Origin of the sequence: Coprococcus sp. RTP31081st1_H1_RTP31081_211007 (genome assembly GCF_040227275.1) — a bacterium.
GTDB classification, from domain to species: domain Bacteria; phylum Bacillota; class Clostridia; order Lachnospirales; family Lachnospiraceae; genus Coprococcus; species Coprococcus aceti.
Map to the genome: position 1 here is coordinate 1 of NZ_JBEHVP010000003.1, position 57,671 is coordinate 57,671.

Here is a 57,671-nt window from a genome sequence, read left to right on the forward strand (position 1 = left end):
TGCATGTATATTTGTATACGTCAGCCTTATTGTCACGGATCTTCCTGCAAGGCTCTGCAACGCCCGGTGTGTAAGCCGTGCTCAGATCGTCTCTGTTCTTCACTGCCACCTTGGACACTACCTCTACCTTACCCTTGTGCTCCTCATGCATCTTAAGACTTAAACTATTGTAATCCATGTCTGTTCCTTTCTGCGCACCCGCGCATCCTGTATTTTATCTACTGTATATATAACAGCGCCTCTCCTATATAGCGCTGCTCCAGAATCCCTGTTTTCCCCGGCAACACCGCTTATTCCATAATAACCTTGACTCACATTTTAGTCAACGATATGTGCCAGCATATGTACTCTGTTGAATGGGAACGAGAAGTAATATCCATCTGCAAAATCCGAAGTGTACTCAAGTATATCTCTGGCGATCTGTATGCCGCACTCCTCGCCTTCCTGCCTTGTGGCATTTCCACTGTATCTCTCTATAATCTCGTCCGGGATCTCTATGCCCGCCATCTCATTTTTCATGAACAAGGCATTTCTCCTGCTGACAAGTGGCATGATTCCCACAAGTATTGTCGCGCCGGTCTCAGCCTTCATGTCTCTGAGGATCTGCGCCTGCTCTCTGGAGAACACCGGCTGTGTCAGAAAGAATTCAGCCCCGGCTTCCATCTTTCTCTTTATTCTGTCTATCTCAAACTTTGTGTTAAGTCTGTTCTGGTTGATCGCTCCGCCGTAGGTGATCTTATCCCCGCTGAACACCTCTTCGTTCATAGACTGCAGCAGCTTCATCATTCCGACTGAATCAAAGTTGAACACGCTCCTGGTCGTCTGTCTGAACATGACCGGAACCGGATCACCTGTTATGACAAGGAAATCCTTTATGCCATTAAGCTGTGCACCGAGCACGCTTCCCCTTATGGCTATGGCATTCTTATCACGGCAGCACAGATGCGGCATGACCCTGAGTCCTGTCTCCTTATGCACTTTCTCCGCCATGAGTATGGAATCCGCTCTGGTTCTTCCCGATGGCGAATCAGGGAATGTCACCACATCCACATGTGACTGCTTAAGTATATGGGCTGCATCAAGCAGCTTCTGATCATTGACATCCACCGGAGGTGCCAGCTCCACAGCAATCAGCTTATGCTTGTGTCCGTCGGCATTTTTTGTGGCTGCCCCGCCACGCTCCAGACGTCCTTTGAGGAAATTGTCCTTTACAGCACTGTCAGCCTGTACCTTTTCCACATGAACCTTGGCAGCCTTTGCAATATCTCCGGTTTTCACCCGTTCCATGATCTGATGTATGTATTCAGGATTTGTTCCGCAGCATCCTCCTATGATATCTGCACCAAGCGCCGCTATGTCCTGGATCTTATCTATGAATCCCTCTTTGTTGTCATTGAACACCAGTCTGCTCTGTGTAAACTTCGGGTATCCCGCATTCGGCATGACTGATACAGGCTTTCCGCAGTCTATATCCAGCTTTTTCAGAAGCTGAAGCATATGGTACGGACCAACTCCGCAGTTGAATCCAACACAGTCCACGTCCTGATTTCCTGCCACCTGGGAGAGCAATGCCCTTGCCGAAAATCCACAGTTGCTGTACCCAAACTGGTTCACGCAGAACGACACCATGACCGGCGTGTCCTTTCTTGCCTTCAGGTGCTTCACCACAGGCTCGAGCACATTGAACTCAGGAAATGTCTCAAACCAGATGATATCCACTCCCATGTCCTGCATCGCCTCACCCAGCAGCTTGTACTGTGACGCCCTTTCATTCAGTGTAAGACCGGCATCCGCAGGTATTGGGCCTATATCTCCGGCAATGTATACCTTTTTGTGATCCGTTCCAGCTTCGCCGTCCGCAGCCTGCTTCGCAAGCTTTACCGCCGCACGCACATTTGAAATGACATAATCCGTGTCAGCATCAAGGCTCGCTGTATTTGCCGCAAATGTATTTGTCCTTATAAGCCCGGCTCCCACCTTCACATACTCTTTATGGATTTCAAGTACCCGCTCCGGGTGGCGCATGTTTGCAAGCTCAGGAGCGACAGTTCCCTGCTCTCCGTACATTCCCACATAACAGGTTCCAAATGCCCCGTCTGCAACAAGTAATTTATCCTTTAAACTCTCAAGTATATTCATCTAACATCTCCATCCTAATATTATTTTTCACCTGCGTCTATATCCGTACGATTATACAGTACTTTTTGAGCAGATGTATCTATTTCTACGCTGAGTGCGCATTTATCTTTAGCACTTTACCATATTAAACTGTCCTATATAGAATAATATAGGAATTGCGATTAGTCAAATTTACGCTAAAAAATTGCCAGGTTCAAAAAATCTATTTGAACCTGACAATTTTATAATATCTGATCACTGGAGCAGCGTGTACTGCTCCAGATTCCACACGTCTGTCACAAGGCCATCATAAAATTCAGGCTCATGACATACCAGAAGTATAGACCCCTTATACTCGGAAAGAGCACGCTTCAATTCATCCTTGGCATCAACGTCAAGATGGTTTGTCGGCTCGTCAAGCAGAAGCACATTTGTATCAGTGTTGATTAACTTGCAAAGTCTCACCTTCGCCTGCTCGCCGCCCGAGAGGACCTTCACCTTGCTCTCGATATGCTTGGTGGTAAGTCCGCATTTGGCAAGAGCCGCACGTACCTCATACTGGGTATATCCCGGGAATTCCTCCCAGATTTCCTGCAGGCATGTATTCTCGCTCGGCTTAACCTCCTGCTCAAAGTATCCAATGTGCAGATAGTCGCCAAGCTGCGCCTTGCCGGATATAGCTGGGATAAGTCCAAGCACACTCTTCAGGAATGTCGTCTTTCCTATACCATTCGTTCCTGTGATGGCTATCTTGTCACCGCGCTCCATGCGGAGATTCATCGGTTTGGAAAGCGGCTTGTCCTTGCTGTAACCTATCACCAGATCATCAGTCTCGAATATGACCTTACCAGAGGTTCTCGCTTCCTTGAAGTTGAACTCAGGCTTCGGTTTCTCACGCTCAAGCTGAATGACATCCATCTTGTCAAGTTTCTTCTGTCTGGACATAGCCATATTTCTTGTGGCAACCCGGGCTTTATTTCTCGCCACAAAATCCTTCAGCTCAGATATCTCCTGCTGCTGCTTTCTGTACGCAGCCTCAAGCTGGGATTTCTTCACCGCATACACCTCCTGGAACTTGTCATAATCGCCGACATATCTGCCCAGCTGACAATTCTCCATATGGTATATGATATTTACAACTGAATTCAGGAACGGAATGTCATGGGATATAAGAATAAACGCATTCTCGTATTCCTGAAGGTATCTCTTGAGCCACTCTATATGGTGTGCATCAAGATAATTCGTAGGCTCGTCGAGCAGAAGTATCTCCGGCTTTTCAAGCAGAAGCTTCGCCAGCAGAACCTTGGTTCTCTGTCCGCCCGACAGCTCAGTTACATCCTTGTCCAGTCCAAGCTGCAACAGGTCAAATGCCCTGGCAACCTCCTCAACCTTCGAATCTATTATATAGAAGTCATGGCTGTCCAGAAGATCCTGAAGAAGTCCCATCTCCTCAAGAAGAGTGTTCATCTCATCCTCGTCAGTGACCTCCGCCAGCTTGTCACATATCTCATTTATCCTCTTCTCCATATCGAAAAGTCTGGAGAACGCATCCCTCAGCACTCCGCCTATGGTCATGCCCGGCTCAAGGACCGTGTGCTGATCCAGATATCCGACCTTCACATTCTTCGCCCAGGTCACTGTACCCTCATCCGGCATGAGACTACCCGTCACTATATTCATGAAGGTTGATTTACCTTCACCATTTGCGCCGACAAGCCCTATATGCTCACCTGCCAGAAGTCTGAATGACACATTTTCAAATATTGCCCTGTCACCAAATCCATGGCTAAGGTTGCTTACATCTAATATCATAATCTCTCCTTTTTACTAATCCACCGGCTTTAAATACATTACAGACAGAGCTGGAAGATCAAAGCCGAAGTCACCGCATACGCCCTTGATACTCTTCACGGTGTCTTTAGTGTTTCCACCGTATTTATTCCAGTCCGTGTTCATGAGAACTTTCATGGAATTGCCCTCGCCGTATCTGAAATGATAATCCCTGTATGTATTTCCTGATAGGTTCATGACTACTACTATCTTATTTTCCTCAATAACTCTCTGGAATATATATACAACATCCTGCTCTTTGCCACAGAGTATCCAGTCAAACCCGTGAGGATCATCATCCCACCCTGACAGCGCAGTCTCTTTCAGATAGAGCTTATTCAAATCTTTTATAAATCTGTTAAATGAATCGTGGTTCGGGTATTTCAGTATATCCCAGTCCTGCTCACGCTTCTCGTCCCACTCTCTTAGCTGGGCTATCTCGTTACCCATGAAGTTAAGCTTCTTGCCCGGATGCGCATACATGTAGGCGTAGAGCGCCTTTGCATTTGGGAATTTCTCTTCATATGATCCCGCCATCTTCTGGGCTATGGTTGCCTTGCCATGTACAACCTCGTCATGCGAGAGTGGCAGCATGTATCTCTCATTATAAAAATACATCATGGAGAATGTCAGCTTGTGATACTGGTCGCCTCTGCAAAACGGCAGAGTTCTGAAGAAATTCAATGTGTCATTCATCCAACCCATATCCCATTTGTAGTCAAATCCCAGTCCGCCGTATCCGACTTCCTTGGTGGTTCCCTTGTAGTCCGTGGAATCCTCGGCGCAGAGAATACATGACGGGTGTCTGTCCTTAAGTCCCTGGTTAAGCCCCTTTATAAACTCAACCGCCCTGTCATTTACACCTCTAGACTCGTCGCCCATCCAGTAGATTATCCTGCTGATGGCATCCATTCTTAGGCCATCAAAATGATACTCTGTGAGCCAGTAATTCGCCGCACTCTTGAGAAATGTCTGAACTTCTCCCTTGGAATGGATGAAATTCTTACTACCCCACTCGCTGTAGCCCACATCATCGGTCGGATGCTCATACAGATTGGTTCCGTCATACTTTGCAAGTCCATATCCATCCAGTGCAAAATGCACAGGCACATAGTCCATGATGGCACCTATGCCGTTCTTGTGAAGCGTGTCGATGAGGAACTTCAGGTCATCCGCCGTTCCGTATCTAGCCGTCGGACTGAAGAATCCGGTATTCTGGTAGCCCCATGACTCATCACATGGATGCTCCGAAAGCGGCATAAACTCCACATAATTGTAGCCCTGCTCTTTCAGATATTCCACAAGCATCGGTGCTATCTCTCTGTATGTATACCAGCCCTCAGCAACTCGGTCAGTCTCAATGACTTCTTCCGGTGTCAGCTGTTTTCCATTCTCATCATACACCGGCTTGCAGTGCCATGAGCCCATGTGCATCTCATACACATTGAGCGGACCACCCTTGCACTCATTCCGTGTCCTCATCCATCTTGCATCGCCAAATGTATACTCATCCATATCTCTTATTATAGATGCAAATGCCGGTCTCAGCTCCATGCCGAATCCATACGGATCACAGTGATCCACACAATATCCATCTCTCTGGTATATCTTATATTTATACATCTGTCCGGCCTTTGCCCCCGGCACAAAACACTTGAAAAAGCTGCCATCGTAACACCTCTCCATGGCAGTCTCTCCCCATGAATTGAACTCACCTGTAACCGTCACCGACTCCGCATTCGGTGCATACGTCACAAAGTCCACTCCTGTCACTGCTTTCCTCCTGCTCTTGCCCACGTTCTCCTTCACAACGTGTGCGCCGAGCTCATTGTAGGCATCAAAGCACCTTCCCGAATAAAACTCATACAAATCCATAACTTTTCCTCCATACAAAGTTAGTATTCAAGTTCCATCATCCAAGCCCTCTCAGTCATTTCTTGACTGTAGTAAATTACCTTCAGTATACCGTTGCACATCCGCTATATGAATATTCGTTTTTTGATAAAAGTAAAATAATTTACTCCAGACAATTATTGACAATTAGATTTAATATTTATATACGTTTTTTTGACTATATCTTTCTTTTGTTGTATTCTATATTATAATGCATAGAGCATCATCAGGGCGCTTACAGCCATTTATAATCATTACCCGCGTACAGCTTTTGTATGATCAGAAAGGAGCTTTTATGGACAGAAGGATTCAGCGTACACGCAACAGCTTATTCAGCGCATTTATCGAACTGCGTGCCACCAAACCTGTGGAGAAGATCACAGTGAAGGAACTCACAGAAAAGGCCAATATCAGCAAGCAGACTTTCTATCTGCATTTTCAGGATATATATGATCTGTCGGAATACCTCGAAAATGATGCTCTTCTGTCCCTCATCGGTGACATTCCAAATCCAGAATATATGCTTACCAATCCTGCAGAAGCAAGCAGGCAGTTATGCAACGCATTTATCAACCAGGGACATTTGTTCTCCATACTCTTTCCTGATGACAATAGAAGCTATGGAGTCCTGACCAACAAGCTCGACGCCCTCATCAAGGAGAAGATATATGACGCCCGTCCCGAGTTCAGAGATGACCTTGCCAAGAATGTTGAGGTGTCAATGTTCGTACAAGGCTGTGCTTATACTTTCCTGAAATACAAAGATCAGGATGCCGCTATGGTCATAGATACCCTTGCTGGGATCATAGACAGGGCAACCAGAGCGTAAATAAATGGCATGTGAGCTTTTCAGACGACAAGCTCGCATGCCACATATTCATAATTCACTTTCTCTCTCCGGTTTATCTTAAGCTGATATCCTTTATCTATGCCACCAGAATGACCTGTATCAGCATTTTCATCGGAATGTACCTCCAGCACAGCATATACAGTTTCGCCTCTGCCAGCAAGCGTCTCATATGGATACTCTGCAAGCAGCCTTCCTTTTCGCACCTTCTCACCATCACCACATGTAAGTCTTATATCTACATAGCTCTGTGTCCTCTGCCATCCGGTGTCGATCTCTGATATCAGATATATCCTGACCACGTATCCTTCCTCAGATGTACACTCTATCTGACCTTCTCCGGCTTTACTATATCCAGCCTTGCAGTCAAACGGCGCTCTGATCTCTCCCCGTGTGGCTCGAATCGCACACAAGCCGACACTCCCGTCTCCCAGGTTCTGTAGGCAATGTATATCAGATACGCGCACAACATCACCTTCAACAGGCACATACACCTTCTTAAGCACTCTTTCATAATCGATCTCAGCCTCCTGTTCAATATTATCTTTCCTGTGTCCATCTATATATCTTCCAAGCTCTCGGCATATCCTTTCCACCTGATCCTCATAGAATACCTGCACCTGCCTGCCCTTTGCCAGTATTCCCAGAGCTCCTGTGGCTTTCAGTTTTCTCCTGTCCACCAGCGCCCCGTTGTTCACCGTAACTCTAAGTCTTGTATCACTGCTCCTCAGACTGTAAATATTTGCTGTTCCTCCCAAAGCTCCAGCAATGGCAATGGCTACAGCATCACCATCGATGTAGTTATCCTCCGATGAATACTCCCTGTCCTCCCGCTCATCCTGACTATCTTCCAGACTGCCTGAGGCATTTCCCCTGACGTATTTTCTTATCCATACGGTCAGACATACCGCAGCCGCCAAACAGACAATCACCAGCACCATTGCCACCATAAACTCATTTTCAATATTATTGATCTCAGCCAAAGCAAAAAGGACATCCATATCCGCATTCAAATTTCTCATAAGAATTCCTCCTGCAAATATAATGTCCTTCTCTTAATTTTAATATTCATTTATAACTTCCGCAAACCTGTTCACATCCGCTTCCGGCAGCCTGTATATCTTCTCTATCTTGTTCTTCGTCATCTCCAGAATCTGCCTGTCAAACTGTGCACCTTTTATGTACTCAATCGTCTTGTCCGGGAACACGAAATAGCTCTCCGCCAGGCCAAAGGCTACACCGTCCTTTGCATAGTAGCCGCCATCCTGCATATGTTCAAATGCATAAAGGCATTTGTCGATATACTTGTCATTCACAAAGTAGCACTTCAGCATGATAGCCACGAACCTGAGTCTGAAGTCATCGGACATATCCTGCCAGGTTCCTACTGCGATGCCTCCCTGTCCCTCTGGAATCTCTGCCTCCTCCTTCTTTCTCCACGCAGGATTCAGCTCGGAATCTCCCATATACTTCATGATGAATTCCCACACTATCTCCGGGTACATGGATGCCGCCACAAATGTACTGCAGAACGAGTCACACACCCACCAGTTGTCTATCTTGGGAACAAATTCATCGGCATATGCAAGTATCTCCTCCAGCTTGCCCTGTGCGAATCCAAGGACAAGCCCCTGAATGACCACATCCTCCAGCGTATCATCCGGCGCATGCTTCAGATACTCCTTCCAGTTTATGTCGGCTATCTGTCTGGCTATCTCCTTCAGGTCATCCAGCCTCACACCTATTATATTGCCACAGCCCGGAAGGTTCATGGCCAGATATTTGCCAAATTCCGGATCCATGTGCTCATACAGTTCAGACCTAACCAGTCTGTTCACATCCTCAAAAGAACTGCTCTCCATCTTCCTGATCTATCCTTTCTTCTTACAGCTAAATTTCTGCTCAATGGCTAATCTTATTCTTTTTATACTGTATTTACAGGCTTTCCATTGAGAAACGCCTCTATATTGCCACCCGCTATATTGAGAAGTCTCTCCCTGACCTCCTTCGGTGCCCAGGCGATATGTGGTGTTATGATCACATTCTTTGCCGTGAGAAGCGGATTGTCCGCCGCCATAGGCTCCTGTGCTATGACATCCACCGCGGCTCCAGCTATACGTTCCTCGTTCAGGGCATCTGCCAGATCCTTCTCCACTATGCAGCCGCCTCTGGCAGTGTTTATGATGAATGTAGTCTTCTTCATCCGGCCTATCGCACTCCTGTCTATCATTCCCTCCGTCTCAGGGAACAGAGGACAGTGTATGCTTATCACATCCGACTGTGCGAACAGTTCATCCCTCTCAGCCCAGCTTATCCAATCGCCATCCGGCAGGGCTTTCCTCGTCCGGCTGTTCACCAGCACCCTCATGCCAAATGCATGTGCGATCTCAGCCACCTTCATACCTATACTGCCATAGCCTATGATACCCATAGTCTTGCCCGCAAGCTCCATGGTCGGCATCACACTGTAGGAGAAATCCTTACTTCTCACCCAGCCACCGTCCTTCACTGACGCATCATGCGCCCCGACCCTGTTTGCCAGTTCCAGAAGCAGTGCAAATGTAAACTGCGCCACAGCATCCGTACTGTATGCCGGAACATTTGTAACCACTATGCCGTGCTCATGTGCCGCCTCCACATCGACCACATTGTAGCCGGTGGCAAGCACACCTATATATCTGAGGTTCGGACAGGCCTCGATCACAGCCCTGTCTATCACCGTCTTGTTCGTTGTTATGATCTCCGCATCGCCTATCCTTGAGACCACCTCTGACCTGTCGGTTCTGTCATACACCGTCAGCTCGCCATACTTGCCAATACTGTCCCAGCTAATATCGCCGGAATTCGCCGCACATCCATCCAGAACAACTATCTTCATGTCCATCACCCTGCCTTATCGTATATTGTTGTTCTATATTTTACATCAACTGTCTGATTTTTTTAAAAAAATTATAATATTTTATTCAACTATACCATATTTTACACCATATACTTCACGGTAATTTTAACATTTAACACAAAAATGCACAAATATTTCTGTACGGATTGAATAATTTTATTGAAAAATACTGTCAAACACATTAAAATATAAGTAACGTGCATTGGTAACATATCAAAACGAATGGGAGGTTTGAAATGGACAAAGACACATTAACAAAAAAAGTATTGGAGGTTTTTTCTGATATTCTTCCAGACATAGATGCGGGCAAGCTGGACATGACTGCAGAACTCACCACCGAATATGGCGTGAATTCCGTTTCCATCATTCAGTTCATCGTCGGACTTGAGCAGGCTTTTAACATTGAATTTGATGATTCTGAGCTTGCACTTGGTCTCTACTATGACATGAACGATGTAGTCAAGGCTGTAGCAGCCAAGGTCAGCTAACATCACGTAATCTTAATATGAAATGGAGGTAATAAGCACATGAGCAAAAAGATTTTGCCAATAAGCTATCCAATGATAACATCCTGGCAGTGGCATGCCACACTTTTCTCGATCATAGGGGACGACGAGAAAGCCAAGAATTGGATATTCAGCAATTATATACAGTTAAGATGTTACAACATCGAAGAGATCTTCACAGGAGATGAGATGCTTCTTGCAGATATGATGCCGGGAAGCAGTTCACTTAAGGAATGTCCTTATCTTCTCTTCTCTCTCATGACAAAGGAGCAGGTGGAGAGCTACTGCGGAGATATTCTCACTTTCATCAAGAAGACCATCAATCTGGGCGGATATGTATACGGAGTATTTGACGAGGCTAAGATCCTCTGCGATTCCGGTGCCGACTACAAATTCCCACACGAGCTCTTCATCTACGGATATGACGACGAGGAGCAGCAGTTCTATGTTGGAGATTTCACATTTGGCGAGCATTATTCCTACTCAAAAGTATCATACTCAGATGTGAGAAACGGCTACGACACAATCACAGCCCAGGAGGATCATATTTTCAAGGACGACTACAAGGGACGCCGTGGAATATACGTGATCCAGAAGAATCTGGCTGATACATACTACGAACTCGACACACAGTATATCAAGGATACCATCATCGAGTACCTTGAGTCAAAGGATACCAAGAATCACTTCCGTATGATGAGGAATCGTTTTAAGGACACAGTATTTGGGGTTGATGTCTACGATGCGGTTCTGAAGCAGATCGGCAAGCAGCTTTCAGCAGAGGATCCAGACTTTGATATACGTGCTCTTCACATCCTGTATGACCACAAGGTTCTCATGATGGAGAGACTCAAGTACATGATGGATCACGGATATATCGAATTCAACGGTGATATCCTGAATGATTATATGGAGGTTGAGAACACCATGCTCACCGCCAGAAACCTTCTCATCAAGACTTCCATCACAGGCAAGGTTGACTGTATGGACAGATTTGAGAAGTACCTTATGGGTGCAAAAGAAAAAGAGATCGCAGTTCTGGGCAAAGTTGTTGAGCTTCTGTAATCTCATATCATTCTTTTCATGTTTTCCCTTTGCGGGGCAGTCCTATGGCTGCTCCGCATTTTTTTGCGATTTTACATTATTTTATAAATAATTTCTTCCAAATTATCATTTACTTCTATATACTGTTTAATAAATGGTTTTTCGGCAGTTCAGGAATACCTGGCATTGTCACATTGGAGGTTTTTATGAATATATGTGTATACGGCGCGTCAAGCAACGACATTGACAGATCTTATATAGAAGAAACAGAATATTTAGGAAGGGAAATCGCCAAAAGAGGCCACACTCTTGTGTACGGCGCTGGAGCAAATGGGCTCATGGGCGCAGTGGCAAGGGGTGTATACGAGGAAAATGGCACCATAATAGGCGTCACTCCTTCATTCTTTAATGTTGACGGAATACTGTTTGAGAATGTCTCCGAGCTGATAACCACTGAGACCATGAGAGAGCGCAAACAGATCATGGAAGATAAGGCAGACGCTTTCATCGTAACGCCCGGCGGAATTGGCACTCTCGAGGAATTCTTTGAGATCCTCACGCTCAAGCAGCTCGGACGCCACGGCAAAGCAATCGTAATTTTCAATCAGAACGGATTCTACGATCATCTTCTGTCCATGCTCAAAGAGACGTCGGACAAAGGCTTTATGACGCCTGCGACCAACGAGATATATACCGTCATGGATAATTCAGATGAGATCCTTGACTATCTTGAAAGCTACAAGACAGACATAGGTCGTGTATTCAAGTTCTGATAAGCTTCTTCACAGCTTCAATAGCCACACGTATGGCTTTATCGGTGTCGTGTACCTCAGGATTCGGGAGACCGGCTGCAGCCCTCTCCTGATTCGCCACCACAAGGAAGCACGCACCGACCCTGACCCGCAGGAACGCTCCAACTATGAACAATGCAGCAGATTCCATCTCAGAGGCCTTGCAGCCCATCTTCTTCCACGCTTCCCATTTGTTCATAAGCTCATATCCAACCGGCATGATTCCCGGCGAATGCTGTCCATAAAATGAGTCCTTGCTCTGAACCACACCTGTGTGTGCCGTCACTCCAAGTGCTCCTGCTGACTCTCTGAGCGCATTCACCACATCTATATCCGCAACCGCAGGGTACTCTATAGGCGCATACTCTCTTGACGTGCCCTCCATCCTGACAGCTCCCGTGGCGATCACCACGTCTCCGCCGACGATCTCAGTCTGCATACCGCCACAGGTTCCAACCCTGATAAAAGTGTGGGCACCGGCGTGCACCAGCTCCTGCATGGCTATGGCCGCCGACGGGCCGCCTATACCTGTGGACGTGACACTGACCTTCTCTCCATCCAGATAGCCTGTATACGTGACAAATTCCCTGCTGTCCGCCACCAGCTCCGCATCTTCGAGATACGCTGCTATCGCCTTACATCTCTTAGGATCCCCCGGCATGATAACATACTGGCCTATCATATCCTCATTTACCTTTATATGGTATTCCAACCCCTGATCCGCTTCGTATATCATAATCATCCCTCCTGACACTTGTCTCACAGCATAGGAAAAGCAGGCTTGCAGAAAATCTGCAGCCTGCTTTTCTAAGCTTTCTTATGTATCCTATAGAATTAGCACTTAAACTCATCAAGCTTTGCCTGAAGCTCTGGTGCAACTTCTCCATGAAATTTCACTGTAAGTGGCTTCTCAAGATTTAAACTGAACACACCTAAGATTGACTTTCCATCTACGACGTACTGAGCTGATGAAACGTCAACATCATTTGGAAACTGATTCAGGTATGCAACAAACTTCTTGATGTCATCCATAGTGTTAACTTTAGCTTTCATCTCTGTAATCTGCATTGGCTGCGCCCCCTAATATCTCTTAATATTTATAAGGACATTCTAACACTCCATCAACGAATGTGTCAATGCATACAGACCACGAATTAGCTATGAAAATTATTGTAATAAATACTCCTTATGCAGCCAGCATAAATGGCTGTAATGTATTTATAAACGACTCTGTCGCTCCGTTATAGAACTTTACTGTGAGTTCCTGATCAAGTCCAAGACTAAAAACTCCCAGTATTGATTTGCCATCTACAAGATAATTCCTGTTGGATGAATATACATCAACGTCTCCATCATATTTTCTCATTGTCTCTACAAACTGTCTTACCTGCTCTACTGAATTGAGCTTAACCCTGATATTTGTTGATTCCATGATAATTACCTCCATTCCTGTCCGTAATCAATGTTCAATTTATACTACTTTTTGGAATAATTTGCAAATTACAAAATTGTAATTTTGTAAACCAATTTGTGCAAATGGCTTGTTTTTATTAACCTAAAGCGCCTTTTCAGGTTATTTTTTAGTCATGTTGTATAAATTCAGGAATGTTTTTTTACAAATATACTGTCGGGTGGAGATCATTGTCTTATATATTTTCGTCTATTTTTAATTATTCTCAAATGGTATTTCTATTATGATATGCTTCTTGACTCGTCAATTCTCCCCAATTACAATAATACTTACATGCAAAGCCGTTTTCACGGCTCATTTTGACGAAAGGGCGGGCACAAAGCCCCATAAGAACATATATGAACCTACTTACAATAAAAGGATTTTCAAAAGCATACACTGACAAGATTCTGTTCGATGACGCAGACTTTTCAGTAAATTCAGGAGAAAAGATCGGTGTCATAGGCGTAAACGGCACGGGTAAATCAACTCTCCTCAAGATCATAGCCGGCATAGACGAATGTGATTCAGGACAGTTGTCAAAGGGAAACAACGTGGTCATAAAATATCTTCCACAGACCCCCGACTTCGCAGAGAAGGTCAGCATATACGACTATGTCATCACTGCAAATGTCGACGAGGAGAACAAATGGAGCATAGAGGGTGATGCCAAGGCATTTCTTCACCGTCTCGGATTTGACGACACCAGCCTCATGGTGAGCACACTTTCAGGAGGTCAGCGAAAAAAGGTCGCTCTGGCTGCGGCACTGCTGTCAAGATGTGACATTCTTGTTTTGGACGAGCCCACCAACCACCTCGACAACGATATGACAGAATATCTGGAGGATTACCTTAACAACTACAAGGGAGCTCTGGTCATGGTCACCCACGACAGATACTTTCTTGACAAGGTGTGCAACCGCATAGTAGAGATCGACAAAGGCAAAACCTACAGCTACAATACCAACTACGAAGGCTATCTCATGCTGAAGGCAGAGCGTGAGAACATCGCACTTGCCACTCAGAACAAACATCAGAATATCCTGCGCAAGGAGATCGCATGGATGCAGAGAGGTGCTAGAGCCAGAAGCACAAAGCAGAAAGCCCATATCCAGAGATATGAGAAGCTTGCAAGTGAGGAGCTTATAAAGGAAACTCAGTCGGTTACCATGAGCTCAATCGCGAGCCGGCTGGGAAACAAAACAATAGAGCTCTCCCATATAGCCAAGACCTGGCCGGGCAGACCAAGTCCGGTCATAACGGACTTCTCATACAACTTCCTGAGGACTGACAGGATAGGTGTTGTTGGCCCAAACGGCTGTGGCAAGACAACGCTCATGAAGCTCATAACCGGTGTCACCAAGCCGGACAGCGGAACCATAGAGATCGGAGACACCGTAAGGATAGGATATTTCTCTCAGGAAAATGAAGCCTTGGATCCCAACATGAAGGTACTCGACTACGTCAAAGAAACCGCAGAGTATATCCAGACCACCGAAGGTCTCATGTCAGCATCCACCATGTGTGAGAGATTTTTATTTGACGGCACTCTGCAGCACCAGCGCATAGAGAAGCTCTCAGGAGGCGAGAAGCGAAGACTGTATTTGTTGAAGGTTCTCGTATCATCGCCAAATGTACTGATCCTTGACGAGCCGACCAACGATCTGGACATTTCCACACTGTGTATACTTGAGGACTATCTTGATTCCTTCCAGGGCATATTGATAGTCGTATCACACGACAGATATTTTCTGGACAGAGTCATAAGAAAGCTTCTGGTGTTTGACGGCTGCGGCGGGATCTCACAGTTTGAGGGCGGTTATACCGATTATTATCTGACCCACGGTTCATTTGCCAACAGCGCATCGGCAGGGGCAAATACCCAGACAAAGCCGGAGCGTGTCAGCACAGCGGACAAGGAACCTGCCCAGAAAAAGAAAACGCAGAATCCATCCGTGAAGAAAAAGTTCTCCTTCAATGAGCAGAGGGAATATGACACCATAGAGGACACCATCGCCCGGAAAGAAGCTGAGATAGAGCAGACGGAGACCGATATCAACAACTCTGTGTCAGATTTCGTGAAGCTTAACGAACTCACGCAGAAAAAGGAACAGCTTGAATCAGAGCTGGATCAGCTTCTGGAGAGGTATGTGTATCTCACGGAGCTGGCGGAGTCATTTGAAAAGAACTGATCACATTGATCATTTGCCAGAAAAACGGGAGACGCGCTGCTGCACATCTCCCGTTTTTCTTCAATCGTCACATCTGATGTCTCACTATCCTGTATTCATCATCCAACTGAAAATACGGACAATTGTCGTAGCCTCTTGCCACAAATCTGGCAAAGTCATCCTCATCCATATTCACCAGGCACTCATAAAAATCATCTTCGTCATCGTACACATAGTGTGCACACATATCGCAACTGGAAGCCATGTGTTTCCTCCTTCCATCCGTTAACCATCAGGTTTTTACTATTATACACATATGCGAAGCAAAATCCAACCGCTTTAACCCATTTTCTCTGGCAATAATAACCATAATGTGTTATTATTGAAGGAAGTATATAAAGGGGCTTTGCATAAGCAAAAGAAGGAGTGTGTTCCAGTTATGAAGAAAAAATTTCTTGTACTGCTGCTTACGCTTACCATGATATTATCATTTTCTCCATATGTCGCAAAGGCGGCGGATACAGATGATACGGACAGCAGTAACAAAACCGATACCATAGATGGCAGAACTTATTTCTATGACCAGTTTGACAACAGTGCGTACAGAACCGTCTACAAACAGATCAACGATGCAGCTCAGAAATTCAACGAGTCGACATCCAATGCTTCTTATCAGGACGGCGGATATTACACAGCATTTACATTGTCGGTCAGCAACAAAGACTGGGAAGTTATCGGAAACGATGGAATGGATCAGATCGTCAACGCTGTACTCGCCGATCATCCTGAGTATTTCTGGATGTCCGACAGCTATCAGTGCAAGCAGGAATCCTCGGGAGAACTCAGATATACAGCTCTCACCATCGAGTGCTATTCACTGTATGCCAACGGAGATACACGTTCCATATACAAGAACAACTTTGACCTGACCGTCAAGAATTATGCAGCTTCTCTGGATGAGAGCGCAAAGGATTACGAGAAGGTATATCTCATACATAATTCGATCATCAACAAAGTTTATTATGCCTCAGATGCAACATCTAAGAGCAAGGACAACATATACGCATACACCGCAGACGGCGTGTTCAACTCCAAGTATCAGTCGGCAGTCACCTACGGATATGCAAAGGCTTTCAAGGCCATTATGGATTACGTCGGTGTGCCATGTCTGTACATTGAGGGACAGAATTCAGATCTTCTGGACGACTCGATGGACACACAGAAGCAGCTCAAAGAAGAGAGTTACATCAACAACTGTGCATGGAATGCCGTTTATCTCGGCGGAGAGTGGTATCTCATCAATCTCGGTCTGGACGATCCTATAACCACAACAGGTAAGGAGGCATTGTCATATACATACTTCAATGTAACCGACGAACAGGCAAGCAACCTTACAGCCATCACATCAAGACTTCCGGGTATACCAAAGTGTACCGGAACAAAGTACTGCCTCTCAAAGGTTCAGGCAGATCTTGAAGCGGATGGACTGTGGGAGAAGTCAAGCTACAACATAATCGACAAGATACTGGACAAATACGGTTTATCCGTAGTCCTCATAAGCATAGGTCTCATCCTGCTTCTGGTGGTAATGCTCATCAAGAACATACACAAGAGCAGATCGAAGAAGAAAAAGGAAAAGGTTAAAAAGACCAAGACAACAGTGGTTGACAACTCAGAGCTGGATGCAGAGCTGAGAAAGCCGCCTATCTCATAAAATACTAAAATCAAAAAGCTCAATGCTTTCGGATTTCATCCCCGTCAGCATTGAGCTTTTTTCTGTCATTTTTCAAGATATTTTATTTCGTTCACACCCTACTCATCAAAGTTACTCTTGAGTACATTTACGGTGATCTGTCTGGACGCCTTGTTGCCTGCCCAGTCCTCCGCTGTGAGAGTCACTGTTACGGTTCTCTCCTTGCTTGTGTCCACATCCTGAGAAGCTTTAAGCGAATCCTGCACATCCGGATCCTCATCTGTGACATTGTAATAATCACTCCAGTTTATATCCGTTCCCATAGAAACGTCTATCTCGTCCGGGCCGTCTATGTATGGATTTACCTCATCAACAACATTTATCACAGCCTTTTTTGTCTTGCTTAACTTTCCACGTCTGATCTTATATTTGATGGTGTACTTACCAAGCTTATCCGGTGCAAATTCTGAGTTGTCATATTCCAGCCTGGCATCATTGCTGTCCGGCTCAATATAGTTTGTTATATCAAATATATCACCCATATTATAATCCGTCTGGATCTGCTTGACCCTGAGCATGCTGGATCTCATGATCATCGTGATCACAAGTGCAAGCACTATTCCAACCACCAGAGCCGCCACGACCATCATTTTCGTATTCAGCTCATATCGCTTCTTTTTATTTCTGCTCTGCGCGGATTTTTTACCGGAACCTGTTGACGATCTGCTATTCGCCGGTCTCCTGGTCTTGCTTCCTGAAGACACGGACTTCACCGACTTTTCAAGTGGACGTCCCGTACTTGTGCGCCTTTTGTCCTGCGCAGTTGCACTTTTCGGACGACTCGCCGATGATAAGTGGCTGCCCGATGCCGGACGATTTCCCGACACAGGACGGCTGCCTGATGCTGACCGACTGCCTGACGCTACTCCCTTGCACGGCTGTGTCTTTTTCACACTGCTCGTTGTTGCACGGCTCACAGTTCCCTTATGAGCTCCTGCGCTCCCTTTATTCTGCCCCATATCCTGTCTGTCTGCCAATTTATATTACCTCCTAAAACATTTGTCTTAACTTTATTCTCAGTACATTATACATAATATTTTACACCCATACAATCATTTCGGATTGCAATAGTTGTAAATAAGTGAGATAATTCAATGAAGACTTACCTGAAAGGAGTATTATATATGTCAATCAATAATCTTAGTTCATTTACGAAGGAGCGTCTTGGTCTCTGTATTGAGAACGATACCATAGATAACAACCTCTACGAGGAATACGGCGTAAAGCGTGGACTTCGTGATCTGAATGGAATAGGAATAAATGCCGGCATCACCAACATTTCACTAAGCCGGGCGTATACAATGGAGGACGGAAAGCATACTCCTGCTGACGGTGAATTATATTATAGAGGTTACGAGATCCGCCAGTTGATAGACGGATTTACAAAGGAAGGACGATTCGGTTTCGAGGAGTGTACATATCTGTTACTGTTTGGAAAGCTTCCGGACGAGAATGAGCTTGCCAAGTTCAAACAGGTCCTCAACCTTGCATACGACCTTCCACACAACTTTATACAAGATGTCATAATGAAGAACCCTACCAAGGATATCATTTCAAATATGACCAAGAGCATCCTTGCCCTCGGATCATACGATAAGTCTGAGACGGATATATCTCTGGACAACGTTCTTCAGCAGTGTCTTATGATAATAAGTGTATTCCCAAGACTCGCTGTATATTCTTTCCAGGGATACAGACATTATGAGCTTGGCAAGAGCTGTTATATACACAAGCCGGATCCTGAGCTTTCATTTGCGGAGAATATCCTGAGCATGCTCCGTTCAGACAGAAAGTACACACAGCTTGAGGCAAAGGTTCTCGATCTTGCCCTTGTTCTCCACATGGAACACGGAGGCGGAAGCAACTCTACGTTTACAACACGTGTTGTCACATCATCTGGCTCAGATACATACGCCACAGTCGCAGCAGCACTCTGCTCACTCAAGGGACCGCTCAACGGCGGTGGAGACCTCAAGGTCATGGAGATGATGAAGAACATACACTGCAATGTCGAGGATGTTACGGACGAGGAGCAGATCCGTGAGTACATCAGGAAGATCGTTCGCGGCGAAGCATTTGACAAATCGGGCGTGGTATACGGAATGGGCCAGCCTGTATACTCTCTGTCAGATCCAAGAGCTGTCATTATCAAGGAGTATGTAGAAAAGCTCGCCGAGGAGAAGCACGAGAAGGACGAATTCAAATTATACGAGCTCATAGAGCGCATCGCACCTGAGGTCATTGCCGAGGAGCGCAAGATCTACAAGGGTGTGTGCATCAACATAGATTACTATTGCGGATTGTTATACAAGATGCTCAAGATCCCTTACGCCCTCTACACACCACTATTTGCCATTGGCCGAGTGGTTGGATGGAGTGCGCATCGTATGGAGGAGCTGATCAACAGCTACAAGATAATGCGTCCGGCTTATCCAAGTCTTGTAGAGCCTAAGGACTACGTACCTATCAAAGACAGGTAATATGCCATGAACAATTCTGATAAATTCAAATATTCTGTCGTCAGGAGCAGGCGCAAATCTATCTGTATCGAGATAGACAGAGACCTCAACATAAAGGTTCGTGCGCCCCTCAGAATGACCGACAGTCAAATCCAAAGCTTTGTGGATTCCAGACAAAACTGGATCCGCAGCCATCTGGAAATCATGCAGAAAAGAATTTCCAATATGTCAGACGAAAAAAATCCAAGCACTGCCCTGACAGATGCCGATATAAAGGCACTGTCAGAACAGGCTCGGATATATATGCCTTCACGTGTAGAACATTTTGCTCAGATAATAGACGTGACTTACGGAAGGATCACCATCAGGCATCAGAAGACCCGCTGGGGAAGCTGCAGCTCCTCCGGTAACCTGAATTTCAACTGTGCACTGATGAACACCACTCCCGAAATCATAGACTACGTGGTAGTCCACGAGCTGTGTCACAGAAAGCAGATGAACCACTCCGCACTTTTCTGGGCCGAGGTAGAAAAAGTACTCCCAAACTACAAGGAGCTCCGTTCCGCCCTCAAAAATTACAGGTGTTAAAGCCTCTACCACTCCATAACCACAGCGCCGTATGTGAGCCCTGCGCCGAATGCCGACATGGCGATCTTGTCGCCGCGCTTCAGGCCGTGCTCTCTCACGAGCTGGTCGAGAAGTACAGGTACACTCGCCGCAGACATATTTCCTGTGTAGTCGAGAGTCGTAGGGAACTTCTCAAGCGGTGCCTTAAGTCTCTTGGCAACAGATTCAATAATTCTTACATTTGCCTGGTGGAGTACGAAGTAATCCACATCGTCAACGGTCATTCCAGCCTTGTCAAGAGCCTCCTGGAGGCACTTAGGACACTGTCTCACCGCAAACTTGTACACCTCCTGTCCATCCATATACAGATAGTCATGATTGATCTCATCTTTTACAAATATATTGTTAGTCTTTCTGCTCTCGCAGTTCAGCACCATACCCTTCTTGCCGATTGAACCCTGGACAATGCTTATGATTCCCTTGTCAGACTCCTCTATATAAGCGGCACCTGCGCCATCTCCAAACAATACGCATGTACCTCTGTCATTCCAGTCAAGTATCTTTGACAGCGTCTCCGAACCTATTACAAGAGCATTCTTCACAAACCCTGTCTCTATATACATCTTTGCAACATTGAGGGCAAATACAAAGCCCGAGCATGCCGCATTCACATCAAACGCAATCGCCTTATCCGCACCTATAGCCGCCTGAACCTGACACGCCCCGCTTGGTGTGTAATAATCCGGAGTGACTGTGGCAAGCACTATAAGCTCCACATTCTCTGCGGACTTCCCTGCCATCTCAAGTGCTCTCTCAGCAGCCTCAGCAGCCATGCTCGTCGTTGTCTCCTTAACAGCTATTCTTCTGTTCTTTATACCTGTTCTTGAAGATATCCACTCATCAGATGTATCAACATACTTTGCAAGCTCATCATTTGATACCTCTTTCTCCGCAAGGTAGCTTCCTGTTCCTAATATTCTGATTGCCATTATATATTTTCTCCCTTTTATCCGTTATTCTCTTTATTCTTCCTTGTCTCCAAGCAGCTCAGTCACATACTCGCCCCATTTTGTGAGTTTCTTATATCCCTTAGTAAACATGGATGGCTCCACCGTATCGTCATATCCAACTGCAATCCATCCTATATCATGCTTTTCCAGATATCTGGTAAATTTTATTCCAAATACATTTCTGGTGCCCTTCAGCTTCTCATTCTTGACCTCGACATCATCGTCTGCATATCCCCACTCTGTCACTATAAGAGGATAACTTGTCACATAGCCCGACAGGAACTTCTGCCAGAACACCTTGTCCGGGTAAACATGAACAGAGAACGCAGTATTGTCATTCTTCACGCCGAGCTCGTCAAGCCATCCGAGATCATAACAGTAATCCGGACTTCCAACGATTATAAGCTGCTTTGCGCCGGCATCCCTTATAACTCCTATAAGGCTCTCCGCGCATCTCTTCCACTCTGAATCACTCATGCCAACCGGCTCATTGTATATCTCAAATATAACATTTGGAGTGTTCTTGAAATAATCCGCAATGTTCTTCCAGAATTCAGCAGAATAATCCAGCGGATTCTCGTCGAGATCCGGCATCTCATCCCCGGAACCATCTATCGGGTTACCTGTATAATCCCAGTCGAGAATAACATAGTTATCGTTCTCTCCGGCCCAGGTAACTATGCGGTCAAGATATCTCCACATATAGTAATCGTCATTCTTGTACTCCACAGGGCTTATTGGCACCCTTATGGCATTACCACCCTTGGCAAATACATCCTTGTAGAAATCCTCATTAAACTTCTTCTCCTCATACAGACTGCGCGACTCTGGAACCATCACACCCTTGAGAACAACCTGTTCTCCGTCTGCATTCAGGATCTGAGTCCCCTTCGCTGTAAGCATGGTAGGATATTTGTCTGTATCACCGATAAATTCTGCACGTGTTCCCACAGGTGTCAGCAGATCCTGCTCCTTGCCCCGCAGGTACATCACGTACCATATGATTGCTGCCGCAATGATGGCGGCCACGATAACTATCAAAGTAACCTTTATCTGTTTCTTCATAAACGCTCCTCCAATTCAAGCTGTATCTTCAGCCATATACATAAAGTTTACCAAAAAAACACCATCACTTCAACATATGCATGAATAAAAGGCATTCCCCGTGAGATAAATTTCTCACTTGAGAAATGCCTTTCATCTATAGTATATCTGTGATCTACAGATTTCTGAATCTGTCGTATCTGTCCTGTGCGATCTCCTCAGGAGTCTTGTCTGAATACTTCTTGAGGAATTCCTTAATGTTCATCTTAAGGTACTTGCCTATATATGGAACTGACTGCTCATCTGCTCCGCCGTACTCAGGTACGACCTGCTCGATAACGTTCAGTCTCTTGAGATCCTGCGCTGTAATCTGCATAACTTCTGCAGCCTCCTCAGCTCTGTTGCTGTCCTTCCAGAGGATAGACGCATATCCCTCAGGTGAAAGGATTGAGTATGTCGCATTCTCAAGCATCCATACCTCATTGCCGACTGCAAGGGCAAGTGCTCCACCGCTTCCGCCTTCTCCGATAAGGATACAGAGTACAGGAACCTTGAGTGATGACATCTCATAGAGATTTCTCGCTATGGCTTCACCCATTCCTCGCTCCTCAGCCTCAAGTCCACAGAACGCACCCGGTGTATTTACAAATGTAATGATAGGTCTGCCGAACTTCTCAGCCTGCTTCATCAGACGAAGAGCCTTTCTGTAGCCATCAGGAAGAGGCATACCAAAGTTTCTCTCCATGCACTCTGCCATGGAAGCTCCCTTGACCTGTGATATAACTGTTACAGGCTGTCCATCTATATGACCGATACCACCCACAATGGCTCTGTCATCATTCATGGTTCTATCTCCGTGGATCTCACGGAAATCATCGCATATATACTTCACATAGTCGAAACCTGAAGGTCTGCTCATCTGACGAGCACCTCTGAGCTTCTCCCACGGAGTCTTAGGCTCGTCATCCTTGAGTCTCTCCTTGAGGATCTCGCTTATGTCAAATTTCTCATCTTCAACAGCACTGTCAAAGTTAGCATAGCCCTGTCTCTGCTTATGTGTGACGATGAGATCATACATTGTGTCCTTCATCTTGTCTCTTGTGATTATGCCATCTATGATACCATGCTCAACAAGGAACTCTGATCTCTGGAAGCCCTCTGGAAGCTCCTGACCAATAGTCTGCTTGATAACTCGTGGTCCTGCAAATCCTACGAGCGCACCTGGCTCTCCAAGGATAATATCTCCAAGCATTGCAAAGCTGGCTGTAACACCACCTGTTGTAGGATCTGTAAGAATAGATACATACAGAAGTCCTGCATCAGAATGTTTCTTGAATGCAGCGGATGTCTTGGCCATCTGCATCAGAGAAATGATTCCCTCCTGCATACGTGCACCGCCTGAACAGCAGAACATGAATACCGGAAGCTTCTCCTCTGTAGCCTTCTCGACAGCTCTGGCAATCTTCTCACCCACAACATATCCCATGCTGCTCATGAGGAATCTTGCATCACATACACCAACTACAGCAGGCTCACCATTGATGGTTGCCTTTCCTATAGTAACAGCCTCCTTGAGGTTTGTCTTGGCCTGTGCAGCCGCAACCTTATCCTCATAGCCCTCTGTTCCAAGAGGATTTGAGCTTGGCATATCCTCAAACCATGGCTCAAATGACTTTGGATCTGTGACCATTCTTATTCTGTTCTTGGTCTTAACTCTGAAGTAAGAACCGCACTCATAACAAATGTACTTTGCGTTCTTCACTCTTTCCTTCTCAACTTCTCTTCCGCACTTAGGGCACTTTACAAGCTCCACCTTTGGTGCTTCCTGAATTCCCTCAGCAGCCTTTGCCTCCTCTGCAGCCTTTGCTGCAATTATCTCGGCATCCTTTGCCTTTTTTTTGATAAATAACATAATATTTACTGCTCCTTATACTTCTGTAAGACGATACATGCATTGTGTCCGCCAAATCCAAGTGAGTTGCTGATCGCAACATCAACGTCCATCTCGCATGGCTCCTTACAATAATCCAGATCAAGCTCCTCCTCGCTCTCCACAAGGCCTCTTGTTCTGTGGATATAACCTTCCTCTATACTCTTGACACAGGCAATACACTCGATGGCTCCTGCTGCACCGAGAAGATGTCCTGTCATAGACTTTGTTGAATTGATCTTGATGTCCTTTGCGTGATCGCCAAATGCCTTCTTGATAGCACGTGTCTCAACAAGATCGTTCAGATGTGTGCTTGTACCATGAGCATTGATGTACTGAACCGCATCAAGTGGAAGTCCTGCATCCTTAACCGCATTGGTCATGGCAACTGCTGGTCCCTCACCTGACTCCTCAGGTGCTGTGATGTGGTGTGCATCACTTGAACATCCGTAACCTGAAAGCTCTGCGTAGATCTTTGCACCTCTTGCCTTTGCGTGCTCAAGCTCCTCAAGAATAACAATACCTGCACCCTCACCGAGAACGAATCCGCTTCTGTCCTTATCAAATGGAATAGAACATCTGTCTGGATCTGTTGATGATGTAAGTGCTGTAAGTGAATCAAATGTTGATATACCGATAGGTGTAACTGCTGCCTCACATCCGCCGGCTACCATGACATCAGTGTCTCCGTACTGGATCGTTCTGAATGCCTCACCGATACTGTTTGTTCCTGAAGCACATGCTGTTACAACATCTATACTCTTGCCCTTGAGACCAAACTGGATCGCAACGTTACCTGCTGCGATGTTGCTGATCATCATAGGAACTACGAATGGACTTACACGAAGTGGTCCCTTTGTAAGTATGGTTCCATATGCGTTCTCAAGCTCCTGAAGTGAACCAACACCTGAACCAATACATGTACCAACTCTGTAAGCATCTTCCTTTGTCATATCAAGTCCTGAATCTGCCATAGCCTCCTGGGTTGCCTTCACAGCAAACTGTGTGAATCTAGCCATACGTCTTGCAGACTTTGGATCAATGTAGTCCTTTGCTACAAAGTTCTTAACCTCGCCGACAAGCTTGCACTTGTATGCTGAAGCGTCAAACTGTGTAATAGGTCCGAAGCCATGCTTTCCTTCCTTAAGTGAATCCCAATACTCGTCAACTGTATTGCCGACTGGAGTTATGGCTCCTATGCCTGTTATTACTACTCTCTTCTTCATACTTATCTCCTTGCATTACTTATTCTGCTTTTTATACATATTTAACCATTCAATTATACTCCAACTGTCAAATGTTTGGAAGTAATTGTGTCCATGTTTTTCTATAAAATTTCGATAAACATTCGCATTTATACATATCTCTTACAGTTTTTCCTTTATCTTTCTGAATATAAACTTCTTGCTTATATAATAATTGAGGAATATCACCAGCACTGATGTGAACGTCTTTATGCCCATCGCCCACAGGTGAAGCCTGTCAACCAGTATATAAATCAGGCCCTCCTCCACCACCAGTGTGAACACCCTGCTCACGTAGAATGACACCAGTTCTTTTATGAACTCCCACGCAGTCTCTGCGACAGTGTGGAACACCGATTTTCTATTTGTTATGAATGACACAAAATTGTACAGTATCCATGCCAGGAAGTTGGCCCTGACAGGTTCTATCCCGCATTTGTACATAAATATCCAGGCGGAGCCAAGATTTACCGCTCCCACGACAATTCCCCACAGTATATATATGTATATCTCCCTGGGTATCTTCTTCAGCACTTTATCTACAAACATGTAACTCCCTTATAACATCCGCCTCTTCCGGAAACTCCCGCTCTATCCGCTCGCAGAGACGTCCGTTAAACTCAACCCTTTTCCCATAGTTAAACTTCAGAATATTCTTATATCCCCACAAATGTGTGAACACATCCTGTCTCTCTATATCCGCCGCCTCAGGAAAAAATGAAGCAATGATCTTTCCCTTTCTCGCAGCACACATCGCAAGCAGTCTCTGCTCCGCAAATACCATGTGGCACAGATTTTCCTCAGTCTCCCTACAATTCTCCATAAATTGTATGGAGCTGTCCACATAATAGTTCTTAAATTGCTCCTTAGCCATATATAGCATACAGGTATTTACCGGCGGAACATCCCAGCTCCACAGGGGATCAAAGCTGTACGAACTGTCCATATTGAAGAAGTCCCTGCCGGGATATACATCCGGATATATTCCTTCTCTGTGTATTGCACAAATATCCGTCCCCGCTATGTATTCCCCTATATTCTTCCACACTATAAGGTCCAGATCCACCATGACCGCCGGCATATGCGCCGCCTTAAGCGCATACAGCTTGCCCGCAGCCCAGAACACTCCCGGGGATATGCTGTCAGGAACCTGTATCTCTTTTATACCGCCATTCCATATATGCGACAATCCCTGTCCCTCAACATAATCAATGGCCCTTGCATCACCGTAAAGTGTGATAGGGCCATTCATTTTTCTCCACATAAGAGCAGACAGGATCATGGTCAAAAGCTCATAATCCTGCATGCTGTAAGTGTCATCTTTACTTTTCTCAAAATAAGGAGCAGTCCACAATATGTGGAATCCCTCTATATCCTTCATATATCCTCCAAGATCCGGTCATGTACTAGATCAGATCCAGTCCATATCCAAACTTAGCATTGCCACCAATCCGGCTGGTCGGTCTTCTGCTTCTGTTGATAAGCTGCCACTCCTGAGGGAACTCAACCATCAGCTCCTGGCTTGTTCTGATTGAATCCATACTGTCCTGTGGCTGCTGTGTGTCACTTTCAAGCACCATCGGCATATTTTTTATCCGCTGACTTCCAAATATTCTATATTGGCTGCCTGACAATATTCTCTGGCTACCCAACAACATACGCTGGCTGCCAAACACTCTGTACTGGCTTCCCGCCAGGTATCTGAAGCCTCCCTGACTTCCAAACAGCAGTCTCATCTGACTGCCATTCCACCGGAACCGCTGACTTCCTATCATTCTATACTGGCTTCCCGCCAGGTATCTGAAGCCTCCCTGACTACCGAATAACTGTCTCATCCGGCTGCCATTCCACTGAAAACGCTGGCTTCCTGTCATTCCACTCTGACTTCCCATCAAAAGCTTCTGGCTTCCAGTATCCACAGTCTGTTTCGCAGCTTCGCATCCAAGCTCTTCGTATCTGTCCTCAAAAGGGATCAGAACTCCACCGCCGAATTCCACACTGAAAGGTCTGCCGTCCATCATGACATATATCCTGTAAGGATACAGTCTGCCATTCTGCGCTATCAACTTCATATATACCGGCAATCCACTGTCGAGCCTGTGGAATCTGTACGCCTGCGGTGTGGTTGCTTTGACGAAATATCCTCCCGCCGGCAGTGAATATCCAAGCACTGCCTCAAGCTCACCATCCCATTCAATATATACTCCGAATTCTCCAGTCTGGGCATCATAATTCCTGAGGTCAAAATATGCCTTTCCCGTGACAAAAGGAAGCATCCTGGCTATTCTATTGTCAAATAGTGCCACACTCTCGCCGGCACCTCTATTTAAAGACGAATATATGAAACCCACACACAATCTCCATTCCCAAACTAGCCAAATTCTATATCCGACTATTTGCCTTATACTATGTATGGTACTCTATTTCTCCATATAATTCAATTTAATTTGAGGGATTTAACAGTCTTATTTTCCACTAATTTCCTAATTAAAATTACTTACCAAATGTAAGGACATAATATCTCTTATATCCCTGTTTATCATTTTTGAGAGCCACAAATACTGCAACGCCCATGGTCTTGTATGTAGTATTCAGCATATTGCTGTCATGTGCGGTCGACTTGGACCATGCTCTGAATACGAGATCTCCACCACTGAAACCACATGCAAGATTCTCTCCGTACAACTCGTACATGGAGTTGAGACACAGTGTTCCATTTGGTCTGTAATGGCTGTACTTGTTGCTTATCTCCTTTGCTCTTGTGGTAGCGGTCTCTGTCAGAGATGTTGACACCTTAAGGCTTGAAAGTCCATTTTCTGCACGATGCTGGTTGACCATCTTACTCAGTCTGTTTGCCGCGCCTATATCATAATATCCATATACTCTTGTCTTTCTGCCCTTACCAAGATCGATAGTGTAATATCTCTTGACCGAGAGATCGTACTCTCTCTTATATACAACGCCTCTTCTGTTGACATATGCTATGTAGCCATCGGCTGTCTTATACTTTCCAGCCTTTACAACTCGCTTTGCAGCGCTGTTGAAATAGTAATTGGCATTTCCGATCTTCATTATGAGCTTCTTTGCAGGCTTCCACTTTCTGCCTGTAAACTTGTATGCCTTCTTGGTGCTGTTGTTATAGCTCATTGTGGCTACGCCTTTAGAGCCGAAATAATATCTGCTGCGGTAGACAGTCTTCCACATATTTTTCTTCTGCACCCATGTGTTCTTCGAGTAATCAAAGTCGTATACCTTCTTTGTCCCCTTCTGATCTGTATATCTTGAGGTAACATATCCGCCGTCACATACGTAGTAAGCGGTACTTCCATTTACCTTCTTCCATCCTGATGATGTACGTCTGTTTCCATTTGCATCATAGAAGTAGTATCTGCTTCCGTTGAGCTTGTCGATCACATTTGAGACTCTCTTGTATGACTTGCTGCTTGATATGTATCTGTACAATATATTCGATGCCTGATCATACAGAATGGTACATGTGCCTGATCCATCAAAATACATCAGCTTTCTGCCTGTATTCTTCCACAGGTTCTTGTTCATATCCCAGCTCTTCTTTGAATCGTTAAATGAATACTTTCTGAAAATGCCTGATGCCTTGTAGATCCTCTCCTTTACATAGTGGGATCCACCGCCTGTTACAAATACCATATTGTCATAATTTATATGATACCAACCGCCCTTTGTGACCTTGTCACCATTTGAATTGAAATAATATGTTCTGCCATCGTTGAGAATAAGCATCTGGTTCTTCACCTGGACAAGCTTGCCGCTGCTCAGTGACTTTGCCTTCTTGCTGCTATTATCGTATATCTTTTCACACAGTCCGGAATTGTTCAGATAATAGAGAACGTTATCCACTGTCTGCCACTCGTTCTTGCAGATCGTCCAGTCCTTTGAATCAGCGCTGAATCTGTATATCTTGATGGTATCGCCAGAACGTGTAAACTTCATAGCTGCCACGCCATTTTCATCTATAAGATATCTGGTGCCATCATCGGCATCTATCCAGCCTGCAGTTTTCTGCACTTCACCATTAACATAATATCTGAAGTAACCATCCTCATCCTGTATCACTCCACTCTGAACTGCATCTGATGCTGTGGCCAGAACTGCCGTGCCGTCAGCTCCCATCTCATCTGCCTGTGTCACCACATTTGTAGAAAAAATCACAATAGCCAATACAGCAATCGCCATAAGACTGCCTATAGCTTTTGCCGCCATCAGGCTCTTTTCTCTCTTTGCAATATTAGTCTTCATTGTAGACATCTTTACTGTCCTCCTTTTTATTAAGCATCAGTTTCCGCATGGAATCTGACGTTTGTGTGCATTCTGCTACGCTCGTAGTATACACGTGTTACATATTTTTTACAAGTATAACTTTTTTACAAGTTTTTTGTTACAAATGTGTTAAGCCGCCCCATCTTGGATTATTTGTCTACATATGGTAAAATAAATCCGCAAAATTCAAAAACAGACAACGAAAAATGTCTGCCAACGGCAGTACAGAGAAAGGATACATATATTATGGGAGCTATTGTTACATTAAAAAAGGGAGAGGGACGACTTCTGAAGTCCGGCGGAGCATGGATATTTGACAATGAGGTCGACACCATAGTCGGCAGCTTTGAGAACGGCGACATCGTCATAGTAAAGGACTTCGACGGTTATCCACTCGGCAAAGGATTCATAAATACCAACTCCAAGATCCTCATCCGCATGCTCACAAGACATGTGGACACCGAGATCGACGAGGCATTCTTCACAAAGAGACTTCAGGATGCATGGGATTACCGCAAGAAAACCGTCGACACCAGTAGCTGCCGTGTCGTATTTGGCGAGGCTGATTTTCTGCCGGGAATCGTCATTGACAAGTTTGAAAACGTGCTTGTTGTCGAATCACTGGCACTCGGCATCGACAAAGTTAAAAATTTGTTAATAAATATTTTAAAAAATATACTTAAAAATGATGGTATAATAATCGAGGGTGTTTATGAACGAAGCGATGCAAAAGTCAGAAAACACGAGGGGATGGATACCTATAAAGGGTTTATTGGTGACGAATTTAACACAAAGGTTCATATAAATGAAAATGGCGTTCGATATATTGTTGATGTGAAAGACGGTCAGAAGACCGGATTCTTTCTGGATCAGAAGTATAATCGTCTTGCTATTCAGAGAATATGTAAAGATGCAAAGGTTCTTGATTGCTTTACACACACAGGCTCCTTTGCTCTAAACGCAGGCATAGCCGGTGCTTCCAGCGTTTTGGGAGTAGACGCTTCAGAACTTGCTATTGCCCAGGCCAGAGAAAATGCAGCGCTCAACGGATTGGAGAGCACTGTCTCTTTTGAGTGCAGAGATGTATTTGATCTTCTTCCTGAACTGGAATCAAAAGGCGAACAGTTTGACGTTGTCATACTTGACCCGCCGGCATTCACAAAATCAAGAAATTCAATAAAGAACGCAGTCAAAGGCTATCGCGAGATTAATCTGCGTGCTATGAAACTCGTAAGGGATGGTGGATTCCTTGCAACTTGTTCATGTTCACATTTTATGGATTTCGAGTTATTTACCAAGACCATAAAACAGGCCGCCATGAATTCACATGTAAGACTTCGCCAGGTAGAGTTCCGCACACAGGCTCCTGATCACCCAATATTATGGGCTGCAGATGAATCTTATTATCTGAAGTTCTACATATTCCAAGTAATAAAGGAGAGATGACACAATGCAACTAATTCAGAGAAATAAGGATTCAGCATATTTGCAATACGACAAGTATGTAAATTATGACAATCCTATCGTCGCTGCAAAGGCAAAGGAACTTGCTGCAGATTGCAAGAGCAGTGATGAGATCATACAGGCATGTTACTATTTTGTCCGGGATAGGATTTCTCACACATATGACAGCAACTTTTCAGTAATAACTATCAGCGCTTCCGATGTACTGGAAGCCAGCACGGGCATCAGCTATTCAAAGGCCAATTTGCTGGCAGCACTGCTTCGTGCCAACAACTTATATACAGGATTCTGCTATATCCGTATCAAGCACAAGGGCGGACTTATGGCTATGCATGCACTTAATGCGGTATATCACCCGGATCTCAAGAAGTGGATACGTCTTGATGCCCGTGGCAATAAATACGGCGGTTTCAACGCCGATTACACACATAATGAGACTCAGATGGGACATGTGATTGATTCAGCAGCCGGAGAGTATGAGTTCAACGACCTCATCGCCGTACCGCTTCCATCAACCATGAGGGTTCTCGAACAGAGTACCAACTTCTACAAGATGTACTTTAACGATATGCCAGATTATGACGCTTAAAAAAATATTACCAGCGGATGACCGCTGGTAATATTTTTCTATACTATATGAATAAGAGGGGAACCGATCCATGTCAAAGACAAAATCCAAAACCATATTAAGAATATCCTTTAACTCACCTGTGGTACTTACATTTGCACTCATTTGTCTGGGAGCTTATCTCCTGAATATCCTCACAGGTGGCAAAAGTAACTTTCTTCTATTTGAAGTATACAGAGCTCCTCTCACCGATCCTTTAACCTACGTCCGCATGTTTGCCCATGTGTTTGGTCACGCAAGCTGGAGTCACCTTATCAACAACATGACTCTGCTGCTTGTGATCGGCCCACTACTTGAGGAAAAATACGGCTCAAAGGATCTGCTCATCGTAACCATCACCACCGCACTGGTGACAGGAATCGTGCATTTTATATTCTTCCCTGGTACAGCATTGCTCGGCGCCAGCGGAGTGGTATTCGCATACATTCTTCTGTCTTCTTTTGCATGTATAAAGGACGGCTCCATACCGCTCACCTTCTTACTTGTTGCAGTGCTTTATATCGGCGGACAGGTGGCTGACGGAGTGTTTGTGAAGGACAATGTGTCGAATCTCACCCACATTATCGGGGGGATCATCGGAGCGTTCTTCGGGTATATCTCAAATGTCAGGAGATGATATGACGAACGGACGGATGACATACTCTCCAGGGACAGAAATTGGGTCTCTATATATGTAATCACGCTCGACTTACATATATAGAGACCCAATTTTATATTCCCAGGGAGTATGGCATCCTGGTCTTGTTGGATATATACTTTTCAGATCATGTTCCTGACATATTTCGCTGAAAAATATATTTTATACACCACACTATATTATAGATATCGACTCTTACCTGTTTTTCTTTTATTCAGTTCCCCAGAGTGTCATCCCACAAAAATAATCATAGATATTTAATAAAAAATATATATCAACACAGACATCTATAAACTATAAGCTACCTTTCTATCTACAGATTCAGGATTTCCTCTGGGCTTTCTACTATGTTGTCTGCGCCGACTGCTTCGAATTCTTCTCTGCTGCCGTAGCCGTAGAGGACTCCTATGGTCTGGAGGCCACAGGCTTTGCCACCTTCTATGTCGTAGCGTCTGTCGCCTATCATCACAACCTGGTTTGATTTTATCATATCTTCTGTCAGTCCGTGATCTTTCTTGAGGCTTTCAAGGACCTGGGATATGATGTGCTTCTTGTCTGATCCTGTTCCGTCGGGATTACTTCCAACTACAACGTCAAAATATTTTCCCACACCGAACTTCTCAAGGATACGGAGTGTCGGCTCTGTCGGCTTGCTGGTTGCAACTGAGAGTATGCAGCCCTTCTCCTTAAGGGCACACAGGGTGTCTGCCACTCCGTCGTACACCTCAGCCTCGAAGAGACCTACCACGTTGTATCTCTCCCTGTACTTGGCCACCATCTCTTTCGCTTTTGCGTCGTCCATGCCGAATTCCCTCACGAAAGAATCATAAAGTGATGGTCCTATAAAGCTTCTGAATACTCTGTATTCAGGATATGGAATTCCAGCCCAGTCCAGAGCGTATTTTATACAGTTGAATATTCCTTCCTCAGACTTGGTGATGGTTCCATCAAGATCAAATAATAAATATTTGTACATATACCGTCTTCCTCCTTGCGAAAATAATGGGTCAGGCACACCAAAAAAGCGCTTACCGAAATGCCCCGCAAATTCTATGAATCTGTGGGGCATTTGTAGTATTTATATATTGAAACTACCCATGAATATTACATGATATCAACATCTGCTGAGTAATCCACACCGTCGATCTTGAAACCGAACATGTTGTAGAAATCCTCCCAGTATCCATCGATGTCTGCTATATCCTTGACATTGTCATTGTTGACTGTATCCCAGTGCTCAGCAACAACTTCCTGAACATCATCTCTCATCTCCCAGTCGTCCATACGGATGAATCCGTTGTCGTCCACCTGGGTGTCATCCAGGATCTTATCCATGAACAGTCTCTGCATCTGCTCTATGCATCCCTCGTGGAGTCCCTTCTCTTTCATAACTTTGTAGAGAAGTGTGATATACAGAGGTACGATAGGGATAGCTGCACTTGACTGTGTGACAAGAGCCTTGTTGATGGCTATCTTCGCCTTTATGTTAGGGAACTTTTCATTTATAATGTCTGCTGACTTGTACAGATCCTTCTTTGCCTGTCCGATTGATCCCTCAGCGTAGATAGGGAATGTGATCTTTGGTCCTATGTATGAGTATGCAACTGTGATCACGTTATCTGCCAGAACTCCGGCATCTGAGAGTGCCTGCATCCAGTCGATCCAGTCCTCACCGCCCATTACCTTGATGGTGGCATTGATCTCGTCATCATTTGCCGCTGTTATATGTGCATCTGTGATGGTGTTGTCCTTGAGTACAAGTGTCTTGTTGGTGTACTCCTCACCAACCGTCTTGAGTACTGATGTGTACTTTGTTCCATCCGGAGTTGTTCTTCTAGGCGCTGCCAGGCTGTATACGATCATGTCTATCTTGCCCATGTCTGCCTTGATGGTCTCGATGACCTGCTCCTTGATCTCGACTGAGAACGCGTCGCCATTGATGGACTTTGCATAGAGTCCGGCCTTGTGAGCCTCCTCCTCAAATGCTCTGTTGTTGTAGAAGCCAGCGGTTGCTGTACGGCGTCCATTTGACTCCTTCTCAAACATAACGCCGAGGGTATCTGCGCCATAGCCAAATGCAACTGCGATACGTGATGCAAGTCCGTATCCTGTTGACGCTCCGATCACCAGAACCTTCTTAGGTGCGTTATCGCTCTTAACTGTTCCCTTTGACTTGACATACTCGATCTGATTCTTTACATTCTGTGCGCATCCCACCGGGTGAACTGTTGTACAAATAAAATCTTTAACTCTTGGTTCAACTACCATTTTCAATTCTCCTTATAAAACATAATATATTTAGTGCTCTTTGTTGGCAAACTTCGTGTATTCCTGCAGCCATACCAGATCCACAGATCCGGTGGCACCTTTTCTCTGTTTAGCTATGATTATCTCCGAGATACCCTTCTTGTCGGTATCAGGATTGTAATAATCATCTCTGTATATGAACATAACCACATCGGCATCCTGCTCGATAGATCCCGACTCTCGGAGATCCGCAAGCACAGGCTTGTGATCCGGTCTCTTATCAACCTCTCGGTTAAGCTGTGACAGCGCTATGATAGGCACATCCAGCTCCCTGGCAAGCATCTTCAACGATCTCGACATATCAGATACGAACTGCTGTCGCGACTCAACTCGTCCCGTCGTGCTCATAAGCTGCAGGTAGTCGATGATGATGAGTCCAAGATTGTTCTTGCTCTTGAGCTGTCTGCATTTTGATCTCAGCTCGGATATGGTGAGTGCTGAACTATCCTCTATGTACAGCGGTGCGGCAGCTATACTCTCCGCACTGGCAAGCACCTGATCCCAGTCGTCCTCAGCCAACTGTCCCGTCTGTACCTTCTGGGAATCAACCAGGGAATCCATGGCTATCATACGCGTTACAAGCTGCTCCTTGCTCATCTCCAGGTTGAATATCGCAGTGGCAATTCCCTTGCGCACGGCAACATGGTGGGCAATATTAAGGACAAATGCCGTCTTACCCATGGCAGGTCTAGCAGCCACCAGTATAAACTCCGATCCATGGAGACCGGTGAGCATATTGTCCAGATCTATGAATCCCGTAGGGATACCTGTTACTCTTGTGTTCTTTCTGGAAGCCTCCTCTATCTGCTCGATAACGTTCATGACGATCCTGTCGATCCCCACAAATTTGCTGGAGCCGTTCCTCTCCTTTATCAGATTGAACACACCGCTCTCGGCCTGTTCAAGAAGCTGTTCAACTCCCTCAGAATCCAGATAACAGTCCTTCTCCACTTCCTCGCACAGCTTTATCATCTTCCTGAGTATGGATTTGTCCGCCACGATCTCTGCGTAATGCTTGGCATTCACCGATGTCGGAACCGTCTCCAATATCTCCGCTATGGATTTGGTGCTTATGACCTCATCAGGTACATTGTTCTCCTCAAGCTTGTTCTTCAGGGTTACCAAATCGACCGCCTTACCCTCCTTGAACAGCTCTACCATATTCTCGAACAATATTCCATACTGACCGTAGTAGAAATCCTCCTTGGTCAGCATATCGGACGCCTCCACTATGGCGTCTCTGTCCATGAGCATGGAACCAATAACAGACTTCTCGGCATCCAGATTGTAGGGAAGCTTTTTTCTTGCAAATGCATCTTCCATGTTTTATCTATACTCCTTATGCTTCCTCGACCTTTACAGCAAGCTCTGCCTGAACCTCAGGGTGAAGCTTGACCTTCACTGAAAAGCTTCCTAACGCCTTGATGGAGTCCTTCATAACGATCTTCTTCTTGTCTATATCCTTGCCGAGCTGGCTCTTGATGGCATCTGAGATCTCCTTTGTGGATACTGAGCCAAATGTTCTTCCGCCCTCTCCAACCTTAATCTTAACAGTTACTGAAGCCTTCTCAAGCTCTGCCGCAAGTGCCTTGGCATCAGCAAGATTCTCTGCTGCCACCTTTTCCTCATGAGCCTTGCGGAGCTTGAAATCATTCATATTCTTTGGAGTTGCCTCCATGCCGAGCTTCTTAGGAATGATGAAATTTCTTGCGTAACCCTCATTTACCTCTACCATTGCGCCTTTCTTTCCAAGGCTTTTAACATCCTGTAATAATATGACCTTCATATCCTAAATATCTCCTTCCTTATACATCTCATTCAGGAGCCCAACAAGCTCCTTCTTTATATCCTCTGCTTTCGCATTTTCAAACTGAGCTGCCGCGATATTTGCATGACCGCCGCCACCCATTCTCTCCATGATTATCTGGACATTGACATCGTCAATGGCTCTTGCACTTATCTTGACATCCGCACCCATCTGCGCTATTACAAATGAAGCTCTGACACCTGCGATGTTCAGCATCTCATTTGCAATCTTGGCGGTGAGTACCACCGGCGACTCAGGGCCATCCCCAGGTGTAATGATTGATATGGCAAATGCATCAAGCACCATCTCTGCGTGGCTGACACCCTCCGCCTTCTGTCTGTAGGTCTCTATGTCAGTTCTGAACATCTTCCTTACTCGCATGACATCCGCACCGCTTCTCTTCAGGAACGCGGCTGCCTCAAAGGTTCTGACACCGGTCTTGCTCAGGAAGTTGTCGGTGTCAATGAGTATTCCGGCATACATGGCGTCCGCCTCTGTAGGCCTGAGCTTTATCTTCTCATCCATGTACTGGAGCATCTCTGCGATCATCTCACATGCAGATGACGCAAATGGCTCTATATACGACAGTGTCGCATTTGCAATGACATCCTTTGTCTGCCTGTGGTGATCGAATACCACTATGCTCTTCGCATATGCCAGCAGTTCCTCACACTCCGTGAGCGTAGGATTATTCACATCCGTCACAACTACGACCGTGTCGTCATCGACCAGACTGAGCGCCTGATCGTTGTTGATTATCATATCTGCCGGGTAGGAATTGCTCGAAGTGAAATTGCCGTATATCGGACTTATGGCCGATGACACCTCATTTACAACTATATGCGCCGTCTTGCCCAGCGCAGTCACCATCTTGTATATTCCTATACCTGAACCAAAAGCATCCATGTCCGGATTCTTGTGGGCCATGATTATAACCTTCTCCTTGGTCTCAAGAAGCTCCTTGAACGCAAGAGTCTTAACCCTCGCCTTAACTCTCGTGGACTTCTCCGTTCCCTGACTCTTACCACCAAAGTAGGTGATCCTGTCGGCGGACTTGATAACCGCCTGATCGCCGCCTCGGCCCAGAGCAAGCTCCATGGCGGAACGCGCTGCCTCAAAGTTTTCTATAAAGCTCTTGTAATCAGTACCAAGACTTATACTGAGTGTAAGCGGAAGATCATTTCCGATATTTATAGCCTTGACCTCATCGAGCAGGGCAAATTTGTTCTCCTTGAGCTGATCCAGATACTTCTGTGGCATCACGAACATGTACTTGTCCTTCTCAAGGCTCTTGACTATGGCGTCGACATTTGCCATGTATTTGTTAATCTTTCTGTCGACCAGGGCAACAAGAAGAGAGTGTCGTACTTCCTCAAGCGACTCAAATATCTCATCGTAGTTATCAATATATATGAGACCCGCAACCAGCTTCTGGTCATGGTTCTCCTGAGCGAGCTGATTCACCACTGTCACATCAAACATGTAGAACGCAAGGAAGGTGTCCGTCTTGCCGTGGTGTCTTGAACCACCGTGCGAAGACTTCGTCTCTTTCTTCTGCTCATCAGCCCCATCTCCGTCTGTGCCGGCCTCACCCGGCTGGGCATCCGTCTCTTCCATAGCAGGCTCAACCTTATTCACCTGTACACGTCTGATCTCATAACGGTATTCTCTTCCGTTAAATGCTATCTCTCCCTCGGTGACATCCTCCTGATAAGGAAGACTCTCCTCGGTAACCTCCTCAAATACCTGAACTATATTCAGCTTCATGAGCTTTCTCTTACTGGTCTCCGTTATACCTGAGAACTCGTCGTTCACCCACACAACTTTTCCATCCTCGTCAAGCAATGCGTACGGAACCGGGAACTCCTTTATGAGCTCCTTCTGCATCTTGCCGTGCTCCATGGCAAATTCCACATATCTGTCGCGGGACAAAGCATTCATCCTCAGGAAAACAACAATGCTCACCGCTCCGTATACTGCCGTAAAAATGGTGGCTATAACGCCGGCTCCTATTCCGACAAAATACATGAACACTGTCATCAGACAGAACATTCCTATCAGATACAATGGAACCTGTCTATATCGGTTGTACAGCCCCTCTACATCTCTCTTTTCATTCATATGTCACTGCCCTTCTTATCCTTCCATTCACAATGCAAATGATCAGGCTCAATTCTGAGCCTATACACTTCATAAGTATAACATTGTGCGATTCTGATTACAAGAAATATAGAATTGCAAAAAAATTCAGGTGTGGCAAAACACACCTGCATCTCTTATATATTAATCTGTAAAGATCTATTAACCGTTGATTCTTGCAAGAAGCTTCTTGCCAAGCTCCTCGTTGCCCGGCTTGCCGAGAAGAGCGAACATGTTCTTCTTGTAGCTCTCAACACCTGGCTGATTGAATGGATTTACACCAAGTGTGTATCCACTCACACCACATGCAAACTCAAATGTGTAGAACAGCTCACCGAGAGTGAACTCATCAATCTTGTCGATGTTGATCTGGATGATAGGAATTCCACCATCTGCGTGTGCAAGGATAGTTCCGTTCATAGCACTCTTATTTGCAAAATCAACTGTCTTGCCTGCAAGATAGTTAAGTCCATCAAGATCTGAGTCCTCTTCCTCCATAACAATCTCACATGTTGGGTTAACAACATTGATAACTGTCTCGAAATGGTTCTGTGAACCCTGCTGGATGAACTGTCCAAGTGAATGAAGGTCTGTTGTAAAGTCCGTAGCTGTTGGGAAAAGTCCCTTGCCATCCTTACCCTCGCTCTCGCCGTAGAGCTGCTTCCACCACTCTGATACATAGTGAAGTGCTGGCTCAAAGTTAGCAAGGATCTCGATTGACTTACCCTTGTTGTACAGTACATTTCTTACTGCTGCGTACTTCATAGCATCTGAATCGTCGAAGTCCTGTGCAAGACAATCCTTTCTTGCTGAAGCTGCGCCTTCCATAAGCTTATCTATATCAGCACCGCTTACTGCTATTGGCAGAAGACCAACTGCTGTGAGAACTGAAAAACGTCCTCCTACATCATCAGGAACTACAAATGTCTCATAGCCTTCCTCTGTTGCAAGTGTCTTGAGAGCTCCCTTTGCCTTGTCCGTTGTGGCGTAGATTCTCTTTGCTGCGCCCTCCTTGCCATACTTCTCAACAAGCTTCTTCTTGAAGATTCTTGAAGCGATACCAGGCTCTGTTGTTGTACCCGACTTGGAGATGATGTTGATAGAGAAATCTCTGTCACCGATCACCTGAAGCAGATGAGCCATGTATGTGCTGCTGATGTTTGATCCTGCATAGTAGATCTCAGGAGTCTTACGGATTGACTTGTCAACTGAATTATAAAAGCTGTGTCTTAAAGCTTCGATGGCTGCTCTTGCACCCAGGTAAGAACCACCGATACCGATTACTACAAGCACGTCTGAATCTGCCTGGATCTTAGCTGCTGCCTTCTTGATTCTCGCAAACTCTTCCTTGTCATAGTCTACTGGAAGGTCGATCCATCCAAGGAAATCATTTCCCTCACCGGTCTTGTTTACAAGTGTTGCCTTTGCAGCTACTACCTGATCCTTGATTGCTGCGATATCAGCGTCTGTAGCCATGGCTTTTGCATTCTTAAAATCGAAACTTACTGTCTGTGCCATTTGTTTTCTCTCCTTACTTGTATTAAATTTTTCACATTGAATCAATTTTAGCAAATAGGTATACCATAATCAACTATTAATCTCAAAAAACTCCCCCAAAACCACAACCGGTTTGGAGGAGTTTTCAATTATAACCATGTCTAAAGCACTACTTAACCGTCACTTTGATCTTTGCACAAACACCATTTTCAGACATTACATAAACCGTACATGTGCCCTTACGCACTGCCTTTATAACTCCTGCAGATGAAACAGTTGCCACCTTTGCATTGGATGTTATGAACCTTTCCTTCTTCGTAAGATGGTTTAACGCCTTCTTCTTTGGATTCTCAAGCTTAACCTTCTTGGTGATCTTAAATGTTTTACCTTTTGCAAGGTTAGCCTTGGTCTTGTTCACAGTAACTTTCAGGACATTTGTCTTTGCTGCATAAGGCATTGCAACATGGACTGTATTTGTCCTGCCGAGATATACCTTCTTGCCACCCGACATCTTGTATGCGACTGTAAAATACTTGTATTCTCTCTTATTATTGAGGTTCTTATCGGCATATTTCTGGGACTTCGGTACATTAGCAAGCTTATTGAAGTTGTTCTTTCCATTACAGTATGACCAGTATACATCATATCCTGTTGCACCTTTGACCTTATCCCATGTCAGATCTATTCTTGTTCCTGTTCCCTTTCCTTTCATAAGGAAGAACGGAAGTGTCTTCTTATAGAGTTCTGTTCCACTAGGTTCAACATTTGGAGATTTCTTTACAACAAGACGGCCAATGGCAAATGTTATATTGTAGTTTGGATTTGCACCCTTCTTCTGGCTTGCTGTGATCGTGTATGTTCCGGACTTCTCACCAGCAGCTCTCTTGAGAACAATTCCTGTAAGCTTATCCTTGCCAACAAGTCCCTCCGCTGTAAATGTAAACTTCGGATCCGCCTTGCCTTCATACTTAGATGCGTCATTTGCAGTTACTCTGATGGCTTTTTTGTTTACCGTGATCGCAACCTTTGCAGCTGCTGCCTTATAGTTCTGATTTGCCGCAACGGATACTGTCACAACCGCCTTGCCTGCACCAACTATAGTTACCTTGCCTGTGCCATCCACCTTGACAACCTTTGTATTGCTGCTTGTAAATGTTTTCTTGTCATTTCTACTGCACTTCACATTGAGGGCAAACTTTGCACCTCCATATGTCTTAGCTCCAACCTTTTCTACAGTAAGAGTTGTTCCCGCAGGAGTGATATCTGCCTTTGCTGTCTGCTGCTGGGCATCTTCTGTAAGTACATAGTTTGAAGCGGTCTTTCCGCTGATCTTTATATCTGTGATGCTTACAGTTTTGCCTGTTCCCACATCTGCACTGTCAAATGTTCCTGTAGCTGTAACTGCAATCACATCTGCGCTGACCTTACCATTCAGAACAACGCCTGAATAGTCAAGCTTTGCCTCTGTCTGTCCATCGTAAGCCTTTGATGTAGCTTTGATTCCCGATACAGCAAGTGGTCTTCTGTTGATGGTGATAGTTGCATGTCCGGATATCGTGTCATATCCCCTTGCTGCAACCTTATAATATACAGTGTATGGTTCATCTGAAGCCTGACTGTACTTCGGACTTACAGTCTTATCGCATGCATCCTCAGAAGTTCCATACGTCACAACCGCATCCTCTGGAATATCACCTGTAACTGTTATTCCATATGACTTGCCGTCATATGTCTTTACAATATCTGCCGCTGTTATGTCTGTCGGAGCTTCTCTCTTTGCAACTGTGAACTGAACCGGTTGTGTTACATACTCATTGTAATTGGTTGTAGCACAAACCTTGGCATACATATAATATGTGCCCGGATCTGCCGATCTGGAGTTCTCCCACAATGTTCCATCCGTGTTGCTGTTCTCTGTTGTGTAGTAATACTCTATAACAGGATCCTCTTGTGCTCCTGTAACCGCTGGAGCCTCTACACTGTCGCCAAATGTGTAATCGATTACATCAAATTCAACATTCTGATCAAGTCTCTGTATTTCAAATTCTGCATAAGCCGTAACATCAGCTATCTTCACAACAAACTTATAAGTACCTGCATTTACCGGCGCATTCTCATTTTCCGGATAATCGGTGTCACCTGTTCCCTCATAATATGTAACAGCAGCCTCTCCGGTCTTCTCTGTTATCCAGTTATTAACAACTGCACCTGCATATTCTGTGCCGTCATACGCTCTGCTTTCTGCTGTCACAGTACAGCTGACCGCCTCGTTTCTGCCCTGATATGCGCAGTGTGCCGGATTCTCAGTTTCATTGCAATATGCAATTATCTTGTTACTGTGGCCTTCTTTTATCTCATACGTCCAGTCATGATAATGAACCATATCCCATGACTTGTTCTGAAGCATGTAATTGGCTGCATTTCCCGTAGTTGCAAGCCCAAATCTGTATGTAGTTACAACCTTCTCTATTCCTGGTGTAACGTCCCACAGTACCACAGTATAATCCTCGTCATATACCAGTTCTTCTCCATCCAGCAATCCTGAGAACTGGATTCCCTGTATATATGCATTTTCATCAACGATTACCTTATCCGCTGTGATCGTTTTCTTTTCGATAGTCACAGTCACATCGCCAAATACCGGTGAACACTCATCTGCTGTAACAAGGTAATACACCTTATATGTTCCGGCATTTTTAAGTTCTGGAACCGTCTGTGTGTACGGCTCACCTGCTGCCAATGAATAACGGATAGAAGCTCCATCCAGGCCATCTGCAATTGTAACAGATGGGCTATGTATCAATCCATCGTAAGTGCAGGTTGTATCTTCCGCAGTTACTCCGGCGATCAGATCACGTGAGACTGTCTTGGCATCTGACCACAATGAAGCTGGTTTTGTCGTATTAGCCACGTATCTTGTGCGAACATATACCCTCTGATTCTCTTCAAGTCCTGAGATAACATAATTATCTGACACATTCAGATCATCAAGAACTGTCCATGTCGCTCCATCCATCGAATACTGATACTGCTGTCCGCCAAGCGGGCTTACTGTCACAGAATCGCCAGTCACGCTTACTATCTCAATGCCTTCGCCGTCTGCAGCACTTTCCATATCAGCTGGCGTTGGATTCTGTATGTCTGCAAGAGTCTTCGGTGCAGATGGCGCCTCCGGTCTTGCTGCAACAGTTATATCAGCAGGTGTATCATGACTGTCCTTCTTGCTGATACTTATATTTTTACCAAACAAACTATATGATACGTCGTTATCATCTGTTCCCTCAAGAGCTATATCACCATACATATCACTCACAATTTCATATGACTCGCCATCGACAGTGATGATATATGAAGTATCGCCATCAAGATCTGTCAGATTTTCTGTTATATAATCAACCTGTCCTGTAACCGCTCCTACATCAGCCACTGCTCCAACGCTGAATTTGAAACCTATATGTCCGCCATCTTCAACATTTGTCCATGACATTGTCAATCCCGAATCTATTCCTTCAACCAGGGATGCAGCATTCTGACCATTTATTTCAGCAGTTTCCTTTATGTAGCTTGATGAACCTGTATTGTACTCAAATATTCTTCTGGAATCATAGCCCCCGATCCAGTAATTACTTGCCTGTGTTATAGGGGCAAGAACAAATGATGGAGTATCATCTGCCGCATCCGCCGCTTTAGCAACTCCCATCATCGCTATCTGCTGTAATTCACCATTCTTGACAGTGGCAGCAAGCACCGCTTCATCTGCACTGTCAGAGCTTGTAATACTATTTCCAATGTTCGCATCCGCTCCTATTGCAAATGAATGCTGTCCCTCACCAAGTTCAGCATCAAAAATCAGATCGTGAGTATTCATAGGATCAAACGACAATCTTAGAGCTGCAAGCGAAGCCACAGATACTTGTGATGTAGCCGTTTCAGCTGAAGGCTCTGAATCGCTTCTGCTGTACAATCTCCATACTTTGTCGTAGCTTGTTCCAAGCATATAGTTCTTTCCGTCCTTGGTATACAAGCCAACAATATCAACCCCTTTGTCATTGGCCATATAGGCCATAACTCCATTGCTTATATACCAGCAAGTATTTGGCTTTGTCCACGTATTTCCATTGTCACTGGTAGGGATAACTGCCTTTACCGCTCTGCTGGCTGTGCCATCCACCACGCACCTGTACCAGTATCCATGAGTCGGGGTGAACGTATATGTACTTCCATTTGCACCTTCAATATCTGTAAATGGTCCACGCTTACTGGTTGCGCTCTGCCACTGATATGTTGCAGCTTCCCCTGTCACGTCCATAACGAGAGTGATTGAACTATTCGTCATATTCTTGCCATATGGATATCCATTGTTCATGAATACAACTTCTTCCTCCGAAGGATCTGTATTGCCTCCGCCTGAAAAGCCACCGATCTGAAATGTTATTTCATTGCCGCTGGCGTCCACGATCTTGCCAGCATTCAGATCAATACTTCCTATGTAAATATCAGGGAATACATAACCATTGTAATATGTCCACGTATACAGATAATACACACCCGTGGTACCCATATCTATTCCCTCTCCGGAAATGGTATCCGTTCTGTCATATGTACCTGAACTCCTTGAGAACGAGTTCTCTGTTATCCAGCCTTTAAATCCGCAGCCTTCAGGTGACTCGGCACTCGCCCATCCACTGTACCTATGGCTGCTCAGATAATCACCAAAGTTTGTGAGATCTCCAGTCGTGAACTTCTCAGACTGAATGCCAAGCTTGCAGCTCGCGCTGGCATAACCGCTGGTTGTCCACCCCCACTTGAGACCTCTCATATGTCCATCTGTGCTTATATCCACGTCTGTTACCTTGATATTCTCCATAGCCGCTGCGTAGGCAGTATTCTTACCACCTATCGAAATCAAACACGTTATGACCATGAAAGCTGTCATGAGCCATGCCATAACTTTTCTGCATAGAATTCTTTCTTTCATACACTTCCCTCTCTTTCTCAATAAAACCTCTTTTTCGTGTGTCCGTTAATGTTTTCTCTCTGCAACCATTACCTCCTGTTAATTCTTGACTCTTTCCCTTTAACAATTTATGATAATTATAATTCGTACATCAATGTTCAAGTCAACAATATTTTTGCGGTATTTATGCAATATTCACAATTTTTTTTGTCTATTTTTAAGGGGAGGGAAATCATATGAATCACGCAAATAAAAATCTGTATCAAATTGGGGAAGTCACTAAAATGCTTGGAGTGACAAGAAGAATGCTGTTAAACTACGAAGACCTGGGGCTTCTGACACCCGCACACAAAAATGAGAGCAGCGGTTTCCGCTACTACTCTGCCGATAACATCGTACATATACGAATTATAAAAGTTCTTCAGGGACTAGGATTATCGTTATCCGAGATTAACAAGTACTTCAATAATACCGAAAAGCTTGAGGATGTCATTGAACGTATGACTGCGCTCCGTTCCCAGCTGGATCTGTGCATAGCCCAGCTTCAGCTGCGTCAGTCCCAGACATCAGAACCGGAGATCCATTTTACCACTCTTCCCTCATTCACTGCATTTTGTCAGGAGTTCAAAGACTCTGATCTGGCCAGAAAAACTGAAGATCTGCGCAAGACCTTTATCGAGGCAACAAAAAAATATCAACTGGACACCACAGGCAAAATGTGTACAGAGGTTTTTGTCGAATCAACATCCGAAGGAAGATATGTCATACCTGTCGCAGCAGATCCTGACACCAATGACGAACACATAAAAAAACTTCCACAGACTGCAGCTATCTGTATATACTATCGTGGTCCATATGAAAATTTCGACACTGTCCAGAAAAAACTATTGGACTATGCAAAAGAAAACAATCTTGCGACCTGTGGTTATTTTCGCAATTCATTTATGGAGGGTCCTCCAACCCACGGAGCAAATAAAGATGCTTATATCACACAGATCGCACTGCCAATACACAAAAGCTCTCCGTTCGGATCGGCATGATCCGCACAGAGAGCTTCTGTTTCTGATACCACTATTCAATTTTCATCTCATTCAAAGACCTGAACTCATATCCCTCCTTCTCCAGGTTTGTGAGAACCGTATCAAGTGCCTGCGCATTGGACGACGACACATTGTGTATGAGAGGAATGGCTCCCGGATGATGATATTTCGCAAAATGATCAATGACATAGTCCGTCCCCGGCTGATTGTTCACATCATAATCAAGGTAAGCCATACTCCAGAATATGGTCTTATACCCCATATCCTTAGCCAGCTGCAGAACCTGTTCACTGTACTCACCGCTCGGCGGTCTGAAATACATATCCATTTCATACCCAGTTTCATTCCTCATAAAGTCTGAGCACTCCTTTAACTCACTTTTCTGCTCCTCCACACTCTTCTCCGGCATGCACGGATGATGCACCGTGTGGTTTCCCACCTGATGTCCCTCCTCCTTCATCCTCTTTACTATATCCGGATTGTCCCTTATGTAAGTCATCGTCACGAAGAAGCAGCCCTTTGCATTGTGCTTTTTAAGCACATCCAGCATCTGCTCTGTATATCCGTTCTCGTACCCACAGTCAAATGTCAGATACATCACCTTTTCATTCTTCTCAGCACACACTCTGTCCACGTAGAACGCATCGTACTGCTCCAGCGGAAAGCTGTTGTCACAGCCACTCATTCCATGATTTTTGTCCCGCACTATGTACCATGAATATTTCTTTGTCGATATCTGGCTGTAATCCCTGAGTCTGGTCATATCCTCACCCCGACTCTCCCCGTCTGTGTCCGTGTTACTCTCCGCATCTTCCGTCTTGTCTCCCGATTTTTCTTTTCCTTCCGCATCACCTTCCCCATTCTTCGCACCGTCCGCCTGACACTCTGCGTCCCCCGGAGTCGCCACCATCTTGGACAGATCCTCCTTGTCATATATGGAGCATCCGCTGAGCACGGCTCCGATCACGCAGGCAGCATACAGTCCTGCTATCAAGTACAGCTTTCTCACTATCTACCATCCTGAATTTATTGGCTTCTGCAGGCGGCTTTCACCTGCATTTCATCTGCCACGCACCTGCTCATCAACACCCCTGCTATCCGTCCGCAAGCATTTTCTTCATTATTCCGTCAAGCAAAGCATCATAATCTGACTTATCACTCCGCTGTGCTTTCCGCGCAGGCTTCGCCTTTCTTTTTATCCTGTCATTTTCATCTGTCTCACTGCATGCTGCCATGGCCTCAACAGTATCCTGCTTCGTCGTCTGTTTCTCTTCTTCCTTTTTCAATCTGTTTGCCAGGCTGTTGCCCAGATAATTTCTGGCGCTGTCACGCAGAGTCCTCATATGCCATTCACAATTCCACTGGTTATGAGCAGCCACCAGCACTATGCAAGCTGCCAGTCCACACCCCAGCATCTTCAATGTCTCCACGCCATCGCCTACTACATAATATTGATACGCCGCTGCAAATATGCCTGTCCCAGCTGCGGCCACTCCCATATTTTTCACAAATCCATTCCACACATTTATCGGTATAAAACCTATCTTCAGCCTGTCTATGTACTTGTCCACAAATGCGGCAGTGTCATGTATGTTCACATCCAGCGATGTTATATCCTCATACCGCCTGCGCATCTCCATCAATTGTTTTTTCCGCGTCGTTCCCATGCGCTCAGCCGCCTTTGCCAGTCTTGCAAGATAACTGCTCATCACAGCCCGTCCTGTCAGCCCTATACACCCACACACTATCATCACATACATACACACATTCTGATTCAACAAAATTTCAAACATAGTTTTCCCTCTCTTTTCAATTATTCGATCATATCCTGTCAGGGCTTAACCCCATATCCGTTTGGCCGGTCCGGATGGTAGTATTATATGAGCGACATTCCGGGGTATACAATTATTTTCGCTCGACAAATGTTTGTCTTTTGCATGCTCTTTTGATATACTTCAAGATGAAAAAAGCAGGATACATACATCTTAGAATGTATCAGCGAATATTAAAATGATTGGTTAAGTACAATAGAAAAGAGGTATTGTTATGGTTTATAAGACTAAAGGAACCTGCTCTGTCGAGATCAACTTTGACGTCATCGATGGCAGGCTGCATGATGTAAAGTTCACCGGAGGATGCAATGGTAACCTCAAGGGTATCGGAGCTCTCGTAGAAGGCATGAAGCCAGAGGACGTCATCGCCAGACTTGAGGGCACAACCTGCGGTTTCAAGCCGACTTCATGCCCGGATCAACTGGCTCAGGCACTCAAGCAGTATCTGGCTTCAGCACAGTAACAGGAGGATTAACAATCATTATGAAGAGAATTATATTGACAGGCGGCGGTACAGCAGGTCATGTCACACCAAACATGGCACTTATGCCGGAGCTGAAGAAGCACGGATATGACATCCAGTACATCGGTTCATATGACGGCATGGAAAAAAAGCTTATAGAAGATATGGGCATCCCTTATCACGGCATAGCTTCAGGAAAGCTCAGAAGATACTTCTCAATGAAGAACTTCTCAGATCCGTTCAAGGTACTTAAAGGAATATCTGAAGCAAAGAAGCTCATGAAAGAGCTCAAGCCTGATGTAGTATTCTCAAAGGGAGGATTTGTCACAGTCCCTGTGGTATTTGCCGCACACTCAGCAGGTATCCCTGTGGTGATACACGAATCAGATATGACTCCCGGCCTTGCAAATAAGCTCGCCCTTCCAAAGGCGACAAAGGTATGCTGTAACTTCCCTGAGACAAAGGATCTCTTCCCTGAGGGCAAGGCAGTCGTAACCGGAACCCCTATCAGAGAGGAACTTTTCCGCGGCGATTCCGCATTTGCATATAACTACTGCGGTTTCACTGACAACAAGCCTGTTCTCCTTATCGTGGGCGGAAGTTCAGGAAGCGTCATAATCAACAACGCAATAAGAGACAATATCGACCGTCTTCTGGAGACCTTCAACGTCATCCACCTGTGCGGCAAGGACAATCTGGATGAATCCCTCAAGGATAAGAAGGGCTATGTCCAGTACGAATATGTAAAGAAGGAACTTGCAAGCATGCTTGCACTGTGCGATATCATCATCTCACGTGCAGGAGCCAATGCCATCTGTGAGCTTCTCGCACTCAGAAAACCGAACATCCTCATTCCTCTGTCAAAGGCTGCATCAAGAGGTGATCAGATCCTCAACGCCCAGTCATTTGAGAAGAGCGGATACAGCTATGTGATCCAGGAGGAAGAGCTGAACACAGATTCCCTGTTCGCCGGAATAAATGAAGTGTACAACAACAAAGAGAAATATATCCAGGCTATGGAGTCCAGCAACCTGACCGACTCAACGGGAATCATCATCAACATGATAGAGGATCTCGTAAACGGCCACGACTGATCTGCATAAGATCTGCAAAAGCAATTATAAAAAGGCAAAATAAAACTCCACACCGTCTAAATCATAGTCGGTGTGGAGTTTTATTGTATATTAACTATTATTAGTTAGCCAGAGCCTGAAGTACAGCAGCCTTCATCGCATCGTCACACTGCTCATCTCCTATGTACAATGTAACTGTACTCTTTCCGCCTGCAGGGAAATCAAATACTGCCTTCAGTGTCTTGTCTATATATGTTCCATCTGAACCATACTTTGCAAGATCCATGCTGACCTTTGTTCCATAATATGTGATTCTGAATCCACCGTTTGTTGTGTCCTCATAATACCATACTGTTGTCTTGGCCTTCTTATCAAGAGCGTCTCCATATGTAACACCTGTAGGAACCTTCTTCTCTGTTCCGTTGCTCTGTACATCTGTATAGACGATCTCATTCTTCTTAAGGCTGTCTATCTTGTCCTTTGCCTCATCGTTAGTACGATACTGAATATTACCCTTTACAAATATCTGAGCTGTCTCAGGAAGAACCAGATACACACCGCCACAGATAGCTGCTACCACAATAATGGCTACAAGGATCTTAACAAATGTCTTCATAATTATCTCTCCTATCCACAATCAAATTCATCAATCGATACTAGAACAGTTCTTTCTCAAGCTGGAATATGAAATCCTCAAGGAGCTGCATGCGTTTGCTGTACTCAAGTCGTCCAGCCTCCGTCTTACATCTCTTGATCTTTGGTTTATTGATCTTATAAAAATTCTTGATTCTGTAATATGCGCGCTTATAGCTTGCCTCGTCCTCTATAGCCGTAGCCATGGAATCCCACAGAACACTGATCGCTCCCACTTCATCCAGCAGGTCTGCATCCATAACTATCCTGCACTCAAGTGACAGATCTGCATCAGTATCCTTCTCCTCATGGATCATGATTATCTCGCCTATCTTGGCTATCTTCTGTGGATCGACTCCCAGACTGTCAAGATAATTGACAGCTATCTCTGCTCCGACCTCCCCATGTGGTCTCTCGTCATCCCAGCCCACATCATGAAGAAGTGCCGCGAGAACTATTATATCCAGATCTCCACCTAACTTCGACTGAAGCTTTATCGCCCATCTATACACCCGCATAGTATGTTCAAATCTGCTCCTGAATGGATAATTAGGCGGCCTACCATTAACGGCTGTCTGTTCCTTTACAAAATCAATTACTTCAGCGTAATTCATATCCGTTTCGCCCCTTGGAAATCACTATTCTGCAGCGCATAATAACACTGCAAAAGTATCATACTTGATGATAACATCTTTTGTGGGATTTTGCTATATTTTTTTAAATTTTTAATAAATAATGTTAAAAATAAAAAAATCCATGCGATCTTCCTTCGAAGCGTCACCATAGACGTTACCTCAGCAGTTAACTCAGCCCAGGCACCCTCACGGCACACAGGAGATTCCCCTTAGTGCTGCTTCGTCTCCGACCTGACACGGTTCGAAGATTCCTGTTGCGCGAGACCCAGACATCAACATCACTTACTGAGGGCAGCCCTACAGCGGCCACCCCTCAGGAAGACCATCACCCCTGCTATAGCGGATTGCAGGTACAGGGCGCCGCTACCTCCCCGGTTGCATGGAAACTTTAAAACATATTTAATTGGCTGTGCACAAGATGCACCGCAGGCTACATTATATCTGACATGCCGCCCGCCGTCAAGCATTCTTCGCTTTTCCCTGTCTCAGGTCGCGAAAAAAGCTCTTCATCATCTCACTGCATTCATCCTGCCGCACACCACGTATAACCTCAACCTGATGATTGAACTGTTTCATGTCCAGCAGGTTTATTATGGAGCCCGCACATCCGGCCTTGGGATTCATACATCCTATCACCACATTTGGGATACGGGCCTGCACTATGGCCCCGGCACACATCTGGCACGGTTCAAGGGTCACATACATTGTGCACTCCTCCAGCCGCCAGTCGCCGAGCTTCTTTGACGCCTGTTCTATGGCCAGTATCTCCGCATGTGCAAGTGTGGTCTTTTTCAGATTTCTCTTGTTGAAGCCCCTTGCGATTATCCTGTCATCGTGGACTATGACACAGCCTATCGGAACATCGCCATTTGCATAAGCCCTCTTTGCCTGGGCTATGGCTTTATCCATATACTTCTCATGGATACGCCGCTCCTCCGGCGTCAGCTCATCTATATTGGTATCTTCCATTCTCTTTATCCTCTTCTTCCTATCTTATATCCACTATCCAGTAGCCGAAGCTGCCGGTCTTGATATGTGTCTCCTTCTCCGGCACGAATCTGTCAAATCCAAATATCCCGGCAAGGTATTTCTCCCTCGAGGAATACACCCCCGGAACTCCAAGTATATAACTGACGCGGTCATTATCTGGGGAAAATATGACTTTGCCGAACATCAGGTATTTGTAGCTGTAATACCCGTGTGTCAGGAAGCTGTTCACCCCGAGCTTCCAGTTGCACATGTCCAGCAGACCTATGTCATTCGGGGATATCTTCACGCTCTCTATGACGCTGTCCAACCCGTCATCCAGGGAGCTTCCCGGAAGAAGTGGCAGACGTTCATAGTTCTCAAACATTTTGTCTATCGCCGTTCCGGTCTCGGAGGTCTCGACCTCATCAGAACATACAGGCTCCGCCGGTGCAGCACAGCTCTCAAGCTCCAACTCTGCCGTGACCGTATCTGTTATGGAGGCCTCTCTCACCGCCTCGCTCAGTTCCTCAGCATCGCGGACCGCACGTTTCGCATCCCACATTCTAGAATAATCTATCACACTGTCCGTCCAGGACGAACAGAATATATCGCTGTCGTAATACTCCTGCCCCATATTTCCATCCGGCTGTATACGCCTTATGACGATACCGGCAAATGCAGTCACAGGCCGTCCGCTCTCCATGACATCATCCCAGCAGAATGAGAAGCACTCCTCACCGTGTCCATTTCTGAGTCTCATCTTACCGACGAGCACCGGCAGAGGGATCATCACGGGCTCATTTGTCTGTTCACCGCCCACTGCGCCTTCGTCGGCCAGCGTCTCCCTGTAAATGAACACGCCATAGATTTCCTCTCTGCTGTTCATTCCGTTTCTCAGTCCAACCGTGAGTCTTCCCGTTCTCCCCACCTTTGCCACCTTGGCAAATCCTGAATTTTCACATTTGTATCCGTCGTGATACCTGTAAATATACGATATAAATCGGTTCCAGTACACCATAGATAATCCTCCTCTCCCTTCCGGAATTCTGCGTCCTTTTCCGGGGGCTTTATCAATTATCTATGATTCTGTCTCACCACCTATGACATTATTTGTCCGTGAGAATGTCGCTCAAAGCTGCAAATTCCGCCAGACTCAAACTTTCTCCACGGATATTTGCTGATATTCCAAGGGATTCCAGTGCCTTTGCGATCTGCTCCTTGGTAAATGACAGTTCTCCGCTGTTGGCTATGCCGTTCTGAAGAGTCTTTCTTCTCTGGTTAAATGATGCTCTTATCAGCCTGAACATGAGCTGCTCGTCCTTCACCTTGACCGGCGGCTCCTGGTATCTGTTCAGTCTGATGACCGCTGAGCCCACACCCGGTCTCGGTATAAAGCAGTTTGGCGGAACATTTGCCACTATATACGGCTCGGCATAATACTGAACTGCCAGGGACAGTGCTCCGTAATCCTTGGTTCCCGGGCCCACCTGCATGCGGTCCGCAACCTCCTTCTGCACCATGACCGTCACCGAGAGAAGCGGCACATGCTTCTCGAAAAGTCCCATGATGATCGGTGTGGTTATATAGTATGGAAGATTCGCAACCACCTTGATAGGCCTGCCGCCATTTCTCTCCTCCACGATCTTGTTGATATCCACCTTCAGTATGTCATCGTTGATGATGGTCACATTGTCGTACTCCGCAAGGGTCTCGTCCAGAATAGGGAGAAGATTCTTGTCTATCTCCACCGCCACAACCTGTCCGGCACTCTCCGCAAGATACTGGGTCATGGTTCCTATTCCCGGACCTATCTCCAGCACGCAGTCGTCCTTCGTGATGTCCGCTGCGCTGATTATCTTATTTATGACATGGGCATCTATGAGGAAATTCTGACCGAACTTCTTCTGAAATGCAAATTCGTATTTCTTTATCGTCTCTATCGTAACCTGTGGATTGCTTAACTTCTCCATGCTTTGTCCTTTCCTGCGTCCAGACAATGGCGGTTTCATCAAGATTTTTGTCACGACCAGGGCTTTGTGGTATGCCTGTCTGGGGAATACCACAAAGTCCTGGTCTCAATTCACATTACGAAACCTCCATTGCCTGTAATCTACGTTTTTATTACATCTTGTACATTTTCAGGGCATTCGCGTATGTCTGGTCATACACTTTCTGAACCGGAACGCCCTTGATCTCGGCTATCTTCTCAGCTATATAAGGTATGTTGAGGGCAGAGTTCCTTGTTCCCCGGAATGGAACCGGAGCCATGTATGGGGAGTCTGTTTCGAGAACTATCTTTTCCAGAGGGATGTCCTCCACGACCTCCTGAAGCTTCCGGCTGTTTTTGAAGGTGACAACTCCGCCAACACCGATATGGAATCCCATCTTAATATATTCCCTGGCCTGCTCAACGCTGTATGAATAGCAGTGTATCACACCGCCATTTCTGCCGCCATCCATTCTTTTAAGCATCTCCATAGTGTCTGATGCCGCATCACGACTGTGTATAATGATCGGCATGGCAAGCTCCTGCGCAAGCTCAAGCTGCCTGAGAAACCATTTCTTCTGAACATCCCTCGGAGGATCATCATCAAAATGATAATCAAGACCTATCTCTCCTATGGCTCTCACCTTTGGATTATCCAGCACCATGCTCTTAAGCTCCTGTATATCCGTCTCCGTCAGCTCTCCTACCTCACTCGGATGTACGCCGACTGCCGCATAAAAATGCGGATATTTTGCGGCAAGCCCCACCGAATTCCTCGATGACTGCATATCCGCTCCGACGTTCATGACCTTGTCTATATCTTTCTCAAGGAATTCTGCAATTAACTGTTCTCTGTCCTCATCAAACTGAGTATCGTCATAATGACCATGTGTCTCAAATATCATATCTCAAACCTCTCTTATGGTACTAATGCATTGTTTATAGTACCGCAATATCGTATCCGTCACGCTGTATTATACAGAAATACCCGCACTTTGTGAACGTTTAATTATTTGTTTATGATTAGTTATTAATCTTTATAAATAGATTAATCTTTAAACACATTTTTTTCACAAATCCTGGATATACTAACAATTGTAAAGAGTTTTTCATTTATTTGAATCCTCTCTCCCCTCATTTTTTTGCAAGAGGCAGCAGATCTTCCCCGTTCTGTTACCTCTTGTTTTTTTGTGTCCAAAACTGTATATTTATTGTGATGTATATATGTACACATAGATTACATCAACGTATAATATGTGTCCACATTACACGTGTCATATCGCATTGATTTTATATGTATATTTATCATAACATTTTACATAACAGGAGGACTTTCATGATTTCAAAGAAATATTCATCAATGTTAAACAACACTTCCATCATCAGGGAATTTGCACAGTATGCTTCAAAGCGTGCCGCTGAGATCGGTGCTGAGAATGTGTTCAACTATACTATAGGCAATCCATCTGTGCCTACCACAGACGACTTCAACAAGGGACTTATCGACCTTATCCAGAATGAGGATTCACTGGCACTCCACGGCTACAGCCCTACACTTACCATCTACTCTGTAAGAAAGGCTGTCGCAGAATCACTGAACCGCCGTTTCGGCATGGAGTATGTTCCTGAGGACATTTTCATGACATCAGGTGCTGCCGGAGCCCTGGCCCACGCCATCAGATGTGTCACAGAGCCGGGCGACGAGGTTATCACATTTGCGCCTTACTTCCCTGAGTATGTACCATACGTTGACGGAACCGGTGCTGTTCTCAAGGTCGTTCCCGCGGACATAACTTCATTCCAGATCAACTTTGACGCATTCCTCGAGATGATGAACCCAAATGTTCAGGCAATCCTCATCAACTCGCCTAACAACCCATCCGGAATCGTCTACTCAACAGAGACCATAACACGTCTTGCCCAGATCCTCACAGAGAAACAGGAGGAGTACGGACATGACATTTACCTTATATCAGACGAGCCTTACAGAGAGATCGTATTTGAGGGAACTGATTCGCCATTCATCTCAAAGTTCTACGACAACACCATCTGCTGCTACTCATTCAGCAAGTCTCTGTCACTGCCTGGAGAGCGTATCGGATACGTGGCTGTAAACCCTAAGTGCAAGGATGCCGAGCTCATCATCAACATGTGCGGACAGGTATCACGTTTCACAGGACACAACTGTCCTTCATCTCTGATACAGCTCGGAGTTGCAAAGGTGCTTGATGAGACATCTGATCTGTCTATCTACGAGAAGAACAAGAACATCCTGTACAAGGAGCTCACAGCTATGGGATATGAGTGTGTTGAGCCAGGCGGAACCTTCTATATGTTCCCTAAGACTCCTATCGCAGATGCAAATGAGTTCTGTAACATGACTGCCCATGAGCTTGATCTGATCCTTGTTCCTGGCGACAGCTTTATGTGTCCGGGACATATGAGACTGGCTTACTGTACTACAACAGATATGGTTGAGCGCTCTCTGCCACTGTTTGAGAAGGCTATTAAGATGTGTAAATAATGATCTGTGTGTACGACAATAATAGATCTTGTTTGTACAAAATTATTTTAGGAAAGTATAGAGATATAGCATATGACTAACATAAAGATAATTCTCGCCTCGGGATCGCCTAGAAGAAAGGAACTTCTGGCCCAGGCGGGATACGACTTCGATGTGTGTCCAAGTCTTTCTGATGAAGATCTTGAACCGATGGCTCCATCTGAATATGTAATGCTTCTGGCTAAGAAGAAGGCAGATGAAGTGTGCAACAGGATCATCGCCCAGGATGTTGTAAGACGGGTTAAAAAGCTTCCTGAACGCTTCGTTGTCCTCGGCGCAGACACTGTTGTATCGCTGAACGGAAGGATTCTTGGTAAGCCTTACGACTACGACGATGCATACAACACCTTGAACAGTCTGTCCGACCAGACGCATCAGGTGTACACCGGCGTGTGTCTGATATATGTGAACGGAAGAGCCAAGTCATCCAGCTCATTCTATGAGAAGACGGATGTCACCTTCTATCCAGTATCCCACGACGAGATAATCCAGTACCTCGCCACAAATGAGCCGTTTGACAAAGCCGGAAGCTATGGAATTCAGGGCAAGGGCGGTCTGTTCGTCAAGGGAATTGATGGCGACTACAACAATGTTGTCGGGCTGCCGCTTGCCAGAGTCTATCACGAGCTTGAGGAATTAGTATCGGAAGAGTAGGTATACTAACCACCAAAATAAATAAACCAGCTGCTGCTACATTTTGTAACGACGGCTGGTTTATTTTTTACTGTAAATATTTAGTGTAATTTACCATATTCTGATTTATACTTTACTTAAACAGAAAGGGGCGAAACAATTATGAACGACAAGAAAAAGAAAAAGATCCTGTTAATAGGCATTATTATAGGGGTAATGCTTGCAGCGATTATTATAAGTGCCATCATTCTTTTCAGGGATGACACCAAGGAGGGTGTCCATGAGGGAGGTACATTCACTGAAAAGATGACAGAGGGTACAACAGAGAGAAAGGCGGATGTCAAGACGACTTCCAAGGCTACAACCACCGAGAAGGCAACCAAGGCTGCTACCTCGGAAAAGAGCAAGAAGGGTTCTGCTAAAACTGCGAAGAAGGACAAGAAGGGTTCTGCTACAACTACAGAATCTACAACGAAGAAACCAAGCAGCCAGACAACAACCGAGGCAAAGACACCGGGCAGAGAGGATGGCAAGGTAACGACCAGCCAGCCAGTT

The 57,671-nt window shown here is 45.3% G+C and carries 51 protein-coding genes, 1 other RNA gene and 1 pseudogene (1 of these 53 running past the window's edge); 17 read left to right on the forward strand and 36 right to left on the reverse strand.

All coding sequences use genetic code 11. The annotated features are described in order from the left end of the window. The 4 genes and pseudogenes from ABUA31_RS06505 to glgB form a co-directional block, all read right to left on the reverse strand. Positions 1-178: pseudogene (locus ABUA31_RS06505) on the reverse strand (NAD-dependent malic enzyme); the annotation flags it as partial. A gap of 140 nt (positions 179-318) precedes the next feature. After that, on the reverse strand, positions 319-2,139 hold the full coding sequence (locus ABUA31_RS06510; RefSeq protein ID WP_349818646.1) for a bifunctional homocysteine S-methyltransferase/methylenetetrahydrofolate reductase: 1,821 nt from the start codon (positions 2,137-2,139) through the stop codon (positions 319-321). 234 nt (positions 2,140-2,373) lie between these two features. Then, positions 2,374-3,933, reverse strand: coding sequence for an ABC-F family ATP-binding cassette domain-containing protein (locus ABUA31_RS06515; protein ID WP_055280133.1), 1,560 nt, complete (start codon positions 3,931-3,933; stop codon positions 2,374-2,376). A gap of 12 nt (positions 3,934-3,945) precedes the next feature. Then, positions 3,946-5,823 carry a 1,4-alpha-glucan branching protein GlgB gene (gene glgB / locus ABUA31_RS06520; protein ID WP_349818647.1) on the reverse strand — a complete coding sequence of 626 codons (1,878 nt, stop codon included), beginning with the start codon at positions 5,821-5,823 and terminating at the stop codon, positions 3,946-3,948. 313 nt (positions 5,824-6,136) lie between these two features. On the opposite strand from glgB, the gene ABUA31_RS06525 reads away from it, so the two are divergent. Further along, on the forward strand, positions 6,137-6,670 hold the full coding sequence (locus tag ABUA31_RS06525; RefSeq protein ID WP_015534540.1) for a TetR/AcrR family transcriptional regulator: 534 nt from the start codon (positions 6,137-6,139) through the stop codon (positions 6,668-6,670). A gap of 20 nt (positions 6,671-6,690) precedes the next feature. On the opposite strand, the gene ABUA31_RS06530 is transcribed toward ABUA31_RS06525, so the two are convergent. From ABUA31_RS06530 to ABUA31_RS06540, 3 genes are all read right to left on the reverse strand, one after another. Beyond that, positions 6,691-7,710, reverse strand: coding sequence for a PTS sugar transporter subunit IIB (locus ABUA31_RS06530; RefSeq protein ID WP_349092866.1), 1,020 nt, complete (start codon positions 7,708-7,710; stop codon positions 6,691-6,693). 39 nt (positions 7,711-7,749) lie between these two features. Further along, complete coding sequence (locus tag ABUA31_RS06535) at positions 7,750-8,550, reverse strand: DNA alkylation repair protein (RefSeq protein ID WP_015534538.1); 801 nt, start codon at positions 8,548-8,550, stop codon at positions 7,750-7,752. A gap of 62 nt (positions 8,551-8,612) precedes the next feature. After that, positions 8,613-9,566: a D-2-hydroxyacid dehydrogenase gene (locus ABUA31_RS06540; protein ID WP_055147368.1), complete on the reverse strand. Its 954-nt coding sequence runs from the start codon at positions 9,564-9,566 to the stop codon at positions 8,613-8,615. A gap of 257 nt (positions 9,567-9,823) precedes the next feature. Here ABUA31_RS06540 and ABUA31_RS06545 point away from each other — a divergent pair, with 257 nt between their 5' ends. The 3 genes from ABUA31_RS06545 (at position 9,824) to ABUA31_RS06555 (ending at position 11,910) form a co-directional block, all read left to right on the forward strand. Then, positions 9,824-10,075, forward strand: a complete 252-nt coding sequence (locus ABUA31_RS06545) for an acyl carrier protein (RefSeq protein WP_015534536.1) — start codon at positions 9,824-9,826, stop codon at positions 10,073-10,075. Between the two features lie 39 nt (positions 10,076-10,114). Then, entirely contained in the window at positions 10,115-11,158 is a 1,044-nt protein-coding gene (locus ABUA31_RS06550; RefSeq protein ID WP_015534535.1) for a hypothetical protein, read from the forward strand. Positions 11,159-11,343: 185 nt separating this feature from the next. Continuing rightward, entirely contained in the window at positions 11,344-11,910 is a 567-nt protein-coding gene (locus tag ABUA31_RS06555) for an LOG family protein (RefSeq protein WP_015534534.1), read from the forward strand. Here ABUA31_RS06555 and udp read toward each other — a convergent pair. The 3 genes from udp to ABUA31_RS06570 form a co-directional block, all read right to left on the reverse strand. Then, positions 11,900-12,664: a uridine phosphorylase gene (udp, locus tag ABUA31_RS06560; protein WP_055147365.1), complete on the reverse strand. Its 765-nt coding sequence runs from the start codon at positions 12,662-12,664 to the stop codon at positions 11,900-11,902. The genes ABUA31_RS06555 and udp overlap by 11 nt on opposite strands. Positions 12,665-12,762: 98 nt before the next feature. Continuing rightward, positions 12,763-12,996 carry an HPr family phosphocarrier protein gene (locus tag ABUA31_RS06565; protein WP_015534532.1) on the reverse strand — a complete coding sequence of 78 codons (234 nt, stop codon included), beginning with the start codon at positions 12,994-12,996 and terminating at the stop codon, positions 12,763-12,765. A gap of 118 nt (positions 12,997-13,114) precedes the next feature. Then, positions 13,115-13,360, reverse strand: coding sequence for an HPr family phosphocarrier protein (locus tag ABUA31_RS06570; RefSeq protein WP_015534531.1), 246 nt, complete (start codon positions 13,358-13,360; stop codon positions 13,115-13,117). A gap of 377 nt (positions 13,361-13,737) precedes the next feature. Between ABUA31_RS06570 and ABUA31_RS06575 the strand changes: the two genes are divergently transcribed. Further along, a complete protein-coding gene (locus tag ABUA31_RS06575) occupies positions 13,738-15,570 on the forward strand; it encodes an ABC-F family ATP-binding cassette domain-containing protein (RefSeq protein ID WP_055222319.1) in 1,833 nt (610 codons plus the stop codon). A gap of 67 nt (positions 15,571-15,637) precedes the next feature. On the opposite strand, the gene ABUA31_RS06580 is transcribed toward ABUA31_RS06575, so the two are convergent. Further along, on the reverse strand, positions 15,638-15,814 hold the full coding sequence (locus ABUA31_RS06580) for a DUF6472 family protein (protein WP_165852774.1): 177 nt from the start codon (positions 15,812-15,814) through the stop codon (positions 15,638-15,640). 174 nt (positions 15,815-15,988) lie between these two features. Between ABUA31_RS06580 and ABUA31_RS06585 the strand changes: the two genes are divergently transcribed. Continuing rightward, positions 15,989-17,263 (forward strand): transglutaminase domain-containing protein, encoded by a 1,275-nt coding sequence (locus ABUA31_RS06585; RefSeq protein ID WP_015534528.1) that lies wholly within the window; start codon positions 15,989-15,991, stop codon positions 17,261-17,263. A gap of 98 nt (positions 17,264-17,361) precedes the next feature. On the opposite strand, the gene ABUA31_RS06590 is transcribed toward ABUA31_RS06585, so the two are convergent. Continuing rightward, positions 17,362-18,279 (reverse strand): immunoglobulin-like domain-containing protein, encoded by a 918-nt coding sequence (locus ABUA31_RS06590; RefSeq protein ID WP_161171387.1) that lies wholly within the window; start codon positions 18,277-18,279, stop codon positions 17,362-17,364. Positions 18,280-18,426: 147 nt separating this feature from the next. Between ABUA31_RS06590 and ABUA31_RS06595 the strand changes: the two genes are divergently transcribed. Then, positions 18,427-19,782 carry a citrate synthase gene (locus tag ABUA31_RS06595; RefSeq protein WP_015534527.1) on the forward strand — a complete coding sequence of 452 codons (1,356 nt, stop codon included), beginning with the start codon at positions 18,427-18,429 and terminating at the stop codon, positions 19,780-19,782. Positions 19,783-19,788: 6 nt separating this feature from the next. Continuing rightward, a complete protein-coding gene (locus ABUA31_RS06600) occupies positions 19,789-20,349 on the forward strand; it encodes a M48 family metallopeptidase (RefSeq protein WP_161171388.1) in 561 nt (186 codons plus the stop codon). Between the two features lie 5 nt (positions 20,350-20,354). Here ABUA31_RS06600 and ABUA31_RS06605 read toward each other — a convergent pair whose 3' ends face one another. The 8 genes from ABUA31_RS06605 to ABUA31_RS06640 form a co-directional block, all read right to left on the reverse strand. Then, positions 20,355-21,317 (reverse strand): beta-ketoacyl-ACP synthase III, encoded by a 963-nt coding sequence (locus ABUA31_RS06605; protein WP_117550048.1) that lies wholly within the window; start codon positions 21,315-21,317, stop codon positions 20,355-20,357. Between the two features lie 33 nt (positions 21,318-21,350). Beyond that, positions 21,351-22,403, reverse strand: coding sequence for a glycoside hydrolase family 5 protein (locus ABUA31_RS06610; RefSeq protein ID WP_022215986.1), 1,053 nt, complete (start codon positions 22,401-22,403; stop codon positions 21,351-21,353). Positions 22,404-22,557: 154 nt separating this feature from the next. Further along, complete coding sequence (locus ABUA31_RS06615; protein WP_015534523.1) at positions 22,558-24,294, reverse strand: acetyl-CoA carboxylase carboxyl transferase subunit; 1,737 nt, start codon at positions 24,292-24,294, stop codon at positions 22,558-22,560. 5 nt (positions 24,295-24,299) lie between these two features. Next, positions 24,300-25,538 (reverse strand): beta-ketoacyl-ACP synthase II, encoded by a 1,239-nt coding sequence (gene fabF, locus ABUA31_RS06620; RefSeq protein ID WP_055222324.1) that lies wholly within the window; start codon positions 25,536-25,538, stop codon positions 24,300-24,302. Between the two features lie 141 nt (positions 25,539-25,679). Then, complete coding sequence (locus ABUA31_RS06625; protein WP_015534521.1) at positions 25,680-26,105, reverse strand: GtrA family protein; 426 nt, start codon at positions 26,103-26,105, stop codon at positions 25,680-25,682. Further along, complete coding sequence (locus ABUA31_RS06630) at positions 26,092-26,937, reverse strand: DUF6734 family protein (RefSeq protein WP_015534520.1); 846 nt, start codon at positions 26,935-26,937, stop codon at positions 26,092-26,094. The genes ABUA31_RS06625 and ABUA31_RS06630 overlap by 14 nt, the downstream gene beginning before the upstream one ends. 25 nt (positions 26,938-26,962) lie before the next feature. Continuing rightward, positions 26,963-27,907: a hypothetical protein gene (locus tag ABUA31_RS06635; RefSeq protein WP_349818648.1), complete on the reverse strand. Its 945-nt coding sequence runs from the start codon at positions 27,905-27,907 to the stop codon at positions 26,963-26,965. A gap of 142 nt (positions 27,908-28,049) precedes the next feature. After that, positions 28,050-29,840, reverse strand: coding sequence for a CAP domain-containing protein (locus ABUA31_RS06640; protein WP_015534519.1), 1,791 nt, complete (start codon positions 29,838-29,840; stop codon positions 28,050-28,052). A 258-nt stretch (positions 29,841-30,098) separates the two neighbouring features. On the opposite strand from ABUA31_RS06640, the gene ABUA31_RS06645 reads away from it, so the two are divergent. The 3 genes from ABUA31_RS06645 to ABUA31_RS06655 all read left to right on the forward strand — a co-directional run bounded on the left by ABUA31_RS06645 (position 30,099) and on the right by ABUA31_RS06655 (position 32,560). Then, positions 30,099-31,298, forward strand: a complete 1,200-nt coding sequence (locus ABUA31_RS06645; RefSeq protein ID WP_015534518.1) for a class I SAM-dependent rRNA methyltransferase — start codon at positions 30,099-30,101, stop codon at positions 31,296-31,298. Positions 31,299-31,302: 4 nt separating this feature from the next. Continuing rightward, on the forward strand, positions 31,303-31,905 hold the full coding sequence (locus ABUA31_RS06650) for a transglutaminase domain-containing protein (protein ID WP_015534517.1): 603 nt from the start codon (positions 31,303-31,305) through the stop codon (positions 31,903-31,905). A gap of 70 nt (positions 31,906-31,975) precedes the next feature. Beyond that, positions 31,976-32,560, forward strand: a complete 585-nt coding sequence (locus ABUA31_RS06655; RefSeq protein ID WP_349818649.1) for a rhomboid family intramembrane serine protease — start codon at positions 31,976-31,978, stop codon at positions 32,558-32,560. 334 nt (positions 32,561-32,894) lie between these two features. On the opposite strand, the gene ABUA31_RS06660 is transcribed toward ABUA31_RS06655, so the two are convergent. The 7 genes from ABUA31_RS06660 to ABUA31_RS06690 all read right to left on the reverse strand — a co-directional run bounded on the left by ABUA31_RS06660 (position 32,895) and on the right by ABUA31_RS06690 (position 45,309). Further along, positions 32,895-33,557: an HAD hydrolase-like protein gene (locus ABUA31_RS06660; protein WP_349818650.1), complete on the reverse strand. Its 663-nt coding sequence runs from the start codon at positions 33,555-33,557 to the stop codon at positions 32,895-32,897. 128 nt (positions 33,558-33,685) lie between these two features. Next, positions 33,686-34,849 (reverse strand): enoyl-ACP reductase FabV, encoded by a 1,164-nt coding sequence (fabV, locus tag ABUA31_RS06665; RefSeq protein WP_349818651.1) that lies wholly within the window; start codon positions 34,847-34,849, stop codon positions 33,686-33,688. A 30-nt stretch (positions 34,850-34,879) separates the two neighbouring features. Further along, entirely contained in the window at positions 34,880-36,211 is a 1,332-nt protein-coding gene (gene dnaB, locus ABUA31_RS06670; protein ID WP_015534513.1) for a replicative DNA helicase, read from the reverse strand. A gap of 16 nt (positions 36,212-36,227) precedes the next feature. After that, the gene (gene rplI / locus ABUA31_RS06675; RefSeq protein WP_015534512.1) at positions 36,228-36,674 is read right to left on the reverse strand and encodes a 50S ribosomal protein L9; all 447 of its coding nucleotides are present in this window, start codon (positions 36,672-36,674) and stop codon (positions 36,228-36,230) included. 3 nt (positions 36,675-36,677) lie between these two features. Beyond that, entirely contained in the window at positions 36,678-38,816 is a 2,139-nt protein-coding gene (locus ABUA31_RS06680) for a DHH family phosphoesterase (RefSeq protein WP_015534511.1), read from the reverse strand. Between the two features lie 180 nt (positions 38,817-38,996). Continuing rightward, entirely contained in the window at positions 38,997-40,352 is a 1,356-nt protein-coding gene (locus tag ABUA31_RS06685) for a glucose-6-phosphate isomerase (protein ID WP_015534510.1), read from the reverse strand. A gap of 148 nt (positions 40,353-40,500) precedes the next feature. Continuing rightward, positions 40,501-45,309: a YDG domain-containing protein gene (locus tag ABUA31_RS06690; RefSeq protein WP_349818652.1), complete on the reverse strand. Its 4,809-nt coding sequence runs from the start codon at positions 45,307-45,309 to the stop codon at positions 40,501-40,503. Between the two features lie 215 nt (positions 45,310-45,524). Here ABUA31_RS06690 and ABUA31_RS06695 point away from each other — a divergent pair, with 215 nt between their 5' ends. After that, positions 45,525-46,328, forward strand: coding sequence for a MerR family transcriptional regulator (locus ABUA31_RS06695; protein WP_055272055.1), 804 nt, complete (start codon positions 45,525-45,527; stop codon positions 46,326-46,328). Positions 46,329-46,359: 31 nt separating this feature from the next. Here ABUA31_RS06695 and ABUA31_RS06700 read toward each other — a convergent pair whose 3' ends face one another. After that, on the reverse strand, positions 46,360-47,337 hold the full coding sequence (locus ABUA31_RS06700) for a polysaccharide deacetylase family protein (protein WP_022215998.1): 978 nt from the start codon (positions 47,335-47,337) through the stop codon (positions 46,360-46,362). An 85-nt stretch (positions 47,338-47,422) separates the two neighbouring features. Next, positions 47,423-48,121, reverse strand: a complete 699-nt coding sequence (locus ABUA31_RS06705) for a hypothetical protein (protein WP_022215999.1) — start codon at positions 48,119-48,121, stop codon at positions 47,423-47,425. A gap of 253 nt (positions 48,122-48,374) precedes the next feature. Here ABUA31_RS06705 and ABUA31_RS06710 point away from each other — a divergent pair, with 253 nt between their 5' ends. Both ABUA31_RS06710 and murG read left to right on the forward strand, forming a co-directional pair. After that, positions 48,375-48,623: a TIGR03905 family TSCPD domain-containing protein gene (locus ABUA31_RS06710; RefSeq protein ID WP_015534506.1), complete on the forward strand. Its 249-nt coding sequence runs from the start codon at positions 48,375-48,377 to the stop codon at positions 48,621-48,623. Between the two features lie 20 nt (positions 48,624-48,643). Further along, positions 48,644-49,717 (forward strand): undecaprenyldiphospho-muramoylpentapeptide beta-N-acetylglucosaminyltransferase, encoded by a 1,074-nt coding sequence (murG, locus tag ABUA31_RS06715; protein ID WP_022216000.1) that lies wholly within the window; start codon positions 48,644-48,646, stop codon positions 49,715-49,717. Positions 49,718-49,817: 100 nt separating this feature from the next. On the opposite strand, the gene ABUA31_RS06720 is transcribed toward murG, so the two are convergent. From ABUA31_RS06720 to ABUA31_RS06750, 7 genes are all read right to left on the reverse strand, one after another. Continuing rightward, positions 49,818-50,312 carry a hypothetical protein gene (locus tag ABUA31_RS06720; RefSeq protein WP_015534504.1) on the reverse strand — a complete coding sequence of 165 codons (495 nt, stop codon included), beginning with the start codon at positions 50,310-50,312 and terminating at the stop codon, positions 49,818-49,820. 40 nt (positions 50,313-50,352) lie between these two features. After that, positions 50,353-50,943 carry an HD domain-containing protein gene (locus tag ABUA31_RS06725; protein WP_015534503.1) on the reverse strand — a complete coding sequence of 197 codons (591 nt, stop codon included), beginning with the start codon at positions 50,941-50,943 and terminating at the stop codon, positions 50,353-50,355. Positions 50,944-51,083: 140 nt separating this feature from the next. Then, an RNA gene (gene ffs / locus ABUA31_RS06730) (signal recognition particle sRNA large type) lies at positions 51,084-51,347 on the reverse strand. A 76-nt stretch (positions 51,348-51,423) separates the two neighbouring features. Beyond that, the gene (tadA, locus tag ABUA31_RS06735) at positions 51,424-51,933 is read right to left on the reverse strand and encodes a tRNA adenosine(34) deaminase TadA (protein ID WP_015534501.1); all 510 of its coding nucleotides are present in this window, start codon (positions 51,931-51,933) and stop codon (positions 51,424-51,426) included. A gap of 19 nt (positions 51,934-51,952) precedes the next feature. Then, a complete protein-coding gene (locus ABUA31_RS06740) occupies positions 51,953-52,951 on the reverse strand; it encodes a DUF6128 domain-containing protein (protein ID WP_118649551.1) in 999 nt (332 codons plus the stop codon). 88 nt (positions 52,952-53,039) lie between these two features. Further along, positions 53,040-53,903: a 16S rRNA (adenine(1518)-N(6)/adenine(1519)-N(6))-dimethyltransferase RsmA gene (gene rsmA, locus ABUA31_RS06745; RefSeq protein WP_015534498.1), complete on the reverse strand. Its 864-nt coding sequence runs from the start codon at positions 53,901-53,903 to the stop codon at positions 53,040-53,042. Positions 53,904-54,054: 151 nt separating this feature from the next. Next, the gene (locus tag ABUA31_RS06750; protein WP_118649550.1) at positions 54,055-54,825 is read right to left on the reverse strand and encodes a TatD family hydrolase; all 771 of its coding nucleotides are present in this window, start codon (positions 54,823-54,825) and stop codon (positions 54,055-54,057) included. Between the two features lie 431 nt (positions 54,826-55,256). Here ABUA31_RS06750 and ABUA31_RS06755 point away from each other — a divergent pair, with 431 nt between their 5' ends. The 3 genes from ABUA31_RS06755 to ABUA31_RS06765 all read left to right on the forward strand — a co-directional run. Next, complete coding sequence (locus tag ABUA31_RS06755) at positions 55,257-56,444, forward strand: pyridoxal phosphate-dependent aminotransferase (protein ID WP_118649549.1); 1,188 nt, start codon at positions 55,257-55,259, stop codon at positions 56,442-56,444. 72 nt (positions 56,445-56,516) lie between these two features. Next, positions 56,517-57,137, forward strand: a complete 621-nt coding sequence (locus ABUA31_RS06760) for a Maf family protein (RefSeq protein WP_118649548.1) — start codon at positions 56,517-56,519, stop codon at positions 57,135-57,137. Positions 57,138-57,278: 141 nt separating this feature from the next. Then, positions 57,279-57,671: the 5' portion of a hypothetical protein gene (locus tag ABUA31_RS06765; protein ID WP_118649547.1), read on the forward strand. 426 nt of this gene lie beyond the right edge of the window; the window shows 393 of its 819 coding nt (coding positions 1-393); its start codon is at positions 57,279-57,281; the stop codon falls past the right edge of the window.

What these genes read in the sequence shown, in the direction of transcription:
- fabV (WP_349818651.1), bottom strand. Translation starts at nt 34,849, where the DNA reads ATGGTAGTTGAACCAAGAGTTAAAGATTTTATTTGTACAACAGTTCAC.
- ABUA31_RS06760 (WP_118649548.1), top strand. Translation starts at nt 56,517, where the DNA reads ATGACTAACATAAAGATAATTCTCGCCTCGGGATCGCCTAGAAGAAAG.
- ABUA31_RS06565 (WP_015534532.1), bottom strand. Translation starts at nt 12,996, where the DNA reads ATGCAGATTACAGAGATGAAAGCTAAAGTTAACACTATGGATGACATC.
- ABUA31_RS06645 (WP_015534518.1), top strand. Translation starts at nt 30,099, where the DNA reads ATGGGAGCTATTGTTACATTAAAAAAGGGAGAGGGACGACTTCTGAAG.
- ABUA31_RS06625 (WP_015534521.1), bottom strand. Translation starts at nt 26,105, where the DNA reads ATGTTTGTAGATAAAGTGCTGAAGAAGATACCCAGGGAGATATACATA.
- ABUA31_RS06525 (WP_015534540.1), top strand. Translation starts at nt 6,137, where the DNA reads ATGGACAGAAGGATTCAGCGTACACGCAACAGCTTATTCAGCGCATTT.
- ABUA31_RS06630 (WP_015534520.1), bottom strand. Translation starts at nt 26,937, where the DNA reads ATGAAGGATATAGAGGGATTCCACATATTGTGGACTGCTCCTTATTTT.
- ABUA31_RS06610 (WP_022215986.1), bottom strand. Translation starts at nt 22,403, where the DNA reads ATGAAGAAACAGATAAAGGTTACTTTGATAGTTATCGTGGCCGCCATC.
- ABUA31_RS06740 (WP_118649551.1), bottom strand. Translation starts at nt 52,951, where the DNA reads ATGGTGTACTGGAACCGATTTATATCGTATATTTACAGGTATCACGAC.
- ABUA31_RS06510 (WP_349818646.1), bottom strand. Translation starts at nt 2,139, where the DNA reads ATGAATATACTTGAGAGTTTAAAGGATAAATTACTTGTTGCAGACGGG.
- ABUA31_RS06640 (WP_015534519.1), bottom strand. Translation starts at nt 29,840, where the DNA reads ATGTCTACAATGAAGACTAATATTGCAAAGAGAGAAAAGAGCCTGATG.
- rsmA (WP_015534498.1), bottom strand. Translation starts at nt 53,903, where the DNA reads ATGGAGAAGTTAAGCAATCCACAGGTTACGATAGAGACGATAAAGAAA.
- ABUA31_RS06720 (WP_015534504.1), bottom strand. Translation starts at nt 50,312, where the DNA reads ATGAAGACATTTGTTAAGATCCTTGTAGCCATTATTGTGGTAGCAGCT.
- fabF (WP_055222324.1), bottom strand. Translation starts at nt 25,538, where the DNA reads ATGAAGAAGAGAGTAGTAATAACAGGCATAGGAGCCATAACTCCAGTC.
- murG (WP_022216000.1), top strand. Translation starts at nt 48,644, where the DNA reads ATGAAGAGAATTATATTGACAGGCGGCGGTACAGCAGGTCATGTCACA.
- ABUA31_RS06710 (WP_015534506.1), top strand. Translation starts at nt 48,375, where the DNA reads ATGGTTTATAAGACTAAAGGAACCTGCTCTGTCGAGATCAACTTTGAC.
- ABUA31_RS06585 (WP_015534528.1), top strand. Translation starts at nt 15,989, where the DNA reads ATGAAGAAAAAATTTCTTGTACTGCTGCTTACGCTTACCATGATATTA.
- ABUA31_RS06685 (WP_015534510.1), bottom strand. Translation starts at nt 40,352, where the DNA reads ATGGCACAGACAGTAAGTTTCGATTTTAAGAATGCAAAAGCCATGGCT.
- udp (WP_055147365.1), bottom strand. Translation starts at nt 12,664, where the DNA reads ATGATATACGAAGCGGATCAGGGGTTGGAATACCATATAAAGGTAAAT.
- ABUA31_RS06535 (WP_015534538.1), bottom strand. Translation starts at nt 8,550, where the DNA reads ATGGAGAGCAGTTCTTTTGAGGATGTGAACAGACTGGTTAGGTCTGAA.
- ABUA31_RS06555 (WP_015534534.1), top strand. Translation starts at nt 11,344, where the DNA reads ATGAATATATGTGTATACGGCGCGTCAAGCAACGACATTGACAGATCT.
- dnaB (WP_015534513.1), bottom strand. Translation starts at nt 36,211, where the DNA reads ATGGAAGATGCATTTGCAAGAAAAAAGCTTCCCTACAATCTGGATGCC.
- tadA (WP_015534501.1), bottom strand. Translation starts at nt 51,933, where the DNA reads ATGGAAGATACCAATATAGATGAGCTGACGCCGGAGGAGCGGCGTATC.
- ABUA31_RS06705 (WP_022215999.1), bottom strand. Translation starts at nt 48,121, where the DNA reads ATGTTTGAAATTTTGTTGAATCAGAATGTGTGTATGTATGTGATGATA.
- ABUA31_RS06680 (WP_015534511.1), bottom strand. Translation starts at nt 38,816, where the DNA reads ATGAATGAAAAGAGAGATGTAGAGGGGCTGTACAACCGATATAGACAG.
- ABUA31_RS06540 (WP_055147368.1), bottom strand. Translation starts at nt 9,566, where the DNA reads ATGAAGATAGTTGTTCTGGATGGATGTGCGGCGAATTCCGGCGATATT.
- ABUA31_RS06660 (WP_349818650.1), bottom strand. Translation starts at nt 33,557, where the DNA reads ATGTACAAATATTTATTATTTGATCTTGATGGAACCATCACCAAGTCT.
- ABUA31_RS06615 (WP_015534523.1), bottom strand. Translation starts at nt 24,294, where the DNA reads ATGTTATTTATCAAAAAAAAGGCAAAGGATGCCGAGATAATTGCAGCA.
- ABUA31_RS06530 (WP_349092866.1), bottom strand. Translation starts at nt 7,710, where the DNA reads ATGAGAAATTTGAATGCGGATATGGATGTCCTTTTTGCTTTGGCTGAG.
- ABUA31_RS06650 (WP_015534517.1), top strand. Translation starts at nt 31,303, where the DNA reads ATGCAACTAATTCAGAGAAATAAGGATTCAGCATATTTGCAATACGAC.
- glgB (WP_349818647.1), bottom strand. Translation starts at nt 5,823, where the DNA reads ATGGATTTGTATGAGTTTTATTCGGGAAGGTGCTTTGATGCCTACAAT.
- ABUA31_RS06750 (WP_118649550.1), bottom strand. Translation starts at nt 54,825, where the DNA reads ATGATATTTGAGACACATGGTCATTATGACGATACTCAGTTTGATGAG.
- ABUA31_RS06580 (WP_165852774.1), bottom strand. Translation starts at nt 15,814, where the DNA reads ATGGCTTCCAGTTGCGATATGTGTGCACACTATGTGTACGATGACGAA.
- ABUA31_RS06605 (WP_117550048.1), bottom strand. Translation starts at nt 21,317, where the DNA reads ATGGCAATCAGAATATTAGGAACAGGAAGCTACCTTGCGGAGAAAGAG.
- ABUA31_RS06695 (WP_055272055.1), top strand. Translation starts at nt 45,525, where the DNA reads ATGAATCACGCAAATAAAAATCTGTATCAAATTGGGGAAGTCACTAAA.
- ABUA31_RS06725 (WP_015534503.1), bottom strand. Translation starts at nt 50,943, where the DNA reads ATGAATTACGCTGAAGTAATTGATTTTGTAAAGGAACAGACAGCCGTT.
- ABUA31_RS06595 (WP_015534527.1), top strand. Translation starts at nt 18,427, where the DNA reads ATGTCAATCAATAATCTTAGTTCATTTACGAAGGAGCGTCTTGGTCTC.
- ABUA31_RS06755 (WP_118649549.1), top strand. Translation starts at nt 55,257, where the DNA reads ATGATTTCAAAGAAATATTCATCAATGTTAAACAACACTTCCATCATC.
- ABUA31_RS06545 (WP_015534536.1), top strand. Translation starts at nt 9,824, where the DNA reads ATGGACAAAGACACATTAACAAAAAAAGTATTGGAGGTTTTTTCTGAT.
- ABUA31_RS06550 (WP_015534535.1), top strand. Translation starts at nt 10,115, where the DNA reads ATGAGCAAAAAGATTTTGCCAATAAGCTATCCAATGATAACATCCTGG.
- ABUA31_RS06570 (WP_015534531.1), bottom strand. Translation starts at nt 13,360, where the DNA reads ATGGAATCAACAAATATCAGGGTTAAGCTCAATTCAGTAGAGCAGGTA.
- rplI (WP_015534512.1), bottom strand. Translation starts at nt 36,674, where the DNA reads ATGAAGGTCATATTATTACAGGATGTTAAAAGCCTTGGAAAGAAAGGC.
- ABUA31_RS06600 (WP_161171388.1), top strand. Translation starts at nt 19,789, where the DNA reads ATGAACAATTCTGATAAATTCAAATATTCTGTCGTCAGGAGCAGGCGC.
- ABUA31_RS06575 (WP_055222319.1), top strand. Translation starts at nt 13,738, where the DNA reads ATGAACCTACTTACAATAAAAGGATTTTCAAAAGCATACACTGACAAG.
- ABUA31_RS06690 (WP_349818652.1), bottom strand. Translation starts at nt 45,309, where the DNA reads ATGAAAGAAAGAATTCTATGCAGAAAAGTTATGGCATGGCTCATGACA.
- ABUA31_RS06655 (WP_349818649.1), top strand. Translation starts at nt 31,976, where the DNA reads ATGTCAAAGACAAAATCCAAAACCATATTAAGAATATCCTTTAACTCA.